We start from the raw sequence: 57,110 nt of genomic DNA, 5'->3' as shown, positions 1-57,110 counted from the left end.
CAGCCCTCCGACGAGAACATTGGCACAGATCTCTGACAGAACCACCACGCCTTTCGTCGGCATTTATTTTCCTTGCGTTTTGTGGCACATTTTTCGCTACCGGTTGCCGGAGGAAACAACATGGCCAGAGCACTAGCACCCGCAGCAATCCTATCACTTGCATTAGCCCTGCCTGCTTGGGCAGAGCAGCCAATCAAAAATCCGCTGGTCAGCAGCGAGACCTGGAAGGACCTGCAATACGATGTCGTGGGCGATGCCCGGATCGGAAATGCGGACACGCTGCTTTCGCTGGACGCCCCTTACCGGGCGCATGATGCCGCAACGGTGCCGATCGTTTTGAAACAGCTTGATCCCGATGCCCGGATTTCCGCTGCCACTGTCGTGATCGACGAAAACCCGGCCCCGATCGCAGGCGTCTTTGCTTTTTCACCAGCCATGGGTCAATTGGATTTCGAGATGCGAGTCCGCGTGAACCAATATTCGAATGTCCGCGTGATTGCTGAAACGCCTGACGGGCTTCATATGACCGGCCGGTTTGTCAAAGCATCGGGCGGCTGTTCAGCACCAGCCAGCAAAGATCCAGAGGTCGCATTGGCGTCCATGGGCAAGATGAAGGTGCGCAGCTTTGGGCAAGAGGCGCAGATTTCCGCGCCGCGTCGAGAAGCTCAGATCATGATCCGTCACCCGAACTATTCCGGCCTGCAGCGCGATCAGGTTACGCAACTATTCATCCCTGCGCATTTCATCGACCATATCGAAGTTTGGCAGGGGGATGAGTTGCTGTTCACTATGGACGGCGGCATTTCGATCTCGGAGAACCCGGCTTTCCGTTTTGCCTATAACGACAACGGCTCGACCATGTTGACGGTCAAGGCAACGGATACCGAGGGCAACACGTTCGAGAAAGACTTGCCCAAAGCCGCGGCCAGCTGACGGACCAGACTGCGTTTATCAGAAGCAGACAACCTCGGCTTCAGCCTGCGCCCGGCGCAGGTCGGCCACCATGTTTTCGGCCAGCACCGCACTTTTGAAAAACGCCATGCGCTCTCCTCCGACCCGACGCATAGACAGAACAGTTTCCGCCTGTTCATATTGCTCATAGGGAAGGATCGAAGCGATCAAATCGATCGAGCATGAGCACCTGTCCAGCATCTCGCGAGTTTGGCCGTTGGTGACCATGCACGCGAACACGTAATCCGCACGCGCTGCGGTCGGGTAGTCATTGAGCCGTTCCGCAACGCTTTGAGCCGACACTGCGACGGGCACGGCCAGAACGGCCGTGATCAAAGCTGCAAGGGTCATGCGGCTGCGTTCCCGAATTTGGCCTGACGTTTTCATTCGCGACCCTCCTGCATTCCTCCAAACCGCATTTCCGATCGATAAACGGCCATGCCGTCACGTTCAGAAACAGCTTCCGCCACAAGGCTTAAATACCACCCCGGAATCTCCTCTGACACTGAGACGCGGAGAACGAGGTCTCCGAAACCTTGCATCCGGTCCCGGTTCGGATCTTCAGCGAAAGGGCGCATAAAGATGATCTGTACGGGGATGGTTTTGCCATCGACCACCGCCTCGCTCTCGACGATCTCGGCAGGTTGAACCAGCGCATCCTTGATGCGGTTTCGGATATAAAACGGGCTACCTCCGGCGGACTCGGCCATATCCCGGATGGCGCTTTCATAGAAAACCATAATCATCGGATTGCCGACGTTGGCCGGAAAAACACCCATAGCGCGGTGTTTGTCATCTTGGCGAAATTCCAGATGTGCCATTTCGTTCCCGTCGTTCGTAAAGCTGAGCGCAATAACACCGGTATCACGTTCAGCCGTATCCGGTCTTATCTGGTTTGTGACGGTACGCTGATAAATGAGTTCCTTGTCACGCGAGATAGTGTCCAGAACGCCATCTTGGAACAGCAAATCATAGGCTTGCTCGGCATCAACCGATGCCGCGGAAACCGAAATCAAACTCAAAACCAAAACGGCAATTCCGCAAAGAAGCCTTCTCATGATTTTGTCCTCCCCGCGATGAGAGTATGGGCTAATCGCCCCATGTCACCGCCGACTTTTGTCGGTATTGAGCGTTTGCGTGTGCAAAGCATTCTGAATTTTCCAGATGATCAAAGACCGGAGCCGCGGCAGTTTGACTGGTTTCGCCATAACCGAAATCTCATGCCGCAATCCGTCTTTGCGTAACGCTTCACTGCGATTAGCGGTGATCAGAATTGCCGGAACTTGGGCCTGCGTCATCTCTCGGATCCGGTGAATTGCATTAACGCCGGTTTCCCCATCATCCAATTGGTAGTCGGCCAGAATGATATCCGGCGGCATTCCAATGTCTTTTGTGAATTGCATCGCTTCCTTCGGCGACCGGGCCGGCAGAACACTGGCACCGTTTTGTTCCAGCCACTGCGTTGTCCCAAACAAAACATCACGGTCGTTTTCGATCACCAGAATGATGAAATCCAACGGCACATCGCCCGTATTGGCCAGAAGGTCCAACGGTTCGACGGCGCTTTTCTCTGTTTCTACCCTGTCCATTTCTATGCTGAACACCGAACCAATGCGGGGTTTGGATCGAAGCGAAAGCTTGTGGCCCAAAAGTCGGCAGGCGCGGTCTACTACAGACAAACCCAATCCCATGCCGGAACCCAATGGCACGTTTTCGGCCCGCGTGAATTCCTCGAACACGCGTTCCTGGTCCTTGCGTGCAATCCCGATACCTGTATCCCAGACTTGCAAAATGACCTTGTCGCCACGCCTGCGACACCCCACCAGAACCCGACCTCCGGGTTCGGTGTACTGGATGGCGTTCACGACCAGATTCTGGATCGAGCGCAACAGGTAGACCGGATCGGATTTTACGATTTCCGAACACGGAACCACATCAAGCCTCACGTTCTTGTTCTCGGCGACAAGCGTTTGGTCGCCCTGTATCCCTGCAATTATCGTAGCGAGACTAACTTCTGTGGGTGAGACCGTGTCCGGATCGGTAGTTTCAAGCCGCGATATATCCAGCAATGAGTGCAACAGTTGTTCAGCAGATCCAAAGGCACCCTCTAACCGCTCCATCATCTCATGAAGCTCGGTCTCACGCGTGATCTCCAGCAGGGTCGAGATCATGAGTTTTGCGGCATTGATCGGCTGAAGCAGGTCGTGGCTGGCCGCCGCAAGAAATCGTGTCTTGGAAGAGACTGCAGCTTCGGCTCGTTCCTTTGCGATCCGCAGCGCCTCTTCCACCCGCGCTTTTTCTTCGTATTCCTGAACCAGCTTGGCGTTGGCATGGGTCAACTCTGCCGTGCGTTCCATAACCCGGTTTTCCAGGGTTTCGGTCGCACGTGCTTCAAACGTCACGTCTTTCAATTCGACCAGAAAACCACCATCCGGCAGTTGGTTGACCTGAATGTCCAATACGCGGTCTGATCCATCGCGCACACGTTTGCGCAACCAGCCGCGGCTTTTGAGCTCGTGTTGCCACTTGTCGATCCTGAGTTCATCGTCGGCCTTGATCAGCCCGCGTGTCCGCATAAGATCCAGAAGCGTTTGAACAGGTATGTTTCCCTGCAAGACGGATAGCGGCAGGTTCAGTATTTCCCGGAACCGCGCATTGTGCATCATGATCTTCGTATCTGATGAAAATGTACAAACGCCAGAGCTCATGTTTTGGAAAACCGCCTGAAGGTAGTCTTCCTGCCGGTCAATCAGGGTTTCTTTTTCATCGCGGTTCCTGCGAACAACGGATGTGATATCGGTTAGCAGAATGACCACATTCTGAGGCGACGTGTATTGTGCGCTGAGTTGATACCAACGGTCACCACGCAATTCGATCACGTCGCTGGACACCATCCCGGTATGGCAATTGCGCTCAAGCGTATCCAACATTTTCGATATTCCATGGTCGGACGATACGAAATCGGGGCTGTTCTGCACCAACAGAAAAAACCGACCCAGGCTGAGGCCGGGCCCGACAACGTCAGACATGTCCGGGAAGATCGCCTGAAACAAATCGTTACACAGGTTCAATTCACCATCTGTGAACAGCGCGAACCCTTCTTCCATGGAAGACAAGGCCTTGACGAGGCTCTTGCGGGTTTGTTCGCGTTCGTACCTGGCGCTTTCAAGTTCGGTGGTCGCGCGTTCCAGATCGCGGCTCTGCTCCATCACCTGCTGCTGCAACTCTATCGCCGACTGAAACGCCAGAAAGGCGGACGGACCCACATCTTTCTGGCGGTTGGCGCGCCGCATCAACGCATCGATGATCTTGGCCTGTTTGGATATCTGGATCTCTGGCGGGTCGTCTGGATTCAGCATGGTCAGCTCAGGTCTCGCTTCTCGGGCTCAAAGAAAGCGACCCCCACAAAGGTCTGGTTCATATGCACGCCGGATTGCTGTTCTCCGTAGGTATTGAAGCCAACCACCCGGTGAGATTGCAAAACATCCGAAACCTGTTTGCTCAACTGTTTCTGTTCGATTTCCAGTTTTCGCAGAATACAGTCGAACCCAAGAATGAAATCCGGGGCGGTTCCGGTGTTGTCGCGCACATTCAGCCCAGCTTTGAGCGTTTCAATGATCTCCTTCCCACGCCCCAGTGTCATGATCAGACCGTCATCAATCGCCGCGAGAAAGGATAGGGACCCCCCCTCCATCGGTTCACGAATGGCACGTACATAGTAGTTGAGGTTTTGCCTGAGAAGCAGAGGGTTTTCTGCAAATACCAGTGGCGAAAGATCCTCGGCAGCGCACCCGACCAATCGGGCATATTCCTGCGCCGCCGGTGCCCCGTTTATCTCATAAACCACGCGTTCTTCCGGGTTGGCGTCGGTGATGATGATCTCTGATCCGATGGGCAGGAAATGATCAAAACCTATGCCCTGAAAACCAAGGTTGGTTTCAATCAACAACAGGACGGCAGCATTGTTGTGCGCCTTGCCACCGTGAAAAACGAACGTCTCTTCATATTGAAGGCCATCCCCGGCAGAACCGCCAAATATCGGCAATCCATCCAGTACGGTTTCCAGCGTTGAGACCAACAAGTCTTCCTGCTTAGACAATCCATCCGTAAAAACCAGCGCCAGCCTGTTCCATCCCGCCGTATGGCGGAATCTTTCGGCCAGTCGCTGCGCTGTGGCAGCGGTTTCCGTTGAATTGAGCGGTCTGAGCGATTCGAACAAAATGGACGAGCATCGAAAGTTGGACTTCGGAAAGGCCAGCAGCAAAAGCGCATGCGATTCATAACCCGACCGCGTGATTTGTCCTGCCGTGGTACAGCCGAAAACAGGAACACCCGCGAGTTTCCTGTTCAGGCAACGCGACACTTCGACTGGATCAAGAGTGCTGGGAATAAAGGCCAGGACAAAGCAAGACAGCAGGCAATCGATTTCCGCGCAGGCTTCTTCAACAGCGGTCGTCGGGTCCAAGTCAACGGAACGGCCAATCGCAATGAAATTCGGTTCATGCTCCAGATCCCGCATGCGCGCCCCCTAGTGTTGAAGAAAGGATTTAACCTCCGGCTCATGTCGCGACTGTCGGGCGACAACTGAATCAACCAGAACAGCGGCCTGGGTCCGGTTGCGCACCCCAAGGCGGCGCAGCAAAGCGGTGATATGCGCCTTGACCGTCGCCTCGGCCAGCGACAGCTCATATGCAATCTGCTTGTTGGATTGGCCCACGCAGATAAGCTTGAGAATTTTGACCTGCTGCGGCGTCAATGATGAAAGCTCGGGGCTGGACTGATAAACGGTGCTTTCGGATGGCTTCAGCTCTTCGACCCGGTTGTATTCGGTGGGCACGTATCTCCGTCCAGAGGTGATCTCCTGAATGGCGTGTTTCAGGGTTTGCGCCGGCGTATCTTTTGGCAGAAATCCCATCGCACCGTGGTCCAGCAACGATCGCACCAGCTCTCCGGATGCCAGGGACGATATTACCAGAACCGGCGCATTCGGACAGCGCTGCCGGAGCTGCTGAAAACCCGAGATACCCGTCACGTCCGGCAATTTCAGATCGAACATGATCAGATCAGGCTTGAAGCCTGCGCCAAGTATCTCAAGTGTCTGCTTCAGCGTATCGGCTTTTTCAATTCGGCAGTTCTCGAAGCTCAGCTTCAATGCCGCGGCCAGCGCGTCACTGAACAGCGGATGATCATCCACTATCAGCACACTGGACACCTGGTCCACCGGTTTAGGGCATCCCGCAATCTGCATTGCTTCTCCTCCAAAGGGAAAAGTACAGCATTTCCGGATCAGTTCAACTGTTTCGTTTTGATACAAGCGAAAGATACCATAGATAACAAAAGCTTGATGACTCAGATGACCTAATTCTTGAGGAAACTTCTGGCAAACTCCTTCAAATCAGGCGCTGCGGCCTTGGGATCAAAATACTGCCTGTCAAAGTCCTGCATTTGTTTAAGGCGTCTGGATGAGGGTCCGTCGCGGTGCAAGATGGCAGAAGCAGCTTGTCGCAATCCGTCTGCACGACCGGTCTTGGCACAGCTCTTCAAATCACGAACCAGTGGATCGAAAATACCAAAGCGTTGCAGTGCCCTTGAAGCGGCCACCTTGTGACCGGACATGCCCAATACCAAACCGGCCAGAAAAACAACACTGGCGATTGCGGCGCCAGGCCCACCCAACAGCTTTGCTTGTGCGACATCTTTCTCCGATCTGTCGGGGCCTTCCTCTTGGGTAACCGTGCCGTAGGCAATGCGTTGCGGCGAGATGGTGACCTCTCGGGTTTCGCGGGCCACAGTGTCAAAGTAACTGAATTGAAGGGGCTCAACGATGCCAGACGTGCCGTTTGAAGGGCGTATGGTCCAGCGCCAAAACGCATAGGTGACCGGCCCTTCCGGGGTCAGTTCGACAAGCCGTTTCTCAGGATGCGCGAAGATCAGGGCTGACGGCGATGTCAACTCAGGCATTGGCGGAAGCATCTCGGGTGTCGCACCCAAGGCTTCAAGTCGAATGACGCGCAAGACACCCTCACCCGGTGCAAGTTGATCCGGCGCATTCGACCACTGATCCGAAATCTGCAACTTGCGAACCGGAAACCACCAATCCTGCGTGGCCGGTGCTTTCGCCACCTGAATGGTCAGCGGATCTGATTGAATCTCATGTTCGAACCAGTCGTCATTTTCGTCTGTCAAGGTCAACCTGTGCACAAACGGACCAATTGAAAGCTTGCCTGCCTCGACAGGATAGATCGCCATACGTCGGGTAAACACTTTGTATTTCCGACCGTTGATCCTTTCTTCCGACCAACTGTCCGGCCCCAGCTGTGCCCAGCTGAACCCATCAAAGCGGGGCTGAATCAGTTCTTCGCGCGTGATGTGCCGACGGTAGACACCCCGGATCGTCAACAGCACCATCTCGCGGGTGAACGGAACGGGGGCGTCGTCTGCTATGGTAACCTCTATCGACGCCTCGGACGGCAGCACTGTTTTGGACTGCGCCAAAACCTGAACAGGAAGTGCGACGAGAATTAAAACCAGCCACTTCATTCCGGGCTCTCTGCTTCAGGAGGCGAAAGACCAAGCTTTGCCCTGCGCTTGTGTTCCTGCGCAATCCGCGCCGCCATGAACTCACCCGGAACATCGGACAGCTGATTGAGCCAGCGAAGATCGGCAACCATGAACTTGTCATCAAAGATACGGCGCACGCCCAGTTGCCCGCGGCTGTCCAATTCTGCCAATCCCAGCATCGTGTTCGAGTTCGTGACCTCACTACCGGTTCCCGCCGCCCGCGCATTCCCGCGCGCGACAAAACTGTCGGCCTTGGGGCCGGATTTGCGTTCCGGGAAAAGGCCCAAAGCCTCGGGGTCGATCTGCTGCCCCGCGTAAAAGGCGGCCAGCAGATCGAAATTCGCCCGAGCATCCGGATTTCCTTTGGCTATGGCCTGATCATAGGCTTCCAGCGCAGCGGCCAGCTGGCCGTTCCTGGCGTAAGCATTGCCAAGATTAAACTGGTTTCCAGCGCTTTCAAAAGCACTGGCAGCTTTGTCGAAAGTTCCGGCACGGTAGAAGGCAACCCCCTGCCAGTCAGGGTCGGAAAACAGATTTCCAGCCATTGGGTACAGACCAATCGCCAATGCAATGCGGCCAAAGGGGGCAGCGCCGCCCAGCGCAAAGGCAACGGCAATACATGCGGCACCCGCAATCGCGAACCATCTCATGCCCCTGCCCTCCAAAACAAAAACAGCAGGGGGAGCAGTGCGAAAAACAACAGGTACCGTCCCAGATCGTGCCAGAACAGCACCGGATAGTCCGCCCGAATCAAGCGGGTTGCGGCATCATCCGCCAACCAGATGGCCAGATCATCTGACTGGTTCAATGTGAAGACAGCTCCGCCGCCGACAGTGGCGTGGGTTTGAATTTGCGCAGTCGGAGAGTGAACTGAAACCAAAGACACACGTGCCCCTCGTGAGGCAAGAGATGCGACCTGCTGCAAAGAAGATGATCCAAGCCCGTCCCCGTCAGTGAATATGACCACGTCCCCGGCCAGGATGCCCGCCTCTTCCATCCGCTGAACCGCCAATGCCAGTGCGCGTTCGGGTCGCGATCCCTTGTCCGGAACGGTTTGCCCATCGATGAGCGAGAGTGTTTGACCCAATTGGCGGTGATCGGTCGTCATATCCGTGGCGACATAGGCATCGCCCGCGTATACGATGATGCCGCCGGGCCGGGAGCCTAGCGCACTGACACCCAAGCGTCCCATGCTTAGCATTTGTGGCCAGCGGTCGTCATCAGCCACGCTTTCTGATGCATCCACAAGGAACAATACGCCATCCAGATTGCGATAGGTTTGCGCGTCGCGCCGTTCGATTGCCGGGCCGGTCAGAGCAATTGCAATGATCCCGGTGGTCAGCAATAAGGCGGCCGTTGTGAGCGGAAAGGAGCCGCCTTCGATCCGGCCAATCGCAGCCATCGCTTGGACAAGCTGCGGGTCGGTGACCTTGTCCCACGCGCCGAACCCCCCGGCGCGGGAAAGCAACCACCACCCGGCCCCGCACACGACCACCAACAAAAGCCCCCAGACCGGCCTAAGCAGAGTGACATCCAGCTCAATCATCACGCTTGCCTCCACGCCGCCAACAGGGCAAGTGCTGCCGCCATTGCTGCGGGCCAGGTCCAAAAAGATCTGTGGACCTCAGCCGTAAGGCCCGTGCTATCCGTCGCCTCCAATCGATCCAGTGCCTGAGTCACTTCAATAAGATCATCGGTGGTCTTAACGCGAAACGCCTCGCCGCCCGCAACTTCGGCAATAGCACGCAGCGTGACTGCATCGACTACACCGCGTTCACCGAGTTCGGCGCTTTGCAGGTCTTTCGGGCCGAGCGCAATTGTATGGACCCGCACCCCCAACTCAGCCGCCAGTTCGGCCACGCCACTGGGGTTCGTTGCACCCGCGTTGTTCACCCCATCCGACAACAGAATAACGACCCGCGAAGCCGCCTGGCTGTTGGCCAGACGCTTCAAGGCGAGGCCCAGACCATCGGAGATGTTTGTAGCACGGCCCGAGATACCAATCGTGGCCTCTTCGATCCGTCGTGCAACAGCCTCGGTATCAAATGTGAAAGGCGTGGCGAAATAGGCTTCGGACCCGAAAACAATCAAAGCCACCCGGTCGCCGGCGCGACGTCTGGCGAACTCGGATCCAACGCGTGTCACCGCCTCCAAACGGGTGATCTGGCGCCCGTCGAGATGAAAATCATCCCGCACCATTGATCCCGAAAGATCCAAAACAATCGCAAGGTCCCGTCCGGACACTTTCAAAGCGCTAACGGGTTGAAGTTCGCGCGGACCGGACAAGGCAAAAATCGTGAGCGCCCAAATGATCCACAATATGAGGTGGTCCGCCAAAACCCGGGTCTTGGCCTTATTCTGTGGACTGGCCGCCAAAAGCATACCGCCTATGCGGTCGGGGACTGGGAACCCCCGCTCGAAAACCGGCCGAGGTTTGACCAAACGCACGATGACAAAAGGTAATGGTAACGCGAGCAGGACCCAGGGATCAGCAAGTTCAAACACGACCCGCGACCTCCTCTTGCAGGGTCTCCAGATCCGGTCCGCCGCCAGGTTGATAAAGACCGCCAGTCAACTCTTCATATCGCTTCGGATTCTCAACTCGCAGTCTGTGCAAAAGAGCCACTCTAAGGCGATCCACAGACCAACCCGGTCGTTCAGCAGTCTGATCAGATGGACCCATCTGTATGTTTGCTGCGGTCTTGATGCTCAGAAACCGCAAGATGGCAACACAGCCAACTGAGGCCAGCGCTGCGATACCAACGACAGCCGCGTATTCGGCAAACACCCCGCCTGCAGCCTCGGCGGGCAAATGGATGTCGCGCAGGCTGGCCAGCATTGTGGCTTCAGAAAGGGCTTTCTCACTCATGCCACATACCTTGTCGCGAAGACCGACGAAATGCGACGAGAGGTTTGTTCGACCGGGTCACTGGCATTCAAGACAAGCGCAGAATGTGTTGCGACCTTCTGAAACACAAATTCACCGGAAGGCTCTGCCTGGGCCAGATAAACCCGCTTTTGCTGCCCATCTGAAAGGCGGATCGGATACCAGCCTTTTGGCATCTCGTGCGCTTTGCTTTCGGTCACAAGCAGCAGTCTTGGGTTGCGGCGATGATTGAGCCGGTCCAGCACGTCTGAAAAGCCGTCTCCCTGCTGATCGAAGCCAGACGCGATGATAATCTCGGCCCCCGTCGGGGTTAGGCGATCAGCGCCGGCAAGCGCCTGTTCCAGCGTCCAGCCTTCATCTTCACCCTTTTGCAGCGCGGTCAGACTGCGCGCGTGGGCCTGAACCAGACCTCCGATCACGTCCAGCATCCCGCGCGTTTTTCCGCGCAAGGGAACAATAACGGGTGTGCCGGTGGTGAGCGCCAACAGACCAACACGCCCGCCGCTTTCAACCATGAACCACCCGATCAAGGTCAGAGCTTCGGCGGCTGCCACCGAAAGAAAAGCCCGTTGGAGGCCCCAGAACATCGGCGATCGAAAATCAGCAACCAACAGGGCGACGCGATCCTGTTCCTCCTGAAACTGCCGAATATGCATACGCCCTGTGCGGGCGGTTGTTCCGCGATCCAAATGACGAATGTCATCCCCGTCTACATATTCACGTACATCTGCAACCTCGACGCCCTGCCCGCGCTTTCGGGTCAGAAATCCTCCGGGCAGGGCCGTCATTGTTGGGTTGCTGTGGTCGGTCAATGCGATGTGCCGCAATGCAATCAAAGCCTCAGTTGTCAGGCGAACCCCCGCATGTGCCAGTACCGCCGTCACAGCGGCTCGACAGCATTTAGAATGTCAGCCACCAATTCGCGTGGCTTTTTGCCATCCGCAACGGCTCTCCAGGTCAGCACCATGCGATGGGCCAGCGCATCGGGCGCGACGGCGGCTACATCTTCAGGCAGGGCGAAATCCCGGCCCCGCAGATAGGCGCGTGCGCGCGATGCCGAGGCCAGGGCCAACGACCCGCGGGGCGAGACTGCATGTTCAATAAATTCGGCAAACGGACCTTCACGCGTCGCGAGCACAAGTCGTACGATATAATCCCGCAACTCTGGCGCAACGTGAACCGATTGCGCTTGGGTACGGGCAATCTTCAGCTCATCAATCGTCATCTGCTGCGCGACTGGAGGCCCATTCCGTGTTTCAGCGATGACCAGATCGAGGATCTCACGTTCCGTTTCCAGATCCGGCAAAGTCAAAACGACATGCAGCAGAAACCTGTCCAACTGTGCCTCAGGCAAGGGAAAGGTTCCGTCGTGTTCAATGGGGTTCTGGGTCGCCACGACCAGAAAGGGATCCGGCAGGGCATATGTTTCATTTCCAACCGTAACCTGATGTTCTGCCATGGATTCGAGCAAAGCGGACTGCACCTTGGGCGGCGCGCGGTTGATCTCGTCAACCAGCACCAATGTGTGAAACACAGGCCCCGGAACAAATTCAAAGCGGCCTTCCTGGGGCTGGTACACTGGTGTTCCGGTCAGATCAGACGGCATCAGGTCCGGCGTACATTGAATGCGGGCAAAGCCGCCCTCGACGGCGTTCGACAACCATTTGACCGCGCGTGTTTTCGCCAGCCCGGGCGGCCCTTCTACCAGAAGATGACCACCTTCTAGCAGGGCGATTAGAAGGGATTCAACCAGATGCTCGTGACCAACAAGCCCCTGCGACAGATACCCCGACAATCCCGCTATGGCGCGTGGCGGGTTTTCAGGCCTCGTATCCATATGTCCTCCCATAGCCTCTCAGGGCGCATTGCCTGCATTCAGGCTACTCGGAGTCACCTGTTCAGCGAAACACACCAGATGGTATTACCTGGGCACACGAACCGACTTGGTGCAGCCTTCGTCCAAAAGAGCTGCAAATCTGGGATTGGCCAGTGTTTCATCCGTCTGCGCCCATAGGCGATCATATTGGGTATCAATGTATTCGATAAAGCCGGGGTCTATGGTTTGATCCACCGGGGATTGCGCGACTGCGTGCATCATGAAGATGTCAAAGGCACAAAGACCGCTTGGGTTCGAAGCCAACAATGCGCGCATAAAGTCGTGCGAACTCCAAGGCAGACGCTGCAAGTTTACCGGCGTTTCCTGCAGTTTGGACAAAAACCCTGACGACTTGTCATACAGCAGGATGTCCATGCCAAAGGTGAAGGACTGAAACAGCTCTTCCAGCAGAATCGATTTGTGAAAGTCCCTTTCAAGCTTGCCGGGGCGATCATGGGCCGGTTGTTTGACCACGATATGGGTGCCCTGCCCCCGATGGCCAAAAAAGGTCTGCGCCATCGCCGGTGATGTCACCACATAGTTTCGACCCGCAGGCAGTCCAAGCTGGTGGAGTTCACTGAGCCAGTCGATATCTGCTGAAAGGTCCCGGTTGGGAGGGAACCCGGAATACAATCGCAAAACCACGGTTCGACCGGTTCCACAATCCCGCGCAGACGGGCCAGCGTACCGCATGGGTGTCGGGTGGCCGAAGCTGTGTTTCAGCAACTCTCGAAAAGTATCAAGAACGACCAGCGTTTGCGGATGCGGTTGTTCGCCGATCAGGCACAAGGCTGCACCAACCAGATCGCGGCCATTGATGTGAACTGGAATCGCCATATCGCGCCCCAGCATCGTGGACCGAAGCTCATACCCCCATCCTTTCTGTGCAAGTTCGATATAATCGCTCTTTTCCGCGCGCAGCGCGTCTGCAAAAGCAACAATCGCCAATACTTGCAATAATAAATAGCGCATACAATCCCTCGCCAAGTGACACGTATTGTATCCGGAACAGGGTTCTCTCGCAAAACTCTTTAAGGGCCACCTCGATGGAAATGGCGATCCGTTCTATCCCGGCGGACGCAACCTAGAAAATGTCGTCCAAGGCGATTGACCCACAGTCGGATCGCTTCCCGGCTGACAATGACGCCCGACACCGCCAGCAGGTGTTCGGCATCAGCCGTGCTCGACGCTAATCGGTGGTACGCCCGTACCGCGCGCGCAATGGTGTCACGAAGGTAGTGGACGCCTTACAGTCGAGGCATATGAGGTGGAATACCAATGACGCTGACACACCCAGATCAATCCCGGTCAACAATTTGGCAATATCCCGGAGAATCTTCTCGGCGATGCAGGACTGCAGAAAGAGACCAATACGCTACGGCTCTGCTCCTACGCGGGGCTTACATTCAGATGACCAGGTGGATGGCAAATGCGACGGCAGCTCGCCCCACCACGCTTGCGAACCACAAGACCGCGGAACACCCAATAGGCATAACCCGTGTAGGTCAGAATGAACGCAACCAGGATCAGGGTTCCGACCAGTGCGAAAGCAAGGCTTTCGTCCTGGGCAGCGGCCTGCTAGATGCTGAGCGACGGCGGAACTATCATCGGATAGAAACTGATGCGGATGCCGACGAAGAACCCAAGCGCCGAAAGGAAGGGCTGCAGATCCTTCTGATCATTCAGGATCGTTAAGAACACCCAGGTCAGCGCCAGCATGACCAGCGAAACGGCCATCGAGACCAGGCTCCCAGGCAAGTTAAACCAACGTTCGAAGCAGGTCGGATCCTGGAAAGGTGTCAGCAGGCTGAACAGCCCGATCAAGCCCAGCGTCGCGGCACCCAGCCACCAGACATAACCGCGCATCTGCACCTGCAAATCGTGTCAATCCCGGAGCAAAAGGGGTCCACGCGCCGGTGTAAAATCCGGAGATGGCGTACCTGTAGTCGCGAACGGTTTTACTGGTGCGGGGCAACCGACGCAGTAAGCAATTGCTTAGAGTACTCGTGGTTGGGACGACCCGTGCGCAGAGTTTCCGAGGACATTACCTCAACAATCTCACCATTACGCATAACTGCCAGTTTTTTGCACATATGCGCGATAACTGGAAGATCATGGGAAACCATTAGATAAGTCAGCCCGCGCTGTTTGCGCAGATCAGTCAGCAGATTGAGCACCTCAGCCTGAACGCTGACATCCAAAGCAGAAGTGGGTTCGTCCAATAGCAAGATGTCCGGCTCACCGGCCAAGGCCCGTGCAATCGCGACACGTTGTCGTTGGCCACCAGAGAGTTGATGCGGAAAGCGGAACCGAAAACGCTGCCCAAGCCCAACATCGTCCAACAGCCCGGCTACACGTTTGTCGATATTATCCAATCCATGCAGGTGAATTGTTTCGCTGAGAACCTGATCAACCGTGTGCCTCGGATGTAGTGAAGCGTATGGATCCTGAAACACCATCTGAACGGTTCGAAAAAACGATCGGTCCCGTCTTGATCCGGAAAGTGGCTGACCTTCAACGTTGATAGTACCCGACCAATGCGGTGCAAGCCCCGTTATTGCACGTAGAATAGTCGACTTTCCGGAACCACTCTCACCCACAAGACCAAAACTCTCGCCCTGCATTACCTCAAGACTCGCGCCTCTTACTGCATCTACGCGATCGTGCGCGTGACCGAACCAGACATTCAAGTCCCTGATTTCCAGAGCAATCATTTCATCCCCTCACGCTTGGCGCTTCGGACCAGGCCGGATCGCGGGCCAGCACACTCAGGTGTGAGCGTTTGTCATCAAGCCGCGGGAGTGAATTCAGCAGCCCTCTGGTATAGGGATGCCGGGCCTTGTGCAGCTTGTCAGCTTCGCAAACCTCGACAATCCGCCCGGAATACATGATCAGGACGCGGTCGCAAAATTCGGACACCAGATTCAAATCATGGCTGATGAAAATCAAACCCATTCCCCGTTCCTTGACCAGCCCGTCCATAATGTTCAGTACTTGCCGCTGAACGCTGACATCCAGTGCCGAAGTGGGTTCATCGGCGATCAGTATCTTGGGATTGGGAATTAGCATCATGGCAATCATGATACGCTGCCCCATCCCACCTGAAACCTCATGCGGATAAGCCCGCATCACACGCTCGGGATCACGGATAGAAACACTCTCCAGCATCTCGATCGCCATCTTTTTGGCGCGTGCCTTTGAACCGGAATTATGCTGAAGGTAGGCCTCCATGAGCTGCTCTCCAACAGTAACTACTGGGTTAAGTGAGAACTTCGGATCCTGCATGACCATGGAAATCTTTTTGCCACGCACCTCGCGCATTTTGCGTTCGCTGAGTTTCAGCAGGTCTTGACCTTCCAGATTGATGTGATCAGCCTCGACGATACCCGGTTTGCGGATCAGGCGCAGAATGGCCCGGCCCGTCATCGACTTGCCGGAACCACTTTCGCCGACGATACCCAAACGTTCTCGCCCCAGCGAAAAAGAGACACCGCGCACAGCATCAAACACACCCTGCCGGGTCGGGAACCGAACCCACAGGTCTTCGATATCCAAAAGACTCATTGTCCACCATCCTTCGGGTCGAGCGCGTCCCTCAGCCCATCACCCAACAGGTTGAAGGCGAGTGAGACCGTAAAGATCGCAAGCCCCGGTACAGTCGCGACCCACCAGTGATCAAGGATGAACCTGCGGCCTTCTGAAATCATCGCGCCCCATTCCGGGCTTGGCGGTTGTGCCCCCAAGCCAAGAAAGCCAAGACCGGCTGCGGCCAGAATGATCCCCGCCATGTCGAGCGTAACACGTACTATCAGTGACGAGATACAAAGCGGCCAGATATGCCGAGTAATGATCCGCAGCGGCCCGGCACCCTGAAGGCGTATCGCGTTGATATAGTCGGTCGATCGGATCGTAAGCGTTTCTGCCCGCGCCATGCGTGCATAGGGCGGCCATGCCGTGAGCGAAATTGCCAGCACCGCGTTTTCGATCCCTGCCCCAAGCGCAGCTACAAAAGCCAATGCCAAAACAAGTCGCGGGAAGGCGAGGAAGATGTCGGTTATCCGCATGAGGATCACATCTGCCCATCCACCCGCATATCCGGCGACAGTCCCGACCAAAAGACCCGCGACCGGGGCAATGAGCGCCACCAGCGCCACGATGTATAGCGTAATTCGCGCACCATAGATCAGACGGGACAGAATATCCCGCCCCAAGCTGTCGGTTCCAAGCAAGTGTCCTTCGGCGCCGATGGGAAGCAATCGGCTGGACAGATTCTGAACAAACGGATCATATGGCGCGAGGATAGGCGCAAAGACGGCAGCGAAAACGAGAACCACAAGGATTGCCAAACCAACCATAGCCATCGAGTTCGACCGCAAGGTCAGCCAGCCTTTGTACAAGCTGGCCAATCTGGCATGCCGGCGGGATGTGGGTTCGTCGGTCAGCAGCCACTGACGCAAAGTCATGTCGCTCATTTCGACCTCGGATCAAAGAAACGGTAAAGAAGGTCCGAGAATATGTTCAGGCAGATAAAGATCAGACCAACCACCACTGTTCCTCCGAGAACGGCATTCATGTCAGCGCTTAGCAGAGCGGTCGTGATATAGCTGCCGATCCCCGGCCAGCTAAAGATGATCTCGGTCAGAACAGAACCTTCAAGCAGATTGGCATAACTCAATGCGATGACTGTAATAAGCTGTACTCGGATATTCTTGAAGGCGTGGCGCCAGATAACCTGCCGCTCTGACAGGCCTTTGACGCGAGCGGTAATAACATATTCCGCCGACAACTGTTCCAGCATGAAGGATCGCGTCATCCGGCTGATGTAGGCCAGCGAGTAATACCCCAGCAGCGCTGCTGGCAGGATGATATGGGACAAAGCATTTCGGAAGACATCCCAATCTTGAGCTATGGCGCTGTCTACAAGGATCAGTCCTGTTCGCGCAGGAACTATATCTTCATAGAAAATGTCCAGCCGACCTGGACCGCCAACCCAGCCAAGTATCCCGTAGAAGACCAGCAGACCCATAAGCCCCAACCAGAATATTGGCATCGAATAACCAACAAGCGCGACCACACGTGCAATCTGGTCGATCCACGATCCGCGCTTGACAGCAGCGATCACACCCAGCGGAACACCCATAAAGATGCCGATCAACACACCTAGGGTTGCCAATTCCAGCGTAGCCGGAAATACGCGGGCAATATCCTCGGACACCGGGCGGGCATTCAGCAGAGAGTTGCCAAAATCGCCATGCAGGACATCCCAAAGATAGTATCCGAACTGCACCAACAACGGCTTGTCCAGACCAAGCTGTTGATAGACCGCGTCATACGTCGATTGCGAGGCCCGCTCGCCAACGATCGCCAGCACCGGGTCGATCGGCATGACGCGACCGATGATGAAGGTCACGAACAGCAGGCCCAGCATTGTAATAGCAATGGTGCCAACAGTTTTAAGGATGCTCTTGATCCAAAGGATAAGAGGCGCCGCGCGGCGCCCCTCAGTTGGTCTTTCGGCCAGTGCCATTTACTTGGTCACCTGCCAGTATGATGCCGACGTGATCGCCTGGCCGGTCGAGAAGTTAGTTACATTTTCACGCAGCGCCGATTGTTCAATCTGCTGGAACATAATGACAAAGGGTGAGGTTTCACGGAACTCAGCCTGGATTTCTTTGTACATGTCAGCCCGTTTCACGGTGTCGTTCTCAACAACGGCTGCGGCCGTTTTCTCTGTCAGGCCGCCGGTGTCCCAGGAATTTCGCCATGCCAACAGCCCAGTTGCGTTGGCCGCATCCGAATTGTCTGGATTATAGGCAAACGTCCCCGCGTTGGTTTGCGGATCAGGATAATCGGGTCCCCATGCACCAAGATAGACGTCCAGTTCCCGTGCACGGTACCGTGCCAGGATTTGCTTCGCGGTACCAACGGTGATGTTCATGGTGATACCGACCTGAGCGAGTGCATTCTGCATGGACTGGGCGATTTCAATCCGTTCCTGCGCCTCTCGCACACCTACTTCGATCTCAAGTCCGCTAACACCGGCTTCATCCAGCAGTGCCTTTGCTTTTTCGACATCAAAGCTGAACGGGTTCTCATCAGATGCGCCGAGATAAGTTTGTGGCAGGAAATTCTGATGAATTGTGTACTGACCTTTCAGGAAGCTGTCGCGCATCCCTTCATAGTCGATCAGGTATTTGAACGCCTGACGTACCTGAGGTTTGCTGAGCTCGGGATGCTTCTGGTTCAGCGAAACATACATCAGACGGCCCTTCAGCTCATCCGAAATCTTGACACCTGCAACCGATGACACCCCAGCAACGTCTTCGGGGTTCAGGTTGCGGGCAACGTCGATGTCACCACGCTCCAACAGCAAGCGCTGGCTGGCGCTTTCCTGAACGTGACGAACAACTACACGCTCCATTGCCGGGGCACCCAAATAGAAATCAGGGTTAGATTTCAGGGTTACACTTTCATTGGGCTTCCAGCTCACCAAGCTGTAAGCACCTGAGCCCGCCGTATTGGTTTTGAGCCATTCATTGCCCAGATCGCCATCCTTGTCGTGTTCCATTACCGTCTTTTTGTCGACGATGCCACCGATGGTCGCGGTCAGACAGTTCAGAACGAAGGATGTTGCGTAGGGCTTGTCTGTCGTGATCGTCAGAGTGTTACCATCTGCGACTATTGTTTGTTCGACGTTTTCCGGTGTGAAGCCAAACTGGGTCAGGATAAAGGCCGGCGTTTTATTCAAAATGATCGCGCGGCGCAGAGAAAACTGAACATCTTCCGCAGTTACCGGATTACCGGAGTGAAAGGTCAGCCCTTCCCTGATCTTGAAGGTAATCGACTTGCCGTCTTCTGAAACATCCCAGCTTTCCGCGACGTCTGGCTGATATCCTGCATCAAGATCCAGCGGGTCAAAATTCACAAGCTTTTGGTAAACATTCCGGCTGACATCCGACCCGGCAAATTCAAAGCTCTCCGCAGGATCCAGCGTCGTGATGTCGTCGATACGGTTTGCAATCACCAGCATGTTCGGCGGTGTCTCCGCCATTGCCGAAGTCGAGGTCACGGCGAGCGCCAGTCCCAGCGCCGCACCGGTAAGCAATCTATTAAATGCGTTCATTTTGTCCTCTCTGTCATCAGATCTCTCAACAACGGTTACGATCCCCAGGTTTTTTCAAGTACACGCAACCAGTTTTCCTGGCAGAGCTTCTTGACGAGCTCTTTGCCGTATCCATGGTTTTCCATGGCATCTCTCAATCTGGGCAGCATTGAGATATCTGTTATCTCATCCGGCACCACTGCCCCATCATAGTCCGACCCAAGCCCGACGCGATCTTCGCCCAAAACGCCGATCAGATGATCAAGGTGCACGAGCACCTGCGTCAAAGGCACATCAGACAACATCCGTCCGTCTTCACGCAGAAACGCTGCGGCGAAATTAAGACCGACCATCCCGTCGCTTTCCGCAATGGCGCGTAGCTGGTCATCGGTTAGATTTCGCGCATGTGGGCAGATTGAATGGGCATTTGAATGCGTTGCAACCAACGGCGCTTCCGAATATCGCGCCACGTCCCAAAACCCTTTTTCATTGAGATGGGACAAATCCAACATGATGCCAAGCGCGTTGCAGCGCTGCACGAGCCGCAATCCGTGATCTGTCAGCCCTGGACCAGTATCCGGCCCCGATGGATATCTGAACGGCACCCCGTGACCAAAAATGTTCGGCCTGCTCCAGACCGGCCCGAGAGAACGTAACCCGGCTGCATGGAAAACGTCGAGTGAGTGCAGATCGGCGTCAATCGCTTCGGCACCCTCGATATGGAATATGGCCGCCATCTGACCCTGTGCCTTACAAGCCCGAATATCTGAAACCGAGCGGACCACTTTCAACGCACCCAATCGTTCCAGCTCAAGCAAAATGGCAATCTGGCTCATAGCCGCTGGCAAAGCGTCTTCCGCATCGATCTGATCAGGAAGCGGCAGATCATAGCTGGGCTGAACCATCTCTTCCATCTTGGCATCGACGTCCATGGGGGATGGAACCCAGATGGCAAAGAAACCTCCCCCAAATCTACCTACCTTGGACTTGGTAAGATCAATCGCACCTTCGAGACCGGTTACGAAGCGGTCAGCTTCAGCCAAACCACCCGACGAAAAAAGCTTCGATAATACGTCGTTGTGCCCATCGAAGATAAGAGGATATGTGCTCAACTTTGCATCATCCGATCTAGTATCATTTCGATACACGCTAACAGACGCTATCATCATAATTGCAAAAATTATTGATGAGTTTTACTCATAGAGCTAGTCGGAATCATGTGGGTGTCGTGCAATTGAAGAAACCACGCAACTGGCACTCGCTGCCAGAGTATCAAGCACTACGCGCACTCATGCAGTCTGGAACAACCGCGTCGGCAGCACGACAACTTGGCTTGTCTCAATCAGCAGTAAGCCGGTCCGTCAGCAGCTTGGAAGCTCGACTTGGCAGAACGCTGTTTGAGCGCGATGCGGGCCGATTGCGACCCACACAAGAGGCCGTGAGGCTCAATATGCGGCTGGATCCCTTATTCGAGGCATTGGACCGTATCGATGGTCCGGGTGAAACTGTGCAGGAGACACTGCGCCTCGTCGCACCGCCCAGCTATGCGCATAGATATATCGTTTCCCTCATCGCAAGCTTCATTCGAGGAAACCCGGAGTTTTTCGTTAACCTGGAGGTAACAACTTCGGATATGGTTACGCTTGGTATACTTGAGAACCGTTTCGATCTTGCGGTAACCGGGATCGAACAAAGCCGGGCTGGTATCAAACTCATCCCATTTCGCGAGTCTCCCGCAGTTTGCGTTATGCGACCCGAGCATCCGCTTTCCGGGCGAAAGATACTTAAACCGGTTGACCTGCATGAACAGGAGTTGATCGCCCTAACGTATAGACATGGACGGCGCGGACAACTTGACCGATTGCTTCATCAGGTTCGCGCCGAGCCGAAAATAGTTGCAGAAGTCTCCACCTCTTTTGCCGCTGCGGACATGGCACGTGAAGGGTTGGGACTGGCGGTTATCAACCCCTTTCCAGTGTACCACTATCGATCTCCCGACTTGGCATTTGTCCGATTTGAGTCTCCGATGCGGTATCGCGGTCACTTTGTCGTATCAGATCAAAAACCGGTTCCAAGAATCGCGCGGGCCTTCATGCGACATCTTCGATTGAATACACCTCCCGATCCGTTTTCAGACCCAGGCTAGTTCGTCTATTTTAGTGGGTTGTGTCGCACATTTTGGACTTGGTTTGAAAAGAGCACTGGGTCCCGCGTTTGTTGCCTTTGGATAGATCACAAACAGGTACTACCATGTTCTTTTCGAAAGGCAGTCACTTCCCCAAGGATGCGGTTTTTTTTACGCGATGTGCGGGTTGACCACACTGCCTTGAACAGTTGGGTGGCGAAACATTCACCGTTGGTCGCAGCACGCGACCGTTCGAAAAAGCGCCTAACACTGAAATCTTGGCGTATGGACGAAACCCATTTGCGTGTTCGTGGGAAGTGGAAGTACCTCTATCGAGCCATAGACAAAGCAGGAAATACTCTTGATTTATGCGGTCTGTGCGACGGAATCGTCCGGCAACCATCAGATTACTTGCCAAAGCGTTATCCACCAACGGAATTCCAAAATTGATCGTGATTCACAAGAGCGGTGCCAATGCAGCCGGTATGCCTTGGGAGCAAAAAAGGGCGGCGCCAGATCAACCGGCGCCGCCGGAAACGTCTCCGTGATGATGCCACGCCACAACGAAGTTAGTCTTCGTCGAGCAGATCGGTACCGTAGGAGTTGTCGACCGTACAGAGCCATCCACGTGTTTCGTCTTGTACGAAAACGTAGGTGGCACGGCGGTCAATTGGTTCCTTGGCCTCTCCGGTGTGGAGCACCGTTTCCATGATCACCAGCGCCGTACCACCACCCTCGATCACCTGTGCTTTACCTTGCGTGACGGTCAGCGTGTTCCCGAAATGCTTGGCGATTGCCTCGAAGGCCTTCCGGATCTGGACCTTGCCGCGTGCAATCTGGCCAGGCTGAACCACAAGAACGGCGTCGTCAGCATAAAGCTCCACGAGGGTATCGAAGTCTTCGGCATTTATTGCCGTGTCCGCCAGTTTGATCAGGTTGAGAACGTCATGTTTCTGCATCTTAATGTCCTTTCCGGAAAATTTGCATCATGCCGAGGCTGTTTGACTGTACCGCGTCTCCGGGGTGAACCACGAAGAACCACGCCCACCAGATCAGCAACGACTGAAGCGGTGCGCGGATCAGGAGGTAGATCGGTCCCTGAACATGCCCGCCCATGCCGGTGTGATTGAACGCGGCATAAACATTGACTGGAAAGAATGCGACCAAGACGCCGATGCCGAAAAGTCCGGCCAGGCGACGGTTGGCAGGATTTATGAGTCCGGCGGCAACGCCAAGTTCGAGCAGTCCGGTTGCCAGGACGAGCGGCGTGGCAAAGGGAATGAACGGTGGCATCATCCGGGTCATTGCCTTGGTCTCGACAAAGTGGCCGACGCCAAAGAAAGCGAAGGCAAGGGCGATGCCGATGGTACCACCTAAGCGCGTTTTGGATCTGTTGCAAACTTTTGACCATTGACCTTTGTGGTGCTAGCGCCTGGGTAGCGAACGGCATTACCCAGTTGAAGGTTAGTTTATGATTTCTTTCAAAGGTGCACAGTATCCGAAAGACGTGATCCTGTTCGCAGTGTTCTTTTACGTTCGCTACGGTGTCTCCTATCGAGACCTGGAAGAAATCATGGCCGAGCGCGGTGTTTCAGTGGACCACACTACGCTGAACCGATGGGTAACACGGTATTCTGGTGCAATCGCTGAAGCAGCACGTCGCCGCAAAGGGCCATGCGACCTTTCTTGGAGGATGGACGAAACGTATATCAAGATTAAAGGCGCGTGGGTTTACCTCTATCGAGCTGTCGACAAACACGGCAAAACCCTTGATTTCATGCTTTCACGACGTCGAAACAAACCTGCAGCCACAAGGTTCTTCGCCAGGATGTTGGAGACAAATGGATTGCCGAGGAAGATTGTGATCGACAAGAGCGGTGCCAACACCGCTGGCATCAAGGCCATCAACAAAATGCTCAAAGGCTTTGGCTGCCCGATCCCAATTGAGATGGTGAGGCGGAAATACTTGAACAATATCATCGAACAGGATCACCGTTTCATCAAAAGGCGTATCCGGCCGATGCTGGGGTTCAAAGCCTTCACTTCAGCAGCGGCAACGTTGGACGGCATCGAAGTTGCTCACATGATCCGCAAAGGTCAATTCACGCCCGGACTCTGTCCATTTCTACAATTCGCAGAACTGGCCGCCTAACCCATCGGCGCAAAAGCAGGATTCCGAACAACCACAAACTTTGCAACGGAACCCTGTGTACCGCAGATAGAAAAACACAGCGTACAAAACTGCGTCTTTGGGGAAGTGACAGCCTTTCAAGGAGATCATGCTTAAACCTGTTCGAAAACTATTCGGCGGGAACAAACGCCAGATCCGGCGTGCCCGTCAATCGGACATCAAAGTTTGCGACACATCCGCAAAACCTCCCCAGCGAGCTTCAGCGTTGCTTTCGTTTGACCGAGATAATGCATCCGGAATGCTTCGGGTGCCGTGCTGGTACATCACGAGCCATCGCATCCACATTTCCAAGGTGTCGTAGTGCCCCGCTGTTCAGCAACACGCCGCGCCCGGCATCATACCGACGTTGCCCAAATCCGCTGGCAACGCATTCCCAGTCTTCCTTGGCTGCCGCGTTGCGGAACCTCGGCAGGTCGTGCGGGTCATGCCGTCCGGGTGTTGCTGCGACGTGATCGTGTTTCTTCGCATTGCTTTGGTGGGTTAAATGGTGGGACACTTGTGTTGTGCCAGGTTGTTGGACAGTACCGGTTGTCGGCCTCGGCTTGGGACGCATGATCGTCACGACGCCTTGTGGTTTCGGATGCCCTGGGACGGCCACGTGAGTTGCCGTAGGTTTTGGTGTCAACTGTGGAACCTGGCCAGGAACCGCCGTGGGAACCTGATTGGGTGTTGCAGTCGGGACGAGCGGTGGCACAGCAGTTTGACCGGTGGGCTGAGGCGGGACCTGACCAGGAACTGCGACTGGTATTTGGTTTGGTGTCGCGGTGGGCACAAGTGGCGGCACCGCTGTTGGGCCGGTAGGTTGAGGCGGAACCTGGCCAGGGATAGCTATCGGAACTTGATTGGGAGTTGCAGTCGGAACTTGCGGCGGCACCGCGGTAGGCCCGGTAGCCAATGGCGGAACCTGATTTGGAACGGCTGTCGGAACCCGGTTTGGAGTCGCATTTGGAGTCAAAGGCGGAGCTAGGGTCGGCGCTACTACCGGCGTGGGAACCTGACCGGGAACCGCTATTGGTGTCGCGATAGGAACCTGACCGGGAATTGCGTTCGGAACCGCGCCCGGCGCAAGGACTGGAACAGTAACGGATGTGGGCGTTTGCTGCGTTCCCTTAGGCGGCAACTGATTTGCTACCGGCTGAGTTGGGCCGGTAATTTGATTCCCTGTCCCTTGCCCACCGGCCTGCCCGCATCCTTGGCTTGACTGGTGAGGATTCCCCACGCCACGGCACCACCCGTAGTGATTTCCGCCGGCAACGACCTGTGTAGCGGCCAGTTCTGCAATCAAACAAGCTGTCGTAAGTAACGCAATTCTGTTCAGTTTCATAACATCCTCACCAACTTGTTGTCAGAGCAAGATATGCGCCAGGATCGCCAGAGTCAGTCAAAGGGCCGTCTCTCAAGGGAACACCTACGTATCCTGATAGGAATAGGTTTTGCTTAAACTCAATGTCCAAACCCAGACCTGTCGATGCCAGTGTAGCACTTCTCACTTCGAAACTGGCGGGATCATTATTCGAGATGTAACCAACGTCGAAAAAAGCGAAGGGCGTCAATCGATGAACGTTCTGCGAGCTTGGGAAATAGGAATGAGATACTTCGAAGATTGCTGAGATCCCTGAATCACCATCCACTTCGTCAAAGCGGTATCCACGCAACGCATAACGATCACCAAGGAAGTACTCTTCGACAGAGGGTAACCGGTCTGTTGTGTATTGACCCCAGATCTCTGTCCGCCAAGCTGTGTTGGGCGATAAGCCCGGTAGGGGGCTTTCATATCCGATGCCGCCCCTCAAATGCCAGAACGAAGAGTCCCCGTCATCAAAGCTTGCGTCTGTCGTGTCGTTGTCGCCAAAGGACAGAGTTAACCCTGCTTCAAGCGCTTGCCCCTTTGGGTAATTCTGGCCGTAAAGGTAAGTAAGGCCAACGACACTGGCGTCACTCGATAGTGGAACGCCTCCGCTGACTGAATCCGCTTCTGAAAGACGGTAGTCCAGCAGCAGGTATCCATATCGGGCGACATCGCGGATAACGGGGTAACCCAATGCGACGGTGAAGTTTTCCCCGTCGATATCAGTTCTTGCGAAATCGCCAGAGATATCACGCTTGGCGTTTACATTCCCGTAGAAGATCTCACCGTACAAACCATTACTGTTAAGAGGCGTGCGATAGGTAAGAGCGCCCCATAAAGAGTGCTCATCGTCTTTGTCCCAATTGTAATTGCCTGATCCCTCAAATCGCAGCAAATCCCCGACGGTCAGCGTTGAATAAAACTCTTGCACGACATAGAAGCTGAGCGCTTCTCCAAGCTCACGCGGAGGGTTGTCGAGTGTCGCACTGCCGGCTTGTTGGCGCAGAGGCTCTCCCAATACTCTCAGCCTGGCACCTGCCTGATCCGGATAATCAAGTTCGGTCGACAACTCCAAGTCAGGTATGTCCTCGGCTAACATAACCGCCCGCTCAAATCGTTGGAGAGTTATTGGATATGCGGTAGTGAGAGGGCGAAATATCTTTTCTAAGCTTTGGAACGTACGAGTATCTACGCCTTCAATTTCGATGGTTTGAATACGCCCTTCATCAACAACAATGCTCTGCCCATCGAGACCGGGCCAAGCCTCAGCCAAGAAATAACCGTCTTCTCGGTAGATCTGAGTGATCGTTGATGCGACCTCCACCGCTGTAATGCGCCCTGACCGATTGAAGGCCAACTGACCAGCGAAAGTTAAAAGCTCATCTGCGTCATACACCGTTACGCCGCTGACTGAGTGCTGTGATGCAATGTCCCAGCTTTGAGCAATGCTGGTATTTGGAACTGATACAGTGGCCACAAGAGTGCAAATGATCGCAAATACAACCGAGCTGAATACGCGCATTTTTGACAACCTTTAGGAGACCGAGCATGTTGAAGCCCAATCTTATTATGACGTTCGTATGTGTGAACCTAACGCTATTCGAATATATTGATGGGTGATGTTTTTAAGAAACACAGTAAACAGAGCGCAGTTTTACTTAGTACGACGCTCATACGACGGTACTCAGTCAACTAACCCCGGTTTCCAACCAGTTAGAGCAGAGAGAACTAGTATGAAAGTCCTCACAACTCCGGTTGCTCAAAAACATAAAGCCGCGATTTCTTAGCATCGTCTGTCAGGATATAAAGAAGCCCCTTGGTTTCATCGAGAGCGATCCCTTCAGGATGTTTAACTTCCTTTTGATTGCCATCTTCTGTGAACGTCAAACTTATGGACTTTACTGACTTGGATTCTGGATTGTAGACGAAGATCTGACGACCTTTGTCACTCACAATCCAAAGAGAACGTGAGGACGGGGACCAAGCCAAGCCGCTCAAATCCAGTTCATCATCATCCGCACGCTCGGAGATAAAGCCTGCTTCACTCGCTAAAGGAATGATCTCGACAATTTCGTCTAGCTCTGGTGATACGACCAATAACAACCTTGGTTGTCCCTCAATGCCAACGAAGACCCTCCCGGATTTCGGGTCAACGGCGATACCTTCGGGTCCCTTGTTCAATGGGTTGCCGACAAGCAACTCAGCGGCGGCCGGGTAACCTGTAAGAGTTGTGAGAGGTATTGTTGTCAATTGAATAGGGTCGGTTGGGTGCACGACTAGAATTGATCGATCAGTTTCCTGAAGCACCAAAACAGACCCATCATTGCGCGACGCGACGCCCTCCAAATCTGATCCTGCCAATGCTGGCAACTTGAAAGAGTTTCCTAGTACCCCGTCGATCCCAAGTAGGTGCAGTTTAGGTTCGGCATCACTTACAGACCACAAGAAGCCTTCAGCGTTAGACATTGCCAAACCGGAAGGCTCGGAAAATCCCTCTGATTTGTCTGCCACCTTGAATTTATCGACCAGAACCAAACCAGCACTTTCGGCGTAGGCAAAATCGGTCCAAGGCAAGAAGGCTGCCGCAACCAAGCTGGCCGTAAAAGCGAATCGTCTAAGTTTACAGAAACACCGTGAAATTGCAGGTTTTGACGGAAACACTTTGTTTTCTGCCATTCAATTTTCTCGCGTGTGGAACACATCCCTTTATCGCGTTCTTATCACAGTTCGACTGCGATGTCGTAAGAATGCTCTTTGAACTCTTTACCTGATCCCGTCTGTTGCGATTGAATTGAATGGGGCACGATATGCCTGCGGTGAAGCGTAAGCCTTTGGCGTGAGCAAGAAGGAAGACAAGTTGAATACGACTCTCACATTCGTGACCGTGTTGTTGATGCTGCTGTTGCCAGGTGCTGCGGTGTCACAAGTCGACCCTGCGACGATGCTGGCCGGGGCTTCGGGGTCGGAAATTGTAGTCGAACGCCGATGGACGCAATTTCGTGGCAAACAGGAACTGTATTTCTTTACTCTCGATGTGATCGTCACAATCATTCTGGCTGGCTTGATCGTCTATCATCCGGTGAGACGTAAAGCCCGTAGAAGCGTCCGCGACATAGTTATGCCAAGGCTCTTCTTCCTTTATGCGCTTATCGGCATGGCGGTTGGATTCTTGGTAGTTCAGCACGGGTCAATGATTGGTTTCGTTATCTTTGGCATCGGTGCGTTGCTTAGGTTCCGCTCCAATCTGGATGATCCGGTCGATACAGTCGAAATGATAATCGTGACTGTTCTTGGTCTTGCGGTCGGTTTGGGCTTGCCACTGATGGCCACACTGGTGGCGATTGTATGTTGGTGTTTCATTTGGCTCGGCGGAAGAAACAAGGGCGTGGAAATTTCGCTCAAAGCTTCAGACGAAGAAAACTCATTGAACGTCAGCGGAGACATTGAAGCCATGGCAGCAGACGCTGGCTGGAAACTGGTCAGAAAACACCACGTTCCGGGCAAATCTCGCGTTTCTTTGCTTTTCATCACCTCGGGTGGACTGTCGGAAGCCCGGATCGAAGAGATGATAAACGATCTGGTTCCTGAAAAAGTTGAGCTGAAACTCAACCTCTAGTCATTTCACAAGGTCTAATCGTTTCAACACCGCATTCGGGGATCTGATCTCTTTCGGGAGCGACTTGAAATTTACCGACCTTTCGAAATCGGGCCCTCGATATACTGCTATCCCAAACTCTCCGTTCGGCTGGAACGTAACATGAGTGAAGCTGTGAGGCGATCTGGCGCTATCGCCAATAAGCCGCCGCGGGCCACCGCCCAAACATGCCTGAGAAACATAAGCCACACCGTCTTTCCAACCCGGGTAGAACGCATGATGGTGGCCCGACAGATGCAGAACGACACCGCTTTCCAGATAGATTTTCTCAAGTGTTGGGTCACCGATGATTTCGCGTTCGCGCTGGATCGCGAAGGGCCAAAGCGGAAGATGACTGAAAGTGACAATCGGGTCTCCATTTGCACCCAGTTCCTTTAGCCGGTCCTGCTGGTCGCTGGATAGCGGCCCCAAGGTCGTAGCGTCCAAAGACGCAAACGTTACGCCCTGCATCTCAAAAGCGTAGAAGAACGGGTAGTCATCCGAAACCAGGAAGTCGACGTCTGGTTTTCTCGGCGCCCATTCCTCTGCGTATATTTTTCTTTCACGCTCGAACCCACGGTAGGCGGAGGCATCATGGTTCCCAGGCGTGACCGCAAATGGAATGCCGGCAGCCTCTAAAGGATCTGATACGGCCTCGTGAAACGCCTTCCACATCTCCCTGACCTGTTTGTCGGATAAGTTGGGAATGCGCTGTCCCGCAACCATATCTCCGGTCGAAATAACCAAATCGGGATCAATCTCGACTATCCGCTCAATCGCCTTGTCCACGCGGGCATCGTATTTCACCGAACCGTAGCTTCCGTTCAGATCCGATATGACGATGACATCCAATGCCGCCGCTTTGCTGGCGAGCAGAGTTGTCCAAATGATCACCGCAACAAGGGCAGAACGCTTACGGGTCATTACAGTCCACCGCCTCTACCTCGGTGTCGTTTCTCAAAAAGAATGCGACAGGGTTCAAGTCGAACATCAAATCACCACTAGAACAATTGTTCTTTAGGATGGACGTTGCCAACGCGGTGTTCTTCACCACTTGTGCAATCTGACTGTCAGACAGCCCAAGGCTTTGCGATAGCCAGTCATAAACCGGGCCTTGGGTTTGAAGGTCACTATTCAATGCAACCAAGCGCCGGTACGTGCTTGGAGAGAAGTGCCGCATTTTCTCTAGCATTTGAGTGGATTTTGCGAAGTTGGCATACTCGACCCGCCCACCAGCATCATTGTCGTTTAGATTGCTGCGACGGATCAATAGTGCCTCGGCGGGAATATCTCCATCGTTTGGCTCATGGTGCTTGGCTTTCTTGTGCTTCAGCTTTCCGTCTTCGACCCAATACCAATAGGGTGTGAAGTCTATGTTTCCTACGCGGTCCTGCTGGCTAAAGATGAAATCGAGGAGAACAATCTCGGTAAGTTCTTGCATCCAAAATGCCATCTGTTGGTCGCTGACATCGGGACCGAGATCCTTGTTGATCATCCGGTCTTTTCGGCCTTCTCCGACGCCCTCTGCGATTGCCCCTGACAATGGTTTTGAAGAACGTAAAGCCAAGAAAGCTGGGGTTTCCTGAAAATCACGGTTTTGTCCTTTCCCCCAACCAGATTTGCGGGTGCCGTTGATTTCCGAGCCGTATCGATGCCCAGGACTGTCAAGCAGTACACCGTATATTTGTGTTCGATCTGCGGTGAATAGATCATCGGCCGGTTGGTATGTGTTCGGGTCGGCATCCGCAGCTGCGAATACCCGCCAGCCTTCGTGGTTCATGCGCCCGCCATGAGAGCCACCAGAAATCGCAAGGCCAGGCTCTGCGACCTCGGAAAAATGCGCCTGGGCGTCCATGCTACGCCAAACGGCGACTGGAACTTTGACAGTCGCGTCGAAATATCTGGAGAAATGATAGTAAAGCAGCGATGAGGTGGAAAACGTTCCACTGGTGCCCTTTTGGTTCATGGTGGACTTGAATTTAGCCACCCTGTCCTTGGCCAGATCTTTTGCCGCTTTCCCCTCTTTGCAAGCGTTTCTCTCGAATTCAGAACGGTTCCCCGTGTAGGGTCCTTCCGAAATATCGTAGACGGCCATTCCTGGGCTGGTGCTCCAGGATTTTGGGCAAATAGCAATTTCGGAGGCATAGAAATCGATCTCGCAATAGGCTGTTTCTTCCTCAAGATCGCTGTTCTTATACTCGCCCGTTGGAACTTTTTTGATCCGAATACAGCGTTCAGCAACGCCGTAGGGACTATCAAATGTAGTGGCTTCACCGAGAACATCGTCGTTCGCCCACAAGACAGTGGGTGCAATGAAAGCAAGTGACCCCAGAAGATTGAACTTCATTTGGATAGTCCTCCCAATATCATTTTGGGCAAATCGCTGCCTGTTGATCGGTGGAGATCTTCAATTTTGGGTCGACACTGAAGTTGGCGAATTTTGAGTCAATCCACTGGTCGCACCCGCCTGAACATGGGGCCCCGTTTCGGGCATCATTCCAATATTCCTTGGCCCTTTCTTCCGTCCAACCACAAAACTGAACGAGCGCCATTGCCGACAATGCCCCGGAGGAATGAACGCCCCACATGCAGTGCACCAGAACAGGGCCCTTTCCAGGGTTTTCAATCACGTCGTGTATGGATGCCATGACAGCGCTGGGTCGGGAGGATCTGGCGCCTTGATAGTCAAAGGTTCCGTTTCCGCAACTGGTGCGACCGTATTCAGTGTTTTTTCCAAAGTCGGCATAAAACCCGGTTGAAAACCCTTCATCACACAGAGTTTCGCGTTGTCCTTCACTCAGGCCCGTTCGGTCTTTGTCGCCACCTTTGAAACCAGAGCGATACAATACTCCACTTAAGACTGGGCGAAAGAAAGCGACGCCATCAACACCTCCGTCGCCACCCTTTGAAAGCATTTGACCGTTGCTTGGCCCACCGTTTCGACTGGTCACGTCGGAGTTCGCAGAGGTCGCGGCCAAAACTGCCCACATCAATAATGCAATGAACCGCATGCATGCTCCTTTGTCAGAAAAGTTTGTGAGAAGATTATGCGGAAATGTCAGATAGGCCAAACCAAGTTAATGATCAGGACAACCACAAAGTAGGCTAAAACAACCTTCCAATTCCACTGATGCTTGTTTTCTTCGTTGATCACCCCGGCAGATTTCAAAACGAGGTTTGTGACTATCAAAGCTGTGACAGTCACCACAGCGTGTGCAAGATCGAAGTGCATTTCTCAGCCTCCTTCACTTTAATAAACTAATCCAGACAAAAATCAGCAGTCGGCGGAAGGAAGCATGGTGACATCTGAATACCGACCCTCAGATGTAGTAATGCGCGCGCAAGCGCCTGTATTCCGGTTGAACCAGTACGATGTCAGCCCTTCGCTGCGGATAAGTTCAAAACCAAGATTCTGAATCCCCGTTTCAGCCTGACCGGCGCGCGCACCTTCAAAGGGCGAAAGGTCGCTTGAATTGCCGACGGTTGGCGACACAGTATCCACTGATCCCCCGGTATCGTCACATGCCGCCAAAGCAAGGGCACAAACTGCACCTCCAAGCAGCGATAGATTGGTTCTCATTTCTTCTCTCCCTTTCTGGTCTCCAGCAATCCAAAAATCCAGTGCAACTCACGCATGGACTTACTCGATTCCAAATATGACGTTGTAGTCAACTTGCGCATTTCCCCGGTTAATAACTTCAACGACATGGTCGCCAGATTGCCAAAGCTGTCCTCGATACTCTTTGTCCGCCGACATCAACTTCAGAAGCTCCGAGTCATCAGGGTTGCGAATGACGTAGTCCAACGACCCGTTTCGTGGCGCGACACGCACATACAGAAACTGTTCGTTCTGCGCGCCAAGGACATATTGATGAGAGGCGCCGGGCGCGAGTTGGCCGACGAGTTCGGCACCGGTGGACCCGGCATCGAATTTGACACGTTGGCGACCGGTAGACCCGGCGGCACCGTCCAGGGCTCCACCGCCATCATCCATTGCTTCGACAACCGACATCTCGCCGATGCTTCCATCCTTGTAAGCGATGCAGCGCCAAAGTGTTCCGCCTGCGTCTCGCAGCATGACGAGCGTACCAGCTTCCGAGAACTCTGAGCTTTCAATCGTTCCGGATTGACCGTCTGGTCCACCAACCTGTCGCAAATGGTCGATACACACGTCGTCGGCTTCCGACATTGCAAGAGCAGCTGTGCCCGAAATTGCAATCATGGGTGTGAGGAGTTTGAGTAAACCGAATTTCATCAGATGGTCCCCTGTTGGCTTGTCCTTACAATTTTGTTCCGTACAAAGCGGAACCTCACTTCGCTTCTCGTAACTTTGATAGAAATTCATCGCATGCCTGTGCGCTGCCGACGATCTCGTCTGTTGGTTCAATACCTTGTAGCGATGCCATCTCGGAGTTTACGCGATTGAGGATCTGATCCGCTTGCTCGGCGGTGATCAGGTTCTCGGCTTGTGCTCCTTTCAATGTGGAGCAGACACCGGCGGACAAACCTGTCGCAGCACCGACACCCATTGCGGCTCCGCCACCTAAGGTCATCGCCCCAACCACACCGAGGACCAGCCCGATCACAATACCCAAGATCACTTTTCCCATGTTTTCCTCCCTTTTGGTGAGAAAGAGTTCAGCCTTCACTACTGCCGCAAACTGCGTGCCCATCTGCAAATCAAGACCAGCACTAACAGGTTGAGAACCGGTGCAAGCGCCGCGAACCACGGTTTAACTGGCTCTGAAACCAAGTCCGATACAAGTATCCAAGGCAGTCCCAACGGCAAAAGGAACACCCCGGACAAAGGGTCTCTTTCTTGTCCGAACCAGCCAAATGTACCTGTCAAGAACGCAACCAACGCCAACAGATACAGGATCGCGAATACGATGATGATGGATTTACAAACCAAGTCGAGCCTCAGAAGATCAAGCCAGTGCTGCGCAGCCGATTTCGGCTACGCAGCAGACTGCTCACAATGCGCCTTCGTCGCCCAGGAACTCGATACCAGCTGTCGCGCCATCACTGTAAGCAATACAATTCCAAGGGGCACGATCCTCGCCAACGCCTACAGTGACTTGTGTTCCAGCCTCGCTAAACGCAGATGAGAGCACCACGACTTGCGAATTGTTCGTCGTGTTGGCTACATCTCGCAAACACGCCTGCTGAGCCGGCGTGAGCTCGGCGGACGCGCTTGATGTACTCGTGTCGTCGCAGGCCGCAAGCAGTGCGAAACATATCGCGCCTGCAATCATCACCATCTTGTTAGACATTTTCTTCTCCCTTTGGTTCCCTTGAAATTAATAAAATTGGATGCGCTTGTTTGAAGCTCTCGCGTCTGTGCAGCCAATAGAACATACCTCGTTCCTGTGACTGTCTTACCCAAAACTTGCCGCGGAGGGCTTGGTCGGCGGAACGATTTTTCGTTGACTACCGAGACCGCCAACAACGCGTGATGGCTGAATGGCGTCACTGCAAAAAGCTAGAGCGAACTCTGGAGGGAGGGCCAGTTCGTTGAGTCTAAGCATCGCGTCCTCCCAACGCTCGATCATTATTAAAGGCCTTCCGACCGCCAGCACTCACTCTAGCAGTCGGAAGGGCCCGATAAATCGGGCGACACCGACAACAACGGAGGTAAAATAAAGTTGAGTCGAATTCGCATGTTTGAATCTTATTTTTCATAAATCAATATTTTTTCCGCGCGTAAAATTCTTTACGCTCTCATGCGATAGGCTTCTACTTTCAAACAAAAAAGTAAGTGGGAGCATCCATAGGGGCGAGTGTGTTCTCCTGAGCTGAGCCTCCCCAACTGAACTGGTCCACCCCTATGTTTAGGAAACGGAGGACCAAGAATGGCAAACAAGCGACCGAAGCCTGAAGAGATTGTCTCGAAGTTACGGCAGGTTGAAGTTCTGATGGGTCAAGGCATGTCCCGTCTTGATGCGATCAGACAGATCGGAGTTGTTGAGCAAACCTATTACCGCTGGCGGAAGAAGTACGGTGAAATGGGTGCTGATCAATTGAAGGAACTGAAACGGCTTCAGGAAGAGAACGAGCGGCTGAGACGCGCAGTTTCAGATCTGACGCTGGACAAACTGATCCTGACGGAAGCCACAAAGGGAAACTTCTGAGCCCCGCTCGTCGTCGTGCCTGCATCGATCATGTCCGCAGCCAGCTCAAAGTATCTGAGCGACGCGCCTGCCGCGTGCTTGGACAACACCGGTCCACGCAACGGCGCGTCCCACAAGGTCGCGCAGACGAAGACCGGCTGGTGGCCGACATGATCGAGCTGACCCGTCAATATGGCCGATATGGCTATCGCAGGATCGCTGCACTGCTGAGAGAGGCTGGCTGGTCTGTCAGCGATGGGCGGATTGAACGGCTTTGGCGGCGAGAGGGGCTGAAAGTGCCAGTGAAACAACCGAAGAAAGGACTGCTCTGGCTGAACGATGGGTCGTGTGTTCGGCTGATGACTACCCATCGATGCGTGATCTGATGGCTCAGATCATCACACCGGGTGCAAGCGACGAAGAACGGCGTCAAACCGCTCGTGATATGCGCGAGATGATTTCACCGAAAAACATGGGCCGGTATCGCGATGTCATTGATTACATAGATATCCGACATTTGTTGCCTTCCGTCGAGGTTCCATGCCTCCTGTGCCATTCGACGGGAGATCGAATGCAACCTGTCGAACAGGGGCAGATATTCGCCAAAGGCCTGCCGAATGCGCGTCTCATTACATATGAAAGCAACAATCATCTGATGACCCGGAATGACCCGGAGTGGCCACGTCTTGAACGCGACGTAACTGCATTTTTGTTCGCTCACAGTTGAATTGCTCGCGTGGCTGTCAAGATTAGGAGCAGCATGGCAGCACCGAATTATCCAGCGTCAGTTTCGGGCTCACTGCCGTCCGATGTCGGTGCTGCGTGATCGAAGGTGAGGGCAGTTTGAAACCCGCCGTTGGCTTTGCGGACTATACCTCTGATACTTATCTGTGTTTGTTTGATGCGCCGACATTCGCGCTTCGGCAGCCAGCGTTCGGGCAACGCGCCGCGAAAGATGAAGGGGAGCCCATACTTCCCCGATGCTGCGTGCCGCACCAGCGGCGGCCATGCCGATCGTGCGGACTTTCGCCGCTAGCGCAAAGTCCCTGCGGGCATGGAAGCAGAAGCGGTTCAGGTGGGCGGTTTCCGGAGCTTGGCCGCGGATACGGCCTATGGCAGCTTTGTGAGTTCTCAAACTTATACTTCAGTGTTAGCATTTTCGAATGTCGGACACTTGCAAAACTACCAGACTGGAACGTCCGATCTCTGGAAACGTGAGCGCGCTTGAAAAATCGTCGACGAGGAGACCCATGATGCGCTTGGCATTCGCACTTTGCATTGCCTTTGCTGTCCCGCTGATGCCCGCCAATGCCAGGGCGCAATCGGCGAGCTTTCAGGAGCGTATAGCCGGTGCCGAGGTTCGATCTGGAGTCTTCGACCTCTACCAAAAAGACGGCGATCTGTTGCTTGCGATACCGCGCGACATGTTCGAACGCAGCCTCATCTGGTACGCCGAAGTTTCCAGATATCCCACCGACGCAGTGGCATTCGGCGGAAACGCCTTGGGGGCCCGCCTGATCCAGTTGGAACGGCGGCCCGATCGGATCATGGTGCGGTCCCTTTCAGGGACCTCGTTCGAAAAGGTTTCGGGCGATCCCTATTACACTGGCGGGCGTGACAAGCTTCGCCCTGTGAACCTCGCTGTGGAACGCGCCAACCTTGGTCCCATCATCGTCGATTTCCCGATCCTCGCGGAAAGCGACACTGGCGCCGTACTTGTGGATTTGCAGGAGGTGTTTGGGGGCGATATCGCCGGTTATTCGGTCGCCGCCCAATTGGCATCTACCGGCCTCGCTCCCGGGTCAAACGACCCCGACCGATCCTACGTTGCTGAAGCATCAGTTTATCCCGACAACCTCTTTGTCCGCTCACAACTGACCTTCGAAGCGACCGATCAGGTCGGGCTGGCACAGCCGATTTCGTTGGAAACGGCGCATTCGATTGCCGTGTTGCCAGAAACCCCGATGGAGCGTCGCCCCTATGACGACCGGGTTGGGTTTTTCTTCACCGAATATCTGGTTTTTGAAAGCGCGTTCGGCGACGTGCAATCACGCGACCGTGCCGCCCTTCGCTTCCGCCTGGAACACGCCGACCCGGATGCACCACGCCCGTCGGACCCGGTTGAACCGATCGTTTTCTATCTATCCCGTGAAATCCCTGATCGTTGGCGTCCCTACATTCGCCAGGCGGTTGAGGACTGGAAGACCGCCTTCGAGGCCGCGGGCTTTACCAATGCAATCATAGCCCGTGACGCGCCAAGCCGGGATGAAGTCCCGGGCTGGTCCCCGGAAGATGTTCGCCACAGTGTCATCCGCTGGGTTGCACAGCCGGTGCAGAACGCGATGGGGCCAAACATCCACGACCCCCGGTCCGGCGAAATTCTCTCCGCCCATATTCTGGTTTGGCCGGACGTCTTGAACCTTTTCAGCCGCTACTACTATTTGCTGATGCACCGGACCGATCCCGCCGCGGCCAAACTGCCGCTGCCGGAGGAATTGCAGGGGCGCATCCTGCGGTACGTCGTGTCACATGAGGTGGGCCATACGCTCGGGTTGCGGCACAACCACCGCGCCTCGACGGCCTGGTCGACGGCACAGCTCAGGGACCCGTTATTCACTGCGGAGAACGGCAGCACGTCCTCCATCATGGCCTATGGGCGGTTCAACTACGTGGCGGAGCCGGATGATGGCGTCACGCAACTCATTCCTATCATTGGCTCCTACGATCGGCACGCCATCCGATGGGGGTATTCCTCCGATGTCGACGCAGAGGAGCTTGATTCCATCGCGGCGGAAGCCGAGGAGCGTCCGGAACTCATTTGGGGAGCAGGCGAACGTGGCGAGGAGTATCTTGCCCAGTTCGATCACCGTGTTCAGACTGAGAACATTGGGGCAGACAGGATCTTGGCAACGCGTGCGGGGATCGCCGCGCTGCACGCGAGCCTTGCGGCGTTGCCCCTGGCAGTAGAGGACGCGCGCAATCCACAAGCCATGCTAGAGGAGACCTACGGAGACGCGCTCAATCGCTATGTCGGTATCGCTGGAAGCGTCGGCAAGCTGATCGGCGGTGTCACACAGACCTCCGGCGACGACCGACCGTTCGCCTATGTAGACCCTGAAGAGCAGAGGAGAGCCGTAGAGTTTCTTACCGGTGAAGCCATCCATGGCCTCAGTGCTTTTGCAGACCCGGACTTGCTCGGACGTTTTCGGCCCGTCGGAGGGTTGATTTCGGTCGAAAACGCAGCGGCGCAGATCATGGACGAAGTCCTGAACCGGAAGAGCGTCAGGATGGTTTACATGCAACGTCGTCTCCTGGGCGACACAGCCATGTCGCTGCAGGAATACGTCTCGCTGGTCACCGAAACACTATTGAGCGATCTGCCGTCAAAGGAACTGGTTTCGCCAGCGCAGAACGGTGCAATAATAGCCTATATCGACATCCTGACCGACCTAACCACCGAGGATGGCAATGCCGAGGATCTTGTCGCACTGGTCGATGCCGAGTACCCGTTGGAGGTTGCCATGGTCGCAGTTGGCGGACTGAAGGGAACCTCCATCGGGGAGATAGCGAGCGCGGAACTCGACCGTGTGAACGCTATGCTGGGTAAGGGTCTTTCCGAACAAGGCGAAGAGGAGCAGTAGCGGTGCTGGCTCGTCGGTCCAGCGCAAGGATTGAAGGCCAAAAAGAACCCATTCTGTTTGACGAAGTCTGATGGCGCACTAGGCTTGGGTCTAAGTTGGCTGACATGGAAATCTGAAAGGACATTTTCAATGCTAAAAACTATCGGCGCGTGCCTTACATTGATGGTTGCAGCCAATGCTGCCCAAGCCTTTGACAGGCAGATAACCAACGCCCTCAAGACCTGTCACGACTACCTGTGGCAAGTTCCCGAGTTCGCAGATCTGCCCAATGCTGCGATTTCGGTGTTCCCCGCTTCGGAAAACGGCGACACCATCGTCGTGAACTGGAATGTCAACTGGGACCAGCCGACAATTCAAGCCGCAGGTAACTGCACGGTCATTGGCGGCAATGTCGAAGGGTTCGAGGATTACACCAAGTGACATCGCAAAATAGACGAGCTCTGGCACCGGCAATCGTCATCTGTCTGAGTGTGCTAGCCGCCTGCGACGCCAGTGAAGACGAGGTGCGGACTGCCGCGACCATCGGGGCCTCGGCTGCGCTTGCAGCCGAGGTCGCTGAGGAAACCAACAAAGCGACCGATTACGATGCCATCGCACAGGAAGCTGTCTCCGATGTGGATACATCCGATTTCGATGCGCTCACGAAATAATCGCGTTGTACATGGGCCGGATGAGTTATGAAATGGTTGGTATGGACTGGGACCTTGTGCTGTCTGGCGCTTGCCGTCGTCGTTCTGGCCGTTCCACAGGTTCGGTTTCTGTTCTTCGGGCTTCCGGAGCAACGGCTGGAAGGTAGCGCAGTTTCCAAAGCCGAAACAGGATCGGCGCCTGTTGCCGAGGCGACCCGAGTTCAAGTGGAACAGGCGTTGCGAGATGCGGGCCTGAGCGAAAAGCCACTTCTGGGCGACATTTCTATCTCCGGTCATCTCGCCCGCCTCGATGACGGTGTGGTCACATCCCAGCAACTGATGGAATATGCCGAGGGGCTTAGGGCGCTCGCTCTTCGAACCGGTGATTTCGGCCGCCAGATTCCATCGACCTTCTGGGACGTGGATACCGACCAGTTGCGCGCAGATGGTTGGGATGCTTATCGCGTTGTCGACGCGCTTGCGTCAGTAGAGGGCGAACCATACCTTGAAGCGCTCGGCGGCGCCTACACCCGGTTTCACGCCTTCAAGCTGGCCGAGATGTCAGGGGGCGGCACTGATGACACGGCGCTCGACACGGCGCTTGACCTGTTCCAGGCAGCAATCAAACTGATTGAGATAGTTCCGCCGGAGCACATGCTGGAGACTTCGGAATACATTCGCGGAAGGGAGCAGGCTGCGCTCTACCTCTGGCAGCAATTGATTGTGGGGTCCTCGCGCCGCAACCCACTCACACATATCAAGCTGTTCAACCACGGATTCACCACGCGGTTCCATGTCGGAACGATCTGGCAATACGAAACCGGGATCGCACTGGACAACTCATCGATCTGGGGCGTTTCCGGCTTCGCACCCGAATTCGTTGGCCCGCCGGAGAACAACAACCAGGTCGAACATATGTCGATCAGCATGACGGTTCAGGGCATCCTGCGAGAGCCGCTTCTGGTCCTTGAGGCCTTCGAGGAGTTCGAGACCCTTTCCGGATCGGCCACCGCAGCCGAGGCAGCTGCCGACGACGCGTTGAATGCTGCGATCCAGCAGGAGTTCATTCCCGGTTTCGAGGACGATCTTCCGTCGGCAGTTGCTGCGCTGCGTGAGCAACTGCATGAGCGCTAATTGATTCAATCGCCAGTAATAACTGCAGCTCGCAAAAAACGGTTTATGAAACCCACCTGTGACCAGCACATTTTGCCGAACAAGGTGCCCTTAGCGGTCGTCCGCTTTGAGTTTTGACTAACGGCCGCACTGCGTCGTTCGCTACACGCGGAGTTATGTTGCACTTGCGTAGCCGTCACAATGCGAGAAGGCCGGCAAAGCTCAGTTAGCCGTCGTCTGGCTGAGTTTGGTGAGCGGCAGGTTTGTCCGCGCTGCCGACATCTGGCCAAGTGTTCGATTTAAACTCTTAGTTCAGCTTCCGACATGCACCGGAAGTGTTTGAGTTCGCCCCAGATGCGTTCGGCAGTCTCCTTTGTTGGATAGCTCTGGCTCAGAAAAACCACGACCTCCGATCTCGCGTACCTGGCCGAGCGCTTTATCTCGGCAACAACAAAGCTCGGGTGGGCGAGATGTGCTGCTGTCACTGAACTAAGCAACTTTGGCATCTGTTCGCCACGTTTCAGGAATGTGCGCGCTGCTTCCACGCTCGAAAACACCCTCGGCGCTCCGTTGGCCAAGCCCTGAGGTGACACCCGGATGGCGCCGTTCTCAAGCAAGCCATCTGTTATTGCGGCATCGAGACGGTCTGGGGTTGTCAGAGATTTTGGGACAGATGGCGCTCTGATCTAAGAGAGAGCGTGGCTCATCTGGTTGGATTGATTATGCGGCGGATTTGCGGTGAAGCAAGCGCCGGGTTTCGATGGTCTTTCGCTTGATCCTTTCTCGTTGTTTTAGAATGGTCTGTCCGCGTCCGAAGTAGATATCAGCGGGCGTGAGGTTTTGTAAGCTTTCGTGGTAACGCCGGTGATTGTAGTGATCGACGAAAGCATCGATCTGCTGCTGAAGGTCACCGGGCAGATAGTAGTTTTCCAGCAAGATGCGGTTCTTGAGAGTCTGGTGCCAGCGCTCGATCTTGCCTTGGGTTTGCGGATGGTATGGCGCGCCTCGAACATGATCCATTTTCTGATCTTCCAGCCATTCGGCAAGCTCACCAGAGATGTAGCTGGACCCGTTGTCGCTGAGCAGGCGTGGTTTGTGCAGAATCGTCGCCTGATCGCAGCCCGAAGCCTGCAAAGCCAGGTCCAGCGTATCGGTGACATCACTGGCCTTCATCGTCGTGCAGAGCTTCCAGGCGATGATGTAACGGCTGTAATCATCGAGGATGGTCGACAGATAGAACCAGCCCCAGCCGATGACCTTCAGGTAAGTGAAGTCGGTCTGCCAGAGTTGGTTCGGCCGAGTGGTTTTGTCCCGGAACTCGTCGGCCGCCGATAGAACCACATAGGCCGGGCTGGTGATCAGGTCGTAAGACTTGAGGATGCGATAGACCGAAGCCTCTGACACAAAGTACTTTTCTGTGTCGGAGAAGCGAACTGCCAACTCACGCGGGGAAAGCTCACTTTCCTTCAGGGCCAGGTCCTTGATCTTCTCGCGCACTGGCGTGGGAATGCGGTTCCAGACCCGTGATGGCTTGGGACTACGATCCTCAAGCGCCTCAGGACCACCCGACAGATACCGGTCATACCAGCGATAGAAGGTGGTCTTCGGGATGCTCAGCTTTTCCAAAGTGCGCTTGGTCGGCAGATGCGAGCCTTCGACGAGGCGGATGATCTCCAGCTTTTCAGACGCAGGGTATCTCATTCGCCGTCGTCCCCATCCGCGATCATGCTTTTTTTGAGCAGGCGCAATTCCAAGGCCTGTTCGGCAACCACCTCCTTCAGATCACGGGCTTCCCGTCTCAGATCCTTCACTTCGGTGGAAGTTGCCGCGCGAGCCGTGTCGCCTGCCAGACGTTTCTTGCCGGCTTCCAGGAATTCCTTGGACCAGCTGTAATAAAGGCTCTGCGCGATGCCCTCTCGACGGCACAGCTCCGCAATGCTGTCCTCGCCCTTCAGACCGTCCAGCACGATCCTGATCTTCTCTTCTGCGGAGTACTGTTTGCGGGTCGCACGGCGAATGTCTTTTACGACCTTCTCACCGTGGCTCTGCTTGGTGGTTCTGTTGCAAAGTTTTGAGCCCGCCGAGCAGTTTCAGCAATTGCTCGGGAGTCAGGCTGCGAGCTCAGCGAACTGCTGAAATGGGCAGAGTCCGGGTGTGAATTGCCCCTTGCGGATCATGTGCGAAACCTCGATGCCTGCTAGCGTCGCCGATGCTGAAGCAAAGGCCTTGAACCCCAGCATCGGTCGCGTGCGCCTCTTGATGAAACGGTGGTCCTGTTCAACGACATTGTTCAAGTATTTCCGCCTCACCATCTCGATTGGAATCGGACAACCAAAGCCTTTGAGCATCTTGTTGATCGCCTTTACGCCAGCAGTATTGGCGCCACTTTTGTCGATGACGATCTTTCTGGGAAGGCCGTTGACCTCTAGCATCCTGGCGAAGAACTTTGTCGCAGCAGGTTTGTTTCGGCGTGGGGAAAGCATGAAATCAAGCGTTTTGCCGTATTTGTCGACCGCTCGATAGAGATAAACCCACGAACCTTTCACCTTGATATAAGTTTCATCCATTCGCCAGGACCGGTCACACAATCCCTTCCGTCTGCGAGCTGCATCGGCAATGGCACCGGAGTATCGTGTCACCCAACGGTTCAGCGTGGTGTGGTCAACCGAAACGCCACGCTCGGCCATGATTTCTTCCAGATCACGGTACGAGACGCCGTATCGAACGTAGAAGAACACCGCAAAGAGGATAACATCCTTCGGATATTGTGCGCCTTTGAAGAAGATCATGAGCTGGCTTTCAACTGGTGAATACGGTTGGCCAGCCACCGCCTAACCTGCCCAGCTCCAATGGTCAAAAGTTTGCAACAGAACCATTTACTTCGCCTACTTAAGGCAATTGGACGCTCTTGGAGCATTCCCGATTTTCGAGCTGGATTTGTGCTCGCATCATTGATTCTTTTTTCAGGCACCGTGTTTTATCGTAGCGTAGAAGGCTGGAGTTGGACGGACTCACTCTATTTCAGCGCCACCACAGTATCCACGGTAGGTCTGGGCGATCTGTCGCCGCAGACTGATCTGGGGAAGATTTTTACCGTCGTTTACATCTTTGTCGGAGTGGGGGTTTTCGTTTTGTTGTTTACACAATTTGCTCGGGCTCTAACCCATGTTGAGAATGAGAGAGTTTTAAAGGATAAGGCCGCAAGCACAGAGGCTTTGAAGCCAGCACACTCGCCTGAATCAGACACTGAGTGATATTGATCTATCCCTCCTTCGCAGTGCCAGAGGCGATGAGCCTCTTTCATTTTGGCCACGCCGAATTGAGAAGTGAGCGATCTACGTATTAAGGGAAAATTTCTCGTTGGCTCATGCAGTCTGGTCCAGACCAATGACTTAACATGCTATTGGGGGATGACGGATCGTGGATAACCCGCGCCGCGAACATCGACTTCTGCTATCTCTATTCGGCCGTTTTGTTGCGCCATCGCAAGTGGATCACCGGTGCAAACAAAGAGGGTTGTGCCATTTTGGCCACCGAGCATACATGCAATTCCACCTTGAGAGATCACAACCTCATCAACCTGCTTACCCGTAGGAGAGATACATCGGACTTTGGCCTCAAGCGGGTTAGCAACCCATATGTTACCAGCTTCGTCTAGACATATTCCGTCTGGAGCGGACTTGCGTGTGAAGGTTGCTTCGAAGTCTTCAATCACGCCGAGGTTATCAAAGGCGACGTGTACATAGTGTTCCAAGAGACTGTTATCAGAGCCAAATTTCAATTGCGACAGGCGGCCTGCGAATGACTCTGCCATGGTCAGCGTTCGCCCGTCGGGCGTGATAGCAAGGCCGTTTGGAAAGGGCAGCTCGTCGCAGAGAACACTTGCGATTCCGTCTGTTTCCACAACAATAAGTCGCCCTGACTGGTAAGGATCGACACCGACCTGAAAGCCGCTGTCTGCGATGAAAATTCGGTCGCCTGGCCCAACAATCAATTCATTGGGGTAAGCTGCAATGCCGTCAAGATCAAGGAAGGTTGAGAACGCTTCGTCATCAGGGCCGCGCTTGAGGATTTTTCGATCGAACGCAGCAGCTAACACCGCCGTACCATCGGACAGAAAATCCATTCCAGCGGGTCCACCAGAGACCGGGATATGTAGTGTTTGCGTTCCATCTAGAGAGACAGACCTAACTCCAGACTTTTCCGCAAAGGCCTCCGTTATCCAAAGCTCTCCAGCATGCCAGCGCGGGCTTTCAGGCCAAACTAAGCCCTCGCAAATAACTGTTGTCTCGTTTGTCATGTGTTCATCAACGCCTCGTTTTGGGTTTGATTAAGAACCTCAGATGGGAGTTCACTGAACTGTCTGAGAAAACACTCCGCAAAACGCCCTGATTTGGTGAAACCCGTGTCCAGAGCGACTTGCTTCACCGAGTGTGGCGGATTGTCTTTGTCGGTTAATCTTTCGCGTGCGGCGCTCAGCCTGAATGCCATAAGGCATTTGTACGGCGCCAAGCCGTGAACCTCTTGAAAACACTCAAAGAGACGGGTTTGACCGACACGCGTTATCGCGCAGATTTCTGAAAGACTGGGTACGGAACTAGAGTGCGCGAGTGTAAGCTGGCGTGCCTCGGCAACCACATCTACGGCGCGACGGCTTAGTCCTCTTGTTACTGCGTTCGCACTTTCGGCCGAACGGAATTCCATAGCCAAAACATCTATGAAGTCGCGCTCAGCAACTTCAGGCATAAAATGTAATTCTTGGCGAGCCCCTAGTGAACGCTCCACCTCCATCGCGGCGTGGATCTGCCCCGCAACGGCTTGCAACAGGACAGTGCTCGGCTGAATAATAGATGCGCCAAATTCGAAAGAGCTATCACACCCGCCATTCATGGATCGCATTGCTGATTCAATTGCTTCGCGTGTTGCTCCCAAAGTGATGGCGTCACGGTTCTCGCCCGCTGTCGAGTAGCCGTTCAAACAGTCTGCGAGAAAGGCATCGCCCTCGCTGACTTGGTATCCATCAAAAACATAGTCCCCGCTCCACGTAAGAGGGATATGCAGGGTGATCCAATTTGGATCCGGAACATTGTAGGCGGTATAAGCTTGTGGCACGTGCATGCGCGTGATCACGCAATTTCGTCCTGCCATCTTGAAAGCGCGCATCGTTGGGCGGCGATTACCCAAAAACACGATACCGCCTTCGACAACCGGCAGCCCGATGTTTTGCTCGCGCATAGTTGAAATTGCGCGCAGGCCCAATGTCCTCCCGAGGTCCGAAGGGGCAAACAAACCAGATTGTGTATCAAAATCACTTATCACAGCAGATCAAAAACCAATCTTTACAGAAATCAACAACAAGCCGAAGAACCTGCGCAATATAGTTGCGCAGATGGCGAAAAAAATTGTGTTTACCAACAATGGAGCATGCCTTGATGTCTGTCACGACAAAAAATCGTGTGAAAATCTCGTGCAGGTTGATTTGATGGGGAGATGATCCTCTTACTTGACCTCCGTAATTGAGCCGCTGCCGGCTTCGAAACGGCGCAGATGATTATTCTGTGCGGTTGGTCGTTTCAGCAGCTGGTGCTCAAAATTCGGCTTAGTGACAAGACGTCATGTTGTTGCTGGATTGACATCAAAACGAGTTTCACCTGAGTTCCAGCTCCGCGTTCAATATTGGTTGCATTGCCGAAGTCCGCACTGCAACGCCTTGTCGGTGCACCTACTTGGCACAATGGGCCTTTCAGTCCCTCGGACACTGCGAATTGCACTCGCGTAACTTAGACGTGCGACACATGAAGTTTTCATATCGGATGGCGAGGTGAAAGATTTAGGCCTCGAAATATGGCCCCAAATGCGTGGTTGCCGGTTATCGTTTTCTAATTGATGCAAATTTTTTCAGGAGATGGTTGATGTTGAAACTCAATCGCAGAGCCTTCGTTGCCGGGGGTGCCGCAGCATCTGTGTTTCCAAATGCCGGACGCGCGCAGGTCCCTTCAACCAAAGCCACGCTTATCCGCGGTGCAAAAATCTTTGACGGAACATCAGAAGAGTTGATGACCGGGCTCGACGTTTTGGTGCGCGATGGGATGATCGCTGAGGTGGGCGAGGCATTGTCGGACGCTGATGCCACCGTGGTCGATGCCGACGGGCGAACACTAACGCCCGGAATGAGCGACGCACATGTCCACATCATGTGGAACGATACCATTGAAAATCTGATTTACGCGTCCCCGCAAGAATACACGGGGGCCATGGCCGCTCAAAGCGCAGAGCGCATGTTGATGCGCGGTTTCACAACCGTGCGCGACATGGGCGGTCCGTCCTTCGGGCTCAAACAGGCAATTGACAGTGGCGTTGTACCGGGTCCCCGAATACTTCCGTCAGGGTTCTTCATTTCTCAGACATCTGGCCATGGTGACTTCGATCCAAGGATGAATTATCTGTCGCCGCATTTCACCAACCAGATAGACCCCGCATATTTGCGGGGTTGGACGATTGTTGCCGACGGTGTGCCCGAGGTGCAGAAAGCAGCCCGGGAAATACTTAGATATGGCGCGACCCAGATAAAGATCATGGGCTCTGGCTCAATTACTGGTGCACACGACCCTCTAGACGTCACAGAATACACTCAGGAAGAGCTCTCTGCGATCGTTCAGGCTGCCAAAAATTGGGGCACCTATGCAACGATCCACGCCTATACCGATATGGCGATACAAAACGCTATCAAAGCAGGTGTACGATCAATCGAACATGGCCTCTTTGCGTCCGAAGAAACGATGCAAATGATGAAAGACGCCGACATCTTTTTTTCGACCCAGTTTTTGTCTTTCAGCGTGGGGCCTGAACAGGCGGGAATGACTGGGAGTTCCGTTCCAAAATACCTTGAGGCACAGGCAGGAGCGACCAACGGATACGAACGCTCTAAGGCGCTTGGTCTTAAAATGGCCTTTGGGACCGATATTTTGGGAACGATCGACCTTGGTCCGTTCCAGAGTCAGGAGTTTGTGGCGCGTACTGCCTATTACGAGCCAGTTGATATTCTCCGTCAGGCAACCTCTTTGAATGCGGAGCTTTTTGAACGGTCTGGGCGACGCCACCCCTACTTGGACGGACCGCTTGGGGTCATCAAGGAAGGTGCTTACGGCGACCTGCTTTTGCTCAACGGAAATCCGCTCGAAGACATTTCGCTTTTGGTTGAACCAGAGAGTGGGATCAGTTTGATCATGAAAGGTGGCAAGATTTTCAAGGATGAGTTGTGAATATGATTTTAAAACAAAGACCTACCACATATCTAAGCACCGTACCTTACGTCCGTGCAGCTAAGATCGGGCTGTCGTCTTGGGCCTTGTTTTTCGGCCTATCGGTTTCGCTCCAAGCTGAAACTGCTAGAGGGGCACTTTCAGGGCCAGCGTCCACTCCGTCTCTGCTTGCATCCGATGAACAGGAAAAGAACGATGTTTTGGATGTCGATCTTCAAAAGTCTTGGTCGGAGAGAAAGGCGTCTCTAAAAGAAAGAATCGGTCTGGATATCGGTTTCGATTACAATGCGCTGGCATATGCCGCTTCTGAAAGCCTTGGCGAAAACTCAGCTGGTAGTGGCGCCCTTCGCATGTTTGGTTCATGGGAGCTGGCCGGCCGCGGTTCCGCCAACAGCGGTAGCCTGGTCTTCAAATTCGAGAACCGTCACAGATACGGGGACGTAGCTGTAACCGACTTCGGCGGAGAGATCGGCTATGCGGGACTGGTAAGCTCAGTCTTCAGCGCTCAAGGATGGCGCACAACCCACCTATACTGGGAGCAAAATTTCGCACAGGGTCGCGGCGTTGCTTACGCTGGCTGGCTAGACGTGACTGACTATGTGGATGTCTATGCCCTTGCGAGCCCATGGAGTGGGTTCTCCAATCTCGCGTTTCAAACCGGATCTGGCACCATCGGTGGGCTGCCGGATGGTTCGCTTGGATTGGCGGCAGGCTATTTCTTGAACGACAATATCTATGTTGCAGCGGGCATCGCTGATGCCAATGCGGATGCTTCGGATCCACTTGCTGGATGGGACACACTTTTTGGCGAGGGTGAAACCTTCAAATCGGCTGAAATCGGCTGGACCACGGGTCAAAAAGCGCGCTTCGTCAACAACGCGCACATCACGTTCTGGCAAATTGACGAACGCAAAAAGGCCGGAACGCCAAAAGGCCATGGTGTGGCCTTTAGTTTCAGCCAAATTGTCGGAGATCATTGGTTTCCTTTCCTGCGTGGCGGTTGGTCGGACGGCGGAGGTAGCCTCTATGAGGCCGCATTGAGTGCTGGATTTGGCTACACGCGGGATCCAAGTCGAAATTTACTCGGCGTTGGTGTCAACTGGAGTCGCCCAAACGAAGGCACGTTTGGTTCAGGACTGGATGATCAAATTACGGTTGAGGTCTTTCAAAAGTGGCAACTGACCGAAGGCATCGAGTTTACCCCGAGCATCCAGATAATTCATAATCCAGCGTTCAATCCCAACGAAGACACCATCGCTCTGTTGGGTCTACGCGCTCGTATCGCTTTTTAGAGCTGAGCAGAGCCCGAAAGTTGATTAGTTTTAGGAGCAAGAGTGTGACCAAAAAACCGAGGAAACTCACCGGTGTTTTAGCATTCCCCAAAAGGATTTCATTCGTCACAGCAACAGTGTTTTCGGTCGCCCTGTTGTTTTCGGTTCCGACGTCGGCTCAGGAAGGTGCAAATCTTGATGATATTCAACGACAACTTAGCGACTCGACAGATGCCGAAAACGGGACCAACCCTACCAAGTTGACCACACAGATGGGTCTGCAATATTCTTATAACAAAATAAATCCGAACTTGAACAACGGACTACTGGAGTTTTTCTACCAACAACCGATCGGTGATGGCTCCAAGGCGTTGAAGTTAACTGTTCCTTTTGCGGACAACCCGAACCTCCGTCAAAACTCTAACCTGTTTGAAGATACTACAGTCGGAGACGTCAGCCTGACGTTTCTCAATGTCTTTCACCTGACCCCAAAGGCGGGTGCCGCCTACACAGCAGAGCTGTTTTTAGACACGGCAAGCAATGGTGCTGGCTATGGTCAGATGGCGCTGGAGACTTCGCTATTTTACGCGATGTTCCTCGACAATGGCGCAATTTTTGCTCCGGCCTGGGTGCAGACCTTTGGTCTGGAGGGCGGCAATAGTGCTGGACAGAAACTCAACACAACTACGTTGGATTTCTATTACGTGCCTAAGCTGCCCAATCGGAGACTATTCATGACCTTTGACCCCGCCATTGTCCATGACTGGGAAAGTAACGACACGTTTGGCAGCCTGCAGGTCACCTTTGGAATGTTGACGGGTAAGCTTTTTGGCGGGGACAGCCAAGTTTTTATCAAGCCCGGCGTGGGAATTGGCAAGGACGCTCCGTACGACTGGTCGTTTGAAGTCGGCTTCAAAGTTTTGAACTTTTGAGGTGTGCCGCAGTTGGCGCGATACGGAACCCGTCAAGATTTTGACGAGAACAAGTACTGGAAACACGATGCTACGGCACATACTGACTGCGACGATTTATTCCGCGTTTGCAACGCTAACCAGCGCACAGACCATTGACGCAATCGATCTGAATGGTCTGATTTCTGACACTTCCCCAGAAACTGAGGCCGAGAACATCAACGCAGGGGCCGGCACCACTGCTTTTGACGATCTTGTGCGCTCGGCTGCACTGGACCTTAGCACGATTGGCTCGACGCTGGGAAAAGGCGGTGCTCCCATTCGCAATGGTGTCAGCATCGCTCAAGTGTTCTGCGGCACGCATCAGCGCTTTGAAAGCCGCTTCATTGCTCCAAGCTTTGCAAGTGCGAACACGCAGAAACGCGGATCCTTTGACCCGCTTGCACTGGAATAACCATGACGTTAGCCAACAAGGAGAGTTTTTGGATGTCATTTCCCATCGAGAAAATAAGAGGCAAATTAACGGCGTCTTCCGCGTTGGTCCTATCGGCCGGATTGGTTTTTGGCCAACCGGTTTTTGCGCAGGATTATGACTTAGTAATTCTCAATGGCCGCGTGATGGACCCTGAGACGATGCTGGACTCGGTCCTTAACGTAGGTATCACGGATGGCATCATCCAGACGATCACAGAGGACGAGATCACCGGTAGTGAGACAATCTTTGCGCAAGGGCATGTCGTGTCGCCAGGGTTCATCGATTTCCATTTTCACGCACTTGACGGTCTTTCGTTGAAGTTGGCTGCTTTGGATGGCGTTACAACCGGTATGGACCTAGAGATTGGGGCCATAAACGTTGGCGAATGGTACAGCGCCAAGGAAGGCGCGTGGCCATTGAACTACGGTACTGGTGTTAGCCAAGAGGGTGCCCGATTGCGGGTGCACGACCCAGAGGTCGAGATTGACGGCTGGTATGATGCGCCGCTTTTACTGGGCGGGCTTCGGGCAGAGGCCTGTTCGGATGGGTTCTGCGGTTGGCAGGACGGACGCAGCGATCTGGATCAGTTGAATCAGGTTTTGTCTCTTATCGATGAAGAGCTTCGTCAAGGCGCACTCAATATTTCTTCCACTGTGGGTTACATGGCCAATGGCCTTACGACATATGAAATGTTCAAGACACAGGAAGTTGGGTCTTTTTACGGACGTTACCTTGGGGCGCATGTGCGCTTTCATGGCAGCCCTGTGACCCCCGAAGCACCACTCGGTTTTGATGAAATTCTGGCCAACGCGATGGCGCTTGATGCACCTGTAAGCCTGTTGCACAATAATGATTATGGCTGGTGGGAGAACGAGGAAAAGCTGCAAGCCGCCCGAGCCCAAGGGTACAATGTTTGGTCAGAGTACTATCCGTACACCGCGGCTTCGACGTCAATTTCCTCTGACTTTTTCAAGCCCGAAGTCTACGCCACCTTCGGCGTTCCCTATGAGGACTCGATGTACGATCCCATCGCCGACAAGTTCCTTACGCAGGCGGAATATGAGTCAACGCGGGATTCTGACCCAAGCCGCCTTGTGGTGGTCTTCAGCCCCTCTCGCAAAATATGGCTGCCCTATTGGCTGCGGATGCCGCACATGATTGTCGCCTCTGACTCGATCTACTCTGGCAAAGGTCTCGACAGTTGGGATCTTGATCCGTCTGAGTATCAGGGGCACCCAAGAACGGCTGGCACCCGCGGAACGGTGTTTCGGCTTGGGCGCGAACAGGGTGTTCCACTCATGTTTACTATTGCGCAAATGTCGTATTGGCCGGCGAAACATCTAGGCGATACAGGTCTCCAAGACATGAAGGTGCGTGGTCGAATGCAGGAAGGGATGGTGGCCGATATCACCATATTCGATCCAGAGCGCGTTCGTGACAATGCTACTTACAAAGCTGGTGAACAGGGTAATCCGACAACAGGTATTCCCTACGTCATCGTCAACGGTCAACTGGTGGTCAAGGATGGAGCATTCCGAAAAGTATGGGCCGGCCAACCCATCCGTTTTCCGGTAGAAGATCGCGGCCGATTTGAGCCTATTGTTGTTAAGGAGTGGTTGGAGAATTTCGCGATCAAACCCTTCACCGTCGACCAATCCGGCGCGGACAGCCCGGGAGTGGCTGACTCTAGCGCGTCAGAATGACGTTTAACGTCAGTTATCTTGTCTCTGTTCACGCCGTGGTAAGGAACCTACCACGGCGTGAACAGATCGCTTTTGGTAAAAAGGACCCCTACTGAAAGCCACACGCAAGTACGCTCCTCGGATTAATGTCGGGGAGCTAGTTTATGCGCACCGCTGTTTCACGCTGCCGTCTGACACCTCGCCCATATTAAAACGGCTGCTTCTCCTGATTTCAGTCTGCGCCTGGTGGAGTCCGTGCGAGTGTTTTCGACTGCAAAAGCTCCTGCCATCCATTAAGAGTAACGCTGTTGGCAGATCCAGTGGCCGCAACAACATCCTTTGCATTGAGTTGCCACATACTGTGCATTCGGGTTTCTCCATCTGAGATAAAGATGGTCTCATCGCTGGGTTGCACCCGAAGAGTCCCGGAAACCTGTACCATAACGTAGGGTGTGTTGACTGGAGACAGTTCTTTAAGCTGGACACGGACAAGTTGGTTCGGAGGAGGCGCGGGTTTATGGCTGCACATGCCAATTTCTGGAACGAGATATGCAATCGGGAACCCTGCGTCATTTGATCCCGCCGGAATAAGAAAGCCATTCATTCTGACGTACGAATTCTCAAGCTCGGGGTTCGTCGCGGTGGTGGCACGCTTACGGTTTTCTGCAACTGTCCAACGCTGCGTCAAAAGAGCATCGATATCATGTCCATTGTCCTGAAGCCGTTTTCGGGCATCTTCAAGGCTGGTCATTAGGCGTTCTTGCGCGTCTTCCGGAATGTCGCCTTGCTCAAACCTGGCCTCAAGCCTGACGACGGTCCGAAGCTCCTCAAGCATTTGGAGGCCCATGTCCTGGAACGGGTCTTCGTATATCAGAGCTGCAGGATCCCGCAGCTCTGAAAAAGTGATGGCCTGCGATTCGGCCATGGCCTGTGAACTCATGATCACAACCGCAAAGGCAGCAACGGGATTGTGCATCCAGTTTTTTCCAAACATTTCAGTTCCCACCCTTAGGCGGAATGCCGGGCGCAACATCTGGCATGCCGGTGGAAAACTTGAGATTCCAGGCTTCCTCTGAAACCAGCTCAAACCGTGGTTTGGATTCTGGCTCGAAGCGAATAGGCTGTCCCGCAAATACTTCCAGTAAGTCATCGTCCTGCACTGTGACAGTTCCATTCACGATCACCGCTTTAAAGCCAGTCGACGGGATCGTACCCTGCTCATACGTGGCATTATCGGTCACTGTTGCGGGATCAAAGACCACAATGTCGGCGATCATACCTTCTTGAACGCGTCCGCGTTCCTGCATGGCTTTGAGCCCGGTATCTCCAAGATGCTTTGCAGCATTGTAACTCAGGATGGATAGCAGTTGCATAAGCGGGATGTCATTCTCACGACCCAGACGCAGAGAGATGCTCCGAGCTCCGGCGACACGCGGATGCGTATTGCTGAGTTCGTCGAACGGGGTGTTCCACGGTCCAAAGAGGGGTTCTGCAAACATGGCATCGCTTGCCATGGTTGCACCTTTTAGCGTCAGCCATTTTATCGTGTCTTCTGCGGGCATTTTCCAAAGGAGAATTTCCTTTGTTGGCTCACTCTTAACGCCTTCTTCGTAGGTCGCTTCGGTGTAGAAATTACCAGTGATTGGATCCTGCAAAGTATCTTCGAACTTGTGACCAAGACGCTCGACCCAGTTTTCCGGTTGAATGAATACCGCGTTCAATGCCGTAGAGCCAGCGGCGTAAGGATAGATCTCGCCCCAGATGTTGTGACCCTGTTCCTGAAGTCGTTGGATAATCTCATGGGCCAAACGCCAACCGGGATTGTTGTAGTGGTTAATTGTGGCCGGTGCACCCAGAGCGAGCGCATTGGCGATGATCTCCTGCGCTCCCAGGTTCTCGTGGACTGAATCGTCTGGCGTGAAACGGGTATGAACGGCCGTGTGTCGACCGTATCGCGCGCCAACCTTTTGCACTTCAAACATTTCGCGGGTGGTGACCCCATCCCGCATATACCCAACCGTGCTGCCGATGCCGAGAGCACCATCCTGCAGCCCCTTGTCGATGATCCGCAAAATCTCGTTTCCGCTGTCGAAATCCGCCTTCCCAAGGCTCCAGCCCGAGTCTTTTCGCGTCTCTAAGGCGGCCGCTGGCCCCATCACCAAGACGTCCTCATTGTCGAACCCGTCAATGGCCATGGCACGCGCCTGTTCGTGGCTTGAAGCACAGCCATAGTTGGCTTGGGTGACATCCTTGCGCATCTCGTACCACTTGGCGATGACAGTGCCGGCACAGCCTTCCTCAATGTCCATGCTGCTGGTCAGCCCATCGCGCAAGCCAAGCGCATAGCCGAGCGGCGCCTGCCAATGGAAATGCGTATCGATGAAGCCAGGCGCCACGACATGACCAGTCGCGTCGATCTCGGATGTGCCGGAAAGCGGCTGCTTGGAGATCTTTGCAATCCGACCCTCCTTGATGCCGACATTCGCAACGCCGTCATAGAGGGTTTCGGGGTCCATCACCCGACCGTTGCTGATGACAATGTCAAACTCCTGCGACTGGGCAGAAAATGCACTCAGTGCCAGAACTGACAATGCAAGGGCGAAAGCAGGGCTTTGCTTCATAATCTTCTCCATAAAACCAATTTCTTGGATGCTTCTGGTGATGCCTAGTCCGCGAGAGGACGGCGGATCGGGCGGCCATGAGGGGCATCGAGAACCAATTCTCCGTCGCGTACGACAACGCCGCCGTTCACTATAACAGTCTGCACGCCCGTTGCCGGTTGGTTGGCATTCTCAAACGTCGCGTTGTCAGTAATGGTTGCTGGATCAAAGACAACGATATCGGCATCCATCCCGATCTGGATGCGCCCCTTGTTGCGCATTTGCGGGACGAAATCCTCCAGCGTCTGCGCGGGCATTAGGGACATCTTGCGAATTGCTTCTTCCAGCGACATCAACCCGCGTTCGCGCACGTATTCACGCAAGATCTTTGCAAAGGTGCCCGACGATCTGGGGTGGCTGAACACGTTATCAGGCAAGGGCCATGCATCCCCTTCGTAATTGGATATCCCACCGTTTTCGTCAAAGTAGGACCAGAAAACTGAATCGGATTCGATCAGTATTTCGGGATGCGTGATGGACGCGTCGAGCAGAGCGAGATCCGTCGGGTTTTCCTCATCAAGGAAATGCCATGTGATGAAGGTGCCGGGCTTGTTGGCTTGATAATCTGCCAATTCTTCCTCGGTCATGCGGTCAGCACCCAGTTGAAAATTCTCTGCCGTGGACGACATTCTTTCGCGCCAGTTTTCGCCACTGAACATAGCCGCGCCCACAACTGTGTTTGCAGCTCCATAAGGGTAGGCACCCACAGAAATATTGATACCTTTCGCCTTGGCATCGTCCACCAGTTCGAGAGTTGCGTGAATGTCGGACAGAGACGTGCTGTTGATGTGACAGATGTGCATGTGGGTGCCGGTGAGCGCTGCGTTTGCTATGAGCTCCTTCACTGCCTCAAATGAGCTCTGCGGCTCAAGATTGCTGGCATAGCGCACATGGGTGAAGGTCGCCGCACCGTATTCGCCCGCCAGTTTTGCGAGCGCGTAATACTCCTTCTGGCCATATCCTGGGGCGTATCCGGCATTGATCCCGATCCCCAAGGCGCCCTCGCGCAACCCTTCTTCGACGAGCGCAAGAATGCGGTCGGTTTGCTCAGCGCTTGCTATGTCGAGTTTCCAGTCATCTCGCCCCTGCGCGTCCTGAAAATAGCCCGGCGTGGCCAGCGGATCGGTGTTGGTAAACGTCGCAATGCGCCCAAAGGTCCAGGCTGCCGAAGCGCCAAAGTTGATCGGCAACCCCTTTTCCTCTTGAGTGGCATACCAGTCCTTGATCGGCAGCACCCCGGACTCCAATTCGAGCGCGGTAGTCACGCCCTGCATCGCTTGCATCCTATAGTCGCCAATGTTTTGACCATGAGCGTGCAGATCGATGAAGCCCGCAGAGACGACATGGCCCGAAGCGTCTATCACGGTTTCACCTGTCAACGCGAACTCGCTAATTGCTGTGATTTTGCCATTTTCGATTGCGACATTGCGGACAGCATCTAGGCCGGTTTCAGGATCTATCACCCTGCCATTCAGAATAACGACATCATTTGCAAATGAGGGACTTGCAAGTGCGATAGAGAGCCCCAGTATTCCACAACTTCTTAACATAACCAAAAATCCTAATCTCCGTTTTTTGCACATTAAGGCAAGGGAACTTCGAATTCAAAAATAGTTAGGCCCAAATCTTTCGTTGGCTTTGTCAGGTTGGTGGTGGAGGGTTGGTGATAATCTTCCATCTGATGGAACCTGTTCCCCGAGACTCCCTCATTCATAACGGGAGGTTGCGGGTTTTTCATATTCTTCGTCGTCAGTTTGGCAGCGATCCTCTTCATTTCCTTGCGGATGTCAGGGCCGCCATTGTCGCTCGATCCAATAGCGCGACAATAGCTGGCTCCGGTGGACGATCGCGCCGAACAGATCTTCGGATCGACACCAACGAGCCTGCACGCTCGACGTTGTGAGATATCATGATCCCGCACCGCCCAAAGCACCGCATTCCGTCGGTCTGTTGGTGTCGTCAGCTCTTTACCAGAAAATCCTTTAGAACGACGTTGTCCAGCATCTGATCCGCCAGTTGGCGTTTGAGCTTCGCGTTCTCATCCTCCAGCGCCTTCAGCTTGGTTGCATCCGACACTTCCACTCTCGGGACATCGCTTCGCGATACCCTGCCATGCAGTGCATGCCGCCGTATTTGGATTTGAACATATAGAGTGTGCCCTGACTCAGTCCATGCTTGCGGCACACTTCTGCAGTCGGCATCCCGGCTTCCTGTTTTTTGATCATTCCGATGATCTGCGCTTCTGTAAAACGGCTCTTTCGGATCTGTTTGCTCCTTCAAAAGGTTGAACAAACTCTACATCAGAACGAGGGACGTTTCGCGGAGCAGGTCAAAGGCTATCGCGTAAGGCAGCTTTGTCCGCGACCAGGTCCTTGCCTTTCGTGACCTCGCTGCTTGATGTTTGAACCGCAGTTTGTCACGCTGCACCGTGATACCAAAAACTGAGCAGATGCAGAAAATTCTATGCCGGGTGCGCGCAGCGAAAAATCGTCACTTCTGCTATGGGCTCAGTGTTGCCGTTCTCCGCAGCAAGCATGATTGGCTGGTCCCAGCCTGAAGCAGGCATTCACAATCACGCTTTTCAGTTTTGCACCAAGCCATTGACTAGGTTCTGGACCTATTAATTTGGTTGCGGTCGACTTGGCTGCGTGATTCAAGCCCCTGAGTTTCAGGGGTGTATC

At 54.2% G+C, this 57,110-nt stretch carries 55 protein-coding genes and 4 pseudogenes; 18 read left to right on the top strand and 41 right to left on the bottom strand.

Annotated features, from left to right (window positions below; translation table 11 throughout):
• The first annotated feature begins 120 nt into the window (after positions 1-120).
• Entirely contained in the window at positions 121-933 is an 813-nt protein-coding gene (locus AC2FLP_RS12000; protein WP_496684709.1) for a quinoprotein dehydrogenase-associated SoxYZ-like carrier, read from the top strand.
• An 18-nt stretch (positions 934-951) separates the two neighbouring features.
• On the opposite strand, the gene AC2FLP_RS11995 is transcribed toward AC2FLP_RS12000, so the two are convergent.
• The 21 genes and pseudogenes from AC2FLP_RS11995 to AC2FLP_RS11895 all read right to left on the bottom strand — a co-directional run bounded on the left by AC2FLP_RS11995 (position 952) and on the right by AC2FLP_RS11895 (position 20,489).
• Positions 952-1,302, bottom strand: coding sequence for a hypothetical protein (locus AC2FLP_RS11995; protein ID WP_117874007.1), 351 nt, complete (start codon positions 1,300-1,302; stop codon positions 952-954).
• 32 nt (positions 1,303-1,334) lie between these two features.
• Positions 1,335-2,009, bottom strand: coding sequence for a hypothetical protein (locus tag AC2FLP_RS11990; protein WP_496684707.1), 675 nt, complete (start codon positions 2,007-2,009; stop codon positions 1,335-1,337).
• Positions 2,010-2,054: 45 nt separating this feature from the next.
• A complete protein-coding gene (locus tag AC2FLP_RS11985) occupies positions 2,055-4,310 on the bottom strand; it encodes a hybrid sensor histidine kinase/response regulator (protein ID WP_299897658.1) in 2,256 nt (751 codons plus the stop codon).
• 2 nt (positions 4,311-4,312) lie between these two features.
• Positions 4,313-5,470: an FIST N-terminal domain-containing protein gene (locus AC2FLP_RS11980; protein WP_117872998.1), complete on the bottom strand. Its 1,158-nt coding sequence runs from the start codon at positions 5,468-5,470 to the stop codon at positions 4,313-4,315.
• Between the two features lie 9 nt (positions 5,471-5,479).
• A complete protein-coding gene (locus tag AC2FLP_RS11975; protein ID WP_117872997.1) occupies positions 5,480-6,199 on the bottom strand; it encodes a response regulator in 720 nt (239 codons plus the stop codon).
• A 110-nt stretch (positions 6,200-6,309) separates the two neighbouring features.
• On the bottom strand, positions 6,310-7,491 hold the full coding sequence (locus AC2FLP_RS11970; RefSeq protein WP_496684705.1) for a hypothetical protein: 1,182 nt from the start codon (positions 7,489-7,491) through the stop codon (positions 6,310-6,312).
• A complete protein-coding gene (locus AC2FLP_RS11965; RefSeq protein ID WP_496684704.1) occupies positions 7,488-8,162 on the bottom strand; it encodes a hypothetical protein in 675 nt (224 codons plus the stop codon). Before AC2FLP_RS11965 ends, AC2FLP_RS11970 begins: the two co-directional genes overlap by 4 nt.
• Complete coding sequence (locus AC2FLP_RS11960) at positions 8,159-9,058, bottom strand: VWA domain-containing protein (protein WP_496684802.1); 900 nt, start codon at positions 9,056-9,058, stop codon at positions 8,159-8,161. The genes AC2FLP_RS11965 and AC2FLP_RS11960 overlap by 4 nt, the downstream gene beginning before the upstream one ends.
• Positions 9,058-10,017, bottom strand: coding sequence for a VWA domain-containing protein (locus tag AC2FLP_RS11955; RefSeq protein ID WP_496684703.1), 960 nt, complete (start codon positions 10,015-10,017; stop codon positions 9,058-9,060). Before AC2FLP_RS11955 ends, AC2FLP_RS11960 begins: the two co-directional genes overlap by 1 nt.
• Positions 10,010-10,381: a hypothetical protein gene (locus tag AC2FLP_RS11950; protein ID WP_496684701.1), complete on the bottom strand. Its 372-nt coding sequence runs from the start codon at positions 10,379-10,381 to the stop codon at positions 10,010-10,012. Before AC2FLP_RS11950 ends, AC2FLP_RS11955 begins: the two co-directional genes overlap by 8 nt.
• The gene (locus AC2FLP_RS11945; RefSeq protein ID WP_496684699.1) at positions 10,378-11,283 is read right to left on the bottom strand and encodes a DUF58 domain-containing protein; all 906 of its coding nucleotides are present in this window, start codon (positions 11,281-11,283) and stop codon (positions 10,378-10,380) included. The genes AC2FLP_RS11950 and AC2FLP_RS11945 overlap by 4 nt, the downstream gene beginning before the upstream one ends.
• The gene (locus AC2FLP_RS11940) at positions 11,280-12,236 is read right to left on the bottom strand and encodes an AAA family ATPase (protein WP_496684698.1); all 957 of its coding nucleotides are present in this window, start codon (positions 12,234-12,236) and stop codon (positions 11,280-11,282) included. Before AC2FLP_RS11940 ends, AC2FLP_RS11945 begins: the two co-directional genes overlap by 4 nt.
• Before the next feature lie 84 nt (positions 12,237-12,320).
• Positions 12,321-13,247, bottom strand: coding sequence for a hypothetical protein (locus tag AC2FLP_RS11935; RefSeq protein ID WP_496684696.1), 927 nt, complete (start codon positions 13,245-13,247; stop codon positions 12,321-12,323).
• Between the two features lie 92 nt (positions 13,248-13,339).
• Positions 13,340-13,498 (bottom strand): annotated as a pseudogene (locus AC2FLP_RS11930) (IS6 family transposase); the annotation flags it as partial.
• Between the two features lie 355 nt (positions 13,499-13,853).
• Complete coding sequence (locus AC2FLP_RS11925; RefSeq protein WP_496684695.1) at positions 13,854-14,141, bottom strand: hypothetical protein; 288 nt, start codon at positions 14,139-14,141, stop codon at positions 13,854-13,856.
• A gap of 92 nt (positions 14,142-14,233) precedes the next feature.
• Positions 14,234-14,989: an ABC transporter ATP-binding protein gene (locus AC2FLP_RS11920; RefSeq protein ID WP_496684693.1), complete on the bottom strand. Its 756-nt coding sequence runs from the start codon at positions 14,987-14,989 to the stop codon at positions 14,234-14,236.
• Between the two features lies 1 nt (position 14,990).
• Entirely contained in the window at positions 14,991-15,839 is an 849-nt protein-coding gene (locus tag AC2FLP_RS11915; RefSeq protein ID WP_117872988.1) for an ABC transporter ATP-binding protein, read from the bottom strand.
• Positions 15,836-16,747 (bottom strand): ABC transporter permease, encoded by a 912-nt coding sequence (locus AC2FLP_RS11910; RefSeq protein WP_299643393.1) that lies wholly within the window; start codon positions 16,745-16,747, stop codon positions 15,836-15,838. The genes AC2FLP_RS11915 and AC2FLP_RS11910 overlap by 4 nt, the downstream gene beginning before the upstream one ends.
• Positions 16,744-17,802: an ABC transporter permease gene (locus AC2FLP_RS11905; protein ID WP_496684691.1), complete on the bottom strand. Its 1,059-nt coding sequence runs from the start codon at positions 17,800-17,802 to the stop codon at positions 16,744-16,746. Before AC2FLP_RS11905 ends, AC2FLP_RS11910 begins: the two co-directional genes overlap by 4 nt.
• On the bottom strand, positions 17,803-19,398 hold the full coding sequence (locus tag AC2FLP_RS11900) for an ABC transporter substrate-binding protein (protein ID WP_299897627.1): 1,596 nt from the start codon (positions 19,396-19,398) through the stop codon (positions 17,803-17,805).
• A 35-nt stretch (positions 19,399-19,433) separates the two neighbouring features.
• Positions 19,434-20,489, bottom strand: a complete 1,056-nt coding sequence (locus tag AC2FLP_RS11895; RefSeq protein WP_496684690.1) for a dipeptidase — start codon at positions 20,487-20,489, stop codon at positions 19,434-19,436.
• 74 nt (positions 20,490-20,563) lie between these two features.
• On the opposite strand from AC2FLP_RS11895, the pseudogene AC2FLP_RS11890 reads away from it, so the two are divergent.
• The 3 genes and pseudogenes from AC2FLP_RS11890 to AC2FLP_RS11880 all read left to right on the top strand — a co-directional run.
• Positions 20,564-20,803, top strand: a pseudogene (locus AC2FLP_RS11890) (helix-turn-helix domain-containing protein); the annotation flags it as partial.
• A gap of 24 nt (positions 20,804-20,827) precedes the next feature.
• Positions 20,828-21,523, top strand: coding sequence for a LysR substrate-binding domain-containing protein (locus tag AC2FLP_RS11885; protein WP_299898359.1), 696 nt, complete (start codon positions 20,828-20,830; stop codon positions 21,521-21,523).
• Positions 21,524-21,661: 138 nt separating this feature from the next.
• Positions 21,662-21,952 (top strand): DDE-type integrase/transposase/recombinase, encoded by a 291-nt coding sequence (locus AC2FLP_RS11880; RefSeq protein WP_496684688.1) that lies wholly within the window; start codon positions 21,662-21,664, stop codon positions 21,950-21,952.
• 119 nt (positions 21,953-22,071) lie between these two features.
• Here the strand turns inward: AC2FLP_RS11880 and AC2FLP_RS11875 are convergent, their stop codons facing one another.
• Together AC2FLP_RS11875 and AC2FLP_RS11870 are read right to left on the bottom strand one after the other, a co-directional pair.
• Entirely contained in the window at positions 22,072-22,461 is a 390-nt protein-coding gene (locus AC2FLP_RS11875; RefSeq protein WP_299897621.1) for a YybH family protein, read from the bottom strand.
• A 1-nt stretch (position 22,462) separates the two neighbouring features.
• The gene (locus tag AC2FLP_RS11870) at positions 22,463-22,861 is read right to left on the bottom strand and encodes a DoxX family protein (protein WP_496684800.1); all 399 of its coding nucleotides are present in this window, start codon (positions 22,859-22,861) and stop codon (positions 22,463-22,465) included.
• A gap of 112 nt (positions 22,862-22,973) precedes the next feature.
• On the opposite strand from AC2FLP_RS11870, the gene AC2FLP_RS11865 reads away from it, so the two are divergent.
• Entirely contained in the window at positions 22,974-23,654 is a 681-nt protein-coding gene (locus tag AC2FLP_RS11865) for an IS6 family transposase (RefSeq protein ID WP_496684685.1), read from the top strand.
• A gap of 238 nt (positions 23,655-23,892) precedes the next feature.
• Here AC2FLP_RS11865 and AC2FLP_RS11860 read toward each other — a convergent pair whose 3' ends face one another.
• The 3 genes from AC2FLP_RS11860 to AC2FLP_RS11850 all read right to left on the bottom strand — a co-directional run bounded on the left by AC2FLP_RS11860 (position 23,893) and on the right by AC2FLP_RS11850 (position 27,717).
• A complete protein-coding gene (locus AC2FLP_RS11860; protein WP_299902623.1) occupies positions 23,893-24,189 on the bottom strand; it encodes a hypothetical protein in 297 nt (98 codons plus the stop codon).
• Positions 24,190-25,024: 835 nt separating this feature from the next.
• Positions 25,025-26,563 carry a ShlB/FhaC/HecB family hemolysin secretion/activation protein gene (locus tag AC2FLP_RS11855; protein ID WP_496684684.1) on the bottom strand — a complete coding sequence of 513 codons (1,539 nt, stop codon included), beginning with the start codon at positions 26,561-26,563 and terminating at the stop codon, positions 25,025-25,027.
• Between the two features lie 221 nt (positions 26,564-26,784).
• Entirely contained in the window at positions 26,785-27,717 is a 933-nt protein-coding gene (locus tag AC2FLP_RS11850; RefSeq protein WP_299902629.1) for an SdiA-regulated domain-containing protein, read from the bottom strand.
• Positions 27,718-27,898: 181 nt separating this feature from the next.
• On the opposite strand from AC2FLP_RS11850, the gene AC2FLP_RS11845 reads away from it, so the two are divergent.
• Positions 27,899-28,657: a DUF4956 domain-containing protein gene (locus AC2FLP_RS11845; protein WP_496684682.1), complete on the top strand. Its 759-nt coding sequence runs from the start codon at positions 27,899-27,901 to the stop codon at positions 28,655-28,657.
• Here AC2FLP_RS11845 and AC2FLP_RS11840 read toward each other — a convergent pair whose 3' ends face one another.
• The 7 genes from AC2FLP_RS11840 to AC2FLP_RS11810 form a co-directional block, all read right to left on the bottom strand.
• Positions 28,658-29,599, bottom strand: a complete 942-nt coding sequence (locus AC2FLP_RS11840) for a metallophosphoesterase family protein (protein ID WP_496684680.1) — start codon at positions 29,597-29,599, stop codon at positions 28,658-28,660.
• A complete protein-coding gene (locus AC2FLP_RS11835) occupies positions 29,589-31,022 on the bottom strand; it encodes a hypothetical protein (protein WP_496684678.1) in 1,434 nt (477 codons plus the stop codon). Before AC2FLP_RS11835 ends, AC2FLP_RS11840 begins: the two co-directional genes overlap by 11 nt.
• Before the next feature lie 711 nt (positions 31,023-31,733).
• Positions 31,734-31,907, bottom strand: a complete 174-nt coding sequence (locus AC2FLP_RS11830) for a hypothetical protein (protein ID WP_299902641.1) — start codon at positions 31,905-31,907, stop codon at positions 31,734-31,736.
• Positions 31,908-31,949: 42 nt separating this feature from the next.
• Positions 31,950-32,255 (bottom strand): hypothetical protein, encoded by a 306-nt coding sequence (locus AC2FLP_RS11825; protein WP_496684677.1) that lies wholly within the window; start codon positions 32,253-32,255, stop codon positions 31,950-31,952.
• Between the two features lie 60 nt (positions 32,256-32,315).
• Positions 32,316-32,930, bottom strand: a complete 615-nt coding sequence (locus AC2FLP_RS11820; protein WP_496684675.1) for a hypothetical protein — start codon at positions 32,928-32,930, stop codon at positions 32,316-32,318.
• A gap of 55 nt (positions 32,931-32,985) precedes the next feature.
• The gene (locus tag AC2FLP_RS11815; RefSeq protein WP_496684674.1) at positions 32,986-33,348 is read right to left on the bottom strand and encodes a hypothetical protein; all 363 of its coding nucleotides are present in this window, start codon (positions 33,346-33,348) and stop codon (positions 32,986-32,988) included.
• Between the two features lie 300 nt (positions 33,349-33,648).
• A complete protein-coding gene (locus AC2FLP_RS11810) occupies positions 33,649-33,948 on the bottom strand; it encodes a hypothetical protein (RefSeq protein ID WP_496684672.1) in 300 nt (99 codons plus the stop codon).
• A gap of 579 nt (positions 33,949-34,527) precedes the next feature.
• On the opposite strand from AC2FLP_RS11810, the pseudogene AC2FLP_RS11805 reads away from it, so the two are divergent.
• From AC2FLP_RS11805 to AC2FLP_RS11780, 6 genes and pseudogenes are all read left to right on the top strand, one after another.
• A pseudogene (locus tag AC2FLP_RS11805) lies at positions 34,528-35,144 on the top strand (IS3 family transposase); the annotation flags it as partial.
• A gap of 14 nt (positions 35,145-35,158) precedes the next feature.
• Positions 35,159-35,512 carry an alpha/beta fold hydrolase gene (locus AC2FLP_RS11800; RefSeq protein WP_299902214.1) on the top strand — a complete coding sequence of 118 codons (354 nt, stop codon included), beginning with the start codon at positions 35,159-35,161 and terminating at the stop codon, positions 35,510-35,512.
• A gap of 526 nt (positions 35,513-36,038) precedes the next feature.
• Positions 36,039-38,426, top strand: a complete 2,388-nt coding sequence (locus AC2FLP_RS11795; RefSeq protein WP_496686175.1) for a zinc-dependent metalloprotease — start codon at positions 36,039-36,041, stop codon at positions 38,424-38,426.
• Between the two features lie 129 nt (positions 38,427-38,555).
• Entirely contained in the window at positions 38,556-38,846 is a 291-nt protein-coding gene (locus AC2FLP_RS11790) for a hypothetical protein (RefSeq protein WP_170342835.1), read from the top strand.
• Positions 38,843-39,076: a hypothetical protein gene (locus AC2FLP_RS11785; RefSeq protein ID WP_496686172.1), complete on the top strand. Its 234-nt coding sequence runs from the start codon at positions 38,843-38,845 to the stop codon at positions 39,074-39,076. The genes AC2FLP_RS11790 and AC2FLP_RS11785 overlap by 4 nt, the downstream gene beginning before the upstream one ends.
• Positions 39,077-39,103: 27 nt before the next feature.
• Positions 39,104-40,189: a hypothetical protein gene (locus AC2FLP_RS11780; RefSeq protein ID WP_496686170.1), complete on the top strand. Its 1,086-nt coding sequence runs from the start codon at positions 39,104-39,106 to the stop codon at positions 40,187-40,189.
• A 699-nt stretch (positions 40,190-40,888) separates the two neighbouring features.
• Here AC2FLP_RS11780 and AC2FLP_RS11775 read toward each other — a convergent pair.
• Together AC2FLP_RS11775 and AC2FLP_RS11770 are read right to left on the bottom strand one after the other, a co-directional pair.
• A protein-coding gene (locus AC2FLP_RS11775) for an IS3 family transposase (RefSeq protein ID WP_496686185.1) occupies positions 40,889-42,186 on the bottom strand; the annotation gives its coding sequence in 2 pieces (ribosomal slippage) (positions 40,889-41,904 and positions 41,904-42,186; 1,299 coding nt in all).
• A 90-nt stretch (positions 42,187-42,276) separates the two neighbouring features.
• A complete protein-coding gene (locus AC2FLP_RS11770; protein ID WP_496686182.1) occupies positions 42,277-42,957 on the bottom strand; it encodes an IS6 family transposase in 681 nt (226 codons plus the stop codon).
• 60 nt (positions 42,958-43,017) lie between these two features.
• Here AC2FLP_RS11770 and AC2FLP_RS11765 point away from each other — a divergent pair, with 60 nt between their 5' ends.
• Entirely contained in the window at positions 43,018-43,422 is a 405-nt protein-coding gene (locus AC2FLP_RS11765) for a potassium channel family protein (protein ID WP_496686167.1), read from the top strand.
• 146 nt (positions 43,423-43,568) lie between these two features.
• On the opposite strand, the gene AC2FLP_RS11760 is transcribed toward AC2FLP_RS11765, so the two are convergent.
• Positions 43,569-44,468, bottom strand: coding sequence for an SMP-30/gluconolactonase/LRE family protein (locus AC2FLP_RS11760; RefSeq protein WP_496686165.1), 900 nt, complete (start codon positions 44,466-44,468; stop codon positions 43,569-43,571).
• Positions 44,465-45,427, bottom strand: coding sequence for an AraC family transcriptional regulator (locus AC2FLP_RS11755; protein WP_496686163.1), 963 nt, complete (start codon positions 45,425-45,427; stop codon positions 44,465-44,467). Before AC2FLP_RS11755 ends, AC2FLP_RS11760 begins: the two co-directional genes overlap by 4 nt.
• A 653-nt stretch (positions 45,428-46,080) precedes the next feature.
• On the opposite strand from AC2FLP_RS11755, the gene AC2FLP_RS11750 reads away from it, so the two are divergent.
• From AC2FLP_RS11750 to AC2FLP_RS11730, 5 genes are all read left to right on the top strand, one after another.
• Complete coding sequence (locus AC2FLP_RS11750; RefSeq protein ID WP_496686161.1) at positions 46,081-47,430, top strand: metal-dependent hydrolase family protein; 1,350 nt, start codon at positions 46,081-46,083, stop codon at positions 47,428-47,430.
• Between the two features lie 2 nt (positions 47,431-47,432).
• The gene (locus AC2FLP_RS11745) at positions 47,433-48,722 is read left to right on the top strand and encodes a carbohydrate porin (protein WP_496686179.1); all 1,290 of its coding nucleotides are present in this window, start codon (positions 47,433-47,435) and stop codon (positions 48,720-48,722) included.
• 44 nt (positions 48,723-48,766) lie between these two features.
• Positions 48,767-49,633, top strand: a complete 867-nt coding sequence (locus AC2FLP_RS11740) for a hypothetical protein (protein ID WP_496686158.1) — start codon at positions 48,767-48,769, stop codon at positions 49,631-49,633.
• Between the two features lie 67 nt (positions 49,634-49,700).
• The gene (locus AC2FLP_RS11735) at positions 49,701-50,066 is read left to right on the top strand and encodes a hypothetical protein (protein ID WP_496686156.1); all 366 of its coding nucleotides are present in this window, start codon (positions 49,701-49,703) and stop codon (positions 50,064-50,066) included.
• Positions 50,067-50,098: 32 nt separating this feature from the next.
• Positions 50,099-51,790 carry an amidohydrolase family protein gene (locus tag AC2FLP_RS11730; RefSeq protein ID WP_496686153.1) on the top strand — a complete coding sequence of 564 codons (1,692 nt, stop codon included), beginning with the start codon at positions 50,099-50,101 and terminating at the stop codon, positions 51,788-51,790.
• Positions 51,791-52,001: 211 nt separating this feature from the next.
• On the opposite strand, the gene AC2FLP_RS11725 is transcribed toward AC2FLP_RS11730, so the two are convergent.
• The 4 genes and pseudogenes from AC2FLP_RS11725 to AC2FLP_RS11710 form a co-directional block, all read right to left on the bottom strand.
• Positions 52,002-52,745 carry a DUF3299 domain-containing protein gene (locus AC2FLP_RS11725; protein ID WP_299642392.1) on the bottom strand — a complete coding sequence of 248 codons (744 nt, stop codon included), beginning with the start codon at positions 52,743-52,745 and terminating at the stop codon, positions 52,002-52,004.
• Between the two features lie 19 nt (positions 52,746-52,764).
• Positions 52,765-54,390, bottom strand: a complete 1,626-nt coding sequence (locus tag AC2FLP_RS11720; protein WP_282121148.1) for an amidohydrolase family protein — start codon at positions 54,388-54,390, stop codon at positions 52,765-52,767.
• Positions 54,391-54,434: 44 nt separating this feature from the next.
• Positions 54,435-55,979 carry an amidohydrolase family protein gene (locus AC2FLP_RS11715; RefSeq protein ID WP_282121147.1) on the bottom strand — a complete coding sequence of 515 codons (1,545 nt, stop codon included), beginning with the start codon at positions 55,977-55,979 and terminating at the stop codon, positions 54,435-54,437.
• A gap of 277 nt (positions 55,980-56,256) precedes the next feature.
• A pseudogene (locus AC2FLP_RS11710) lies at positions 56,257-56,693 on the bottom strand (transposase); the annotation flags it as partial.
• Positions 56,694-57,110 lie beyond the last annotated feature (417 nt).

Source organism: Ruegeria sp. CDSA141 (assembly GCF_059612005.1).
This window is presented reverse-complemented; position numbering and strand designations above follow the sequence as displayed.

Bases quoted from the DNA above. Each gene is read 5' to 3' on its own strand.
- AC2FLP_RS11850 (WP_299902629.1), bottom strand. From the start codon at position 27,717: ATGGCAGAAAACAAAGTGTTTCCGTCAAAACCTGCAATTTCACGGTGT.
- AC2FLP_RS11725 (WP_299642392.1), bottom strand. From the start codon at position 52,745: ATGCACAATCCCGTTGCTGCCTTTGCGGTTGTGATCATGAGTTCACAG.
- AC2FLP_RS11935 (WP_496684696.1), bottom strand. From the start codon at position 13,247: ATGCGCTATTTATTATTGCAAGTATTGGCGATTGTTGCTTTTGCAGAC.
- AC2FLP_RS11820 (WP_496684675.1), bottom strand. From the start codon at position 32,930: ATGAAATTCGGTTTACTCAAACTCCTCACACCCATGATTGCAATTTCG.
- AC2FLP_RS11950 (WP_496684701.1), bottom strand. From the start codon at position 10,381: ATGAGTGAGAAAGCCCTTTCTGAAGCCACAATGCTGGCCAGCCTGCGC.
- AC2FLP_RS11900 (WP_299897627.1), bottom strand. From the start codon at position 19,398: ATGAACGCATTTAATAGATTGCTTACCGGTGCGGCGCTGGGACTGGCG.
- AC2FLP_RS11970 (WP_496684705.1), bottom strand. From the start codon at position 7,491: ATGAAGTGGCTGGTTTTAATTCTCGTCGCACTTCCTGTTCAGGTTTTG.
- AC2FLP_RS11795 (WP_496686175.1), top strand. From the start codon at position 36,039: ATGCGCTTGGCATTCGCACTTTGCATTGCCTTTGCTGTCCCGCTGATG.
- AC2FLP_RS11960 (WP_496684802.1), bottom strand. From the start codon at position 9,058: ATGATTGAGCTGGATGTCACTCTGCTTAGGCCGGTCTGGGGGCTTTTG.
- AC2FLP_RS11815 (WP_496684674.1), bottom strand. From the start codon at position 33,348: ATGGGCACGCAGTTTGCGGCAGTAGTGAAGGCTGAACTCTTTCTCACC.
- AC2FLP_RS11810 (WP_496684672.1), bottom strand. From the start codon at position 33,948: ATGTCTAACAAGATGGTGATGATTGCAGGCGCGATATGTTTCGCACTG.
- AC2FLP_RS11830 (WP_299902641.1), bottom strand. From the start codon at position 31,907: ATGCACTTCGATCTTGCACACGCTGTGGTGACTGTCACAGCTTTGATA.
- AC2FLP_RS11750 (WP_496686161.1), top strand. From the start codon at position 46,081: ATGTTGAAACTCAATCGCAGAGCCTTCGTTGCCGGGGGTGCCGCAGCA.
- AC2FLP_RS11885 (WP_299898359.1), top strand. From the start codon at position 20,828: ATGCGGCTGGATCCCTTATTCGAGGCATTGGACCGTATCGATGGTCCG.
- AC2FLP_RS11715 (WP_282121147.1), bottom strand. From the start codon at position 55,979: ATGTTAAGAAGTTGTGGAATACTGGGGCTCTCTATCGCACTTGCAAGT.
- AC2FLP_RS11790 (WP_170342835.1), top strand. From the start codon at position 38,556: ATGCTAAAAACTATCGGCGCGTGCCTTACATTGATGGTTGCAGCCAAT.
- AC2FLP_RS12000 (WP_496684709.1), top strand. From the start codon at position 121: ATGGCCAGAGCACTAGCACCCGCAGCAATCCTATCACTTGCATTAGCC.
- AC2FLP_RS11780 (WP_496686170.1), top strand. From the start codon at position 39,104: ATGAAATGGTTGGTATGGACTGGGACCTTGTGCTGTCTGGCGCTTGCC.
- AC2FLP_RS11905 (WP_496684691.1), bottom strand. From the start codon at position 17,802: ATGGCACTGGCCGAAAGACCAACTGAGGGGCGCCGCGCGGCGCCTCTT.
- AC2FLP_RS11730 (WP_496686153.1), top strand. From the start codon at position 50,099: ATGTCATTTCCCATCGAGAAAATAAGAGGCAAATTAACGGCGTCTTCC.
- AC2FLP_RS11855 (WP_496684684.1), bottom strand. From the start codon at position 26,563: ATGCGCGTATTCAGCTCGGTTGTATTTGCGATCATTTGCACTCTTGTG.
- AC2FLP_RS11735 (WP_496686156.1), top strand. From the start codon at position 49,701: ATGCTACGGCACATACTGACTGCGACGATTTATTCCGCGTTTGCAACG.
- AC2FLP_RS11875 (WP_299897621.1), bottom strand. From the start codon at position 22,461: ATGCAGAAACATGACGTTCTCAACCTGATCAAACTGGCGGACACGGCA.
- AC2FLP_RS11915 (WP_117872988.1), bottom strand. From the start codon at position 15,839: ATGAGTCTTTTGGATATCGAAGACCTGTGGGTTCGGTTCCCGACCCGG.
- AC2FLP_RS11835 (WP_496684678.1), bottom strand. From the start codon at position 31,022: ATGAAGTTCAATCTTCTGGGGTCACTTGCTTTCATTGCACCCACTGTC.
- AC2FLP_RS11910 (WP_299643393.1), bottom strand. From the start codon at position 16,747: ATGAGCGACATGACTTTGCGTCAGTGGCTGCTGACCGACGAACCCACA.
- AC2FLP_RS11745 (WP_496686179.1), top strand. From the start codon at position 47,433: ATGATTTTAAAACAAAGACCTACCACATATCTAAGCACCGTACCTTAC.
- AC2FLP_RS11825 (WP_496684677.1), bottom strand. From the start codon at position 32,255: ATGAGAACCAATCTATCGCTGCTTGGAGGTGCAGTTTGTGCCCTTGCT.
- AC2FLP_RS11865 (WP_496684685.1), top strand. From the start codon at position 22,974: ATGATTTCTTTCAAAGGTGCACAGTATCCGAAAGACGTGATCCTGTTC.
- AC2FLP_RS11800 (WP_299902214.1), top strand. From the start codon at position 35,159: ATGCGTGATCTGATGGCTCAGATCATCACACCGGGTGCAAGCGACGAA.
- AC2FLP_RS11975 (WP_117872997.1), bottom strand. From the start codon at position 6,199: ATGCAGATTGCGGGATGCCCTAAACCGGTGGACCAGGTGTCCAGTGTG.
- AC2FLP_RS11770 (WP_496686182.1), bottom strand. From the start codon at position 42,957: ATGATCTTCTTCAAAGGCGCACAATATCCGAAGGATGTTATCCTCTTT.
- AC2FLP_RS11980 (WP_117872998.1), bottom strand. From the start codon at position 5,470: ATGCGGGATCTGGAGCATGAACCGAATTTCATTGCGATTGGCCGTTCC.
- AC2FLP_RS11940 (WP_496684698.1), bottom strand. From the start codon at position 12,236: ATGGATACGAGGCCTGAAAACCCGCCACGCGCCATAGCGGGATTGTCG.
- AC2FLP_RS11920 (WP_496684693.1), bottom strand. From the start codon at position 14,989: ATGATTGCTCTGGAAATCAGGGACTTGAATGTCTGGTTCGGTCACGCG.
- AC2FLP_RS11880 (WP_496684688.1), top strand. From the start codon at position 21,662: ATGCGGTTTTTTTTACGCGATGTGCGGGTTGACCACACTGCCTTGAAC.
- AC2FLP_RS11985 (WP_299897658.1), bottom strand. From the start codon at position 4,310: ATGCTGAATCCAGACGACCCGCCAGAGATCCAGATATCCAAACAGGCC.
- AC2FLP_RS11840 (WP_496684680.1), bottom strand. From the start codon at position 29,599: ATGACCCGTAAGCGTTCTGCCCTTGTTGCGGTGATCATTTGGACAACT.
- AC2FLP_RS11995 (WP_117874007.1), bottom strand. From the start codon at position 1,302: ATGACCCTTGCAGCTTTGATCACGGCCGTTCTGGCCGTGCCCGTCGCA.
- AC2FLP_RS11990 (WP_496684707.1), bottom strand. From the start codon at position 2,009: ATGAGAAGGCTTCTTTGCGGAATTGCCGTTTTGGTTTTGAGTTTGATT.
- AC2FLP_RS11965 (WP_496684704.1), bottom strand. From the start codon at position 8,162: ATGAGATGGTTCGCGATTGCGGGTGCCGCATGTATTGCCGTTGCCTTT.
- AC2FLP_RS11720 (WP_282121148.1), bottom strand. From the start codon at position 54,390: ATGAAGCAAAGCCCTGCTTTCGCCCTTGCATTGTCAGTTCTGGCACTG.
- AC2FLP_RS11765 (WP_496686167.1), top strand. From the start codon at position 43,018: ATGGTCAAAAGTTTGCAACAGAACCATTTACTTCGCCTACTTAAGGCA.
- AC2FLP_RS11760 (WP_496686165.1), bottom strand. From the start codon at position 44,468: ATGACAAACGAGACAACAGTTATTTGCGAGGGCTTAGTTTGGCCTGAA.
- AC2FLP_RS11925 (WP_496684695.1), bottom strand. From the start codon at position 14,141: ATGCGCGGTTATGTCTGGTGGCTGGGTGCCGCGACGCTGGGCTTGATC.